Here is a 57,671-nt window from a genome sequence, read left to right as displayed (position 1 = left end):
GATGTTGAGCGTTAAAAACCAGTACACCTGATCGTAATAGGGCCACAGTTTTTCCGAGCCCCTCGGCAGTCCCGCCTTGTACATTTCCTCGATCGCCTGTTGCTTTTCTGTTCCGTTTCCGTAAATCGCCGCCTCGGCATGGTTGACGATCGCAGTCAAAGAGGTGATCAAGTTCGGTTCGTCTGCCCGCCACAGCACTCCTTCCCAATCCACGCCGCCGTCATACAGCGCGGGTTCTTTCGTTTTTTTGGGATCGTCGTGTTCCAATGCAAAACGGACGACATACCCGCCGTTGGAAATACCGATGGCATACGTGGGGATGGGGTGGTCTTTGGAGATCAGTTTGGCAGCTGGATTGCTGCGGTCATCCGGGCTGATGCATTGCGTGGGATAGTTGTCCGCCAAGTAGCGGTGAGCGGCCTTCGTCACCTGTCTGAAGCGCTCGTTCCACTCCATCAGCGTATCCTCCTTGGCGACCAATGCGTTTTTGCTCTTGGCAAAGGGATCGCTTGGGTCGATTTCACCCTGTGTGCCTTTATCGATGGCGGCAAACGCGAAGCCCTTTTTGAGTACGTAATCGCTGAACAAGAGATCCGTGGAGGTTTCATTGCGCGTGCCGGGAATTCCCGCTACAACCAATTTTCCGTTCCAGTCGTCGGGTACGCGAATGACAAATTTGGCATCTTCAAACATGCCGTTTACCTGTGTGCCTGTTACCTCAGCAGGTTTGTACATGCTGTGCCAGCCTGTTTGCTTATGCTTGTCTCCCCAGACTGTCGGGGCCAAGCCAAGGTTGCCAAACTGAATGGCGCCGTCGTACTGGACGGGGTTTTTCGTTGTCAGCCAATTCCCGTTTTTGCCGTCAAATTTGGTCACGGTAACGCTGTGCGCTCCGGGAATCACCGGTGAATAAGCTGCTTGGGCTGCACCGGGCAGAACGATGGGACAAGCCAGAGCCAACCCCAACAGCGTCTGAAAAACAGCCGAAATCCTGTTCCGTTTCATCCTTACCCTCCTTAAAACTCTTTTTGCTGCGATCGGTTGCAAGTCACGTACCAGTGCGGTATGATCTGCCGTTTCGCCGTGAACAATGAAAGTGTGTCTCGTGTCAGCAACATAGTCGGATGACAAAGCAGCGACATGTCTCTTTTATGAGACACATCCAAGAGGGCAAACACCTGATTTTCCATTAGAATTGGGCATCTGGCACGTTTTTTGCTACTTGCTATTGCCTGTATTCGCAGTACACGACTGGAAACCCGATTGATTTCATCAATCGCGACGGAGGGATGATCGTTGAACAGGATGCTAGCGGATCGTTCAGCATTTATTACAGGGGCTGCAAGCGGGATAGGGCTGCAGATCGCCAAGGAGATGGGGCACGCAGGGGCAAAAGTAGTCCTGTCAGATAAAAATCAGGAAGCTTTGTCTGAAGCAGCCAAGCACCTGCAAGCGGACGGCTTGCAGGTGCTTGCTATGAAGTGCGACGTACTGAACGAACAGGAGATACGAGATTGCCTGGAAGCGGCAGAAAAAGCGTATGGACAAATCGACATTCTCGTCAACAATGCCGGCATGCAGCACGTCGCCCCGATCGAGGAATTTCCCACGGAAAGGTTTGAGCTGATGGTCCGGCTGATGCTGGTGGCGCCGTTTATGGCGATCAAGCACGTCTTTCCCGTGATGAAACGGCAAGGCTTTGGGCGAATCATCAATATCGCCTCGATCAACGGGCTGGTCGGCTTCGCCGGAAAAGCGGGGTACAACAGCGCCAAGCACGGCTTGATTGGCCTTACCAAGGTGGCTGCCCTGGAGGGAGCTGCGCACGGCATCACGGTCAATGCTTTATGTCCCGGTTACGTCGACACGCCGCTGGTGCGAAATCAAATGAAGGACCTGGCAAAGACGAGAGAGGTTCCTGTTGAAAAGGTGTTGGAGCAGGTGATCTATCCGCTCGTTCCGCAAAAGCGGCTGATCACCGTCCAAGAGGTGGCTGAATACGCCGTCTTTCTCGCCAGCGAAAAGGCGGCGGGGATCACGGGGCAGGCCGTCGTGATCGACGGCGGTTACACGGCGCAGTAGCGGCCCGCCGGTTTATGCCGGGCGGGCCGCCTGTTCGCTTCACCCCTCCGGATTCTTGCGCCGGCATTTTCGTTATGCAAAAGCGGATAACTCATGCAAAAGTGAATACTCCTTCAAGTTGATGATCCTCTGCCAACCTTCTCTATTCCCCATAAAAACGGCATTTCAAACGCAGTTTCCCCTGATGATCCGACTTGGCACAGTACATGCATCAGCACATTTTTGCTAACGTGCCGACAAGGAGGATTGATGAATGGGAAATGCGGATTCCCCCACGCTGAAACGCTCTCTTACGTTGAAGTATGTCGTCTTTTTCGGATTGGCTTTTATGGCACCAAAGACGTTTTTCTCCACATACGGAGTGGCTGTGCAAAGCACAAACGGGATGCTGCCGACCGCTTACGCGATTGCGCTGGTGGTCATGTTGTTTACCGCTTACAGCTATGCCCAATTAGTGAAAGCGTTCCCAAAAGCGGGCGCGGCCTACACGTTTACGCAAAAATCGATCAGCCCGCATATCGGGTTTATCGTCGGCTGGACGATCATCATTGACTATATGTTCAGCCCGATGATCAGCTCCCTGCTCGTTGGAATCGCATTGAAAGCTTATTTCCCATCCATTCCGATGTTTGTCTGGATCCTTTCATTTATCGTGATTATGACAACCGTCAACATCCTGGGCATCAAATTTGCGGCCAACCTAAACATGTACTTGCTCCTCTTGCAAATTTTGCTGTTTGCCCTCTTTTTTATTTTGACGATGAAAGGGCTGCTCGCAGGTAAAGGAGCAGGGACATTATTTTCAACCGCACCTTTTTTTGATTCCGAGATACCGCTGCCTGCGCTGCTGTCTGTCGTCCCGATTCTCTGTTTTACCTTTCTCGGCTTTGACGCCGTGACCGCGTTGTCAGAAGAGACGAAGAACCCCGCGAAAACGCTGCCAAAAGCGATCTACTCCATCACGCTGATTGGCGGATTTTTGTACATCGCCGGTTCTTATTTTGCGCAATTGATCTATCCGGAGTTTCAGTCTTTCAAAAATCCTGAATCCGCCTATTTGGAGATTGCGATGTATATCGGCGGAAATATTTTTACGAGCATCTTCGTAGCGATAGGGTTGACAGCCGGTTTTGCTTCCGCCGTTGCATCGGGAACCAGCGCATCCCGCATTTTGTACGCGATGGGAAGAGAAAACGTGCTGCCGAAAAAAATCTTTGGCTATCTGTCCCCCAAATACCGTACACCGGTGTTCAATATCCTCATCGTCGGTGTGATTGCCTTAAGTGCCCTATTTTTAAATCTTACCACGGCCGTGTCGCTGATAAATTTCGGAGCGCTGTTCGCCTTTTTCTTTGTGAATCTCGCAGTTGTCGCCCACTATTATTTCCGAAAGAAACAGAGGTCTTTTCAAGGTACCATTCGATATCTGATTATTCCGCTTATTGGAGCGGCGCTCATTGGACTGTTCTTTATCAAGTTGGATAAACACTCCCTGATGCTAGGGGGAATCTGGCTTCTTACCGGATTTGTCTACCTGCTCAACCTTACCAAAATGTTTAGACAACCGCCCCCGGAGCTTGCCTTTGAAGAGGCGTAACCATAGAGCCAACGTAAAGATAATGAAAGGTGTGATTGCTGATGTCCCATCGACCAGCCGACGTAATTCTTTCCAGTAATGCTGTATTTACAGGACTTACTGATCAACCGGAGCCCGCGTCCATCGCCATCGCAGGCAACAAAATCATGGCGATTGGCGCTGACGAGGAACTGAAACCCTACATAGGGGAACACACGAAGATCTATCGATTTGATGACCAGTTGATCATGCCGGGATTCCATGATTTCCATCTTCATATCATGCAGGGTGCCGTTGCGCTCAACAGTGTCGATCTGTTCGCGGCTCGCTCGGAAGCGGAAGCGGTGGAAATGATACGCGAATTCGCCGAATCAAACCCGGACAATCCCTGGGTAATTGGATTTACATGGGATGCGGGGTATTGGGAGGAGCCTCGGTTGCCGACCCGCCACTCTCTGGACCGCATTCTGCCTGACCGTCCGGCCATGATGTTTCACGCCGAAGGCCACTACGCCTGGGTGAATGCAAAGGCACTGGAAATCGCCAATATTACGCGCCATACGGAAAACCCCGCATATGGCATCATTGGAAAAGATGATAACGGGGAGCCAAACGGCATTTTATATGAAAAAGCGATGGGGGCGGTTGTCGGCCAGGCATTTGAGTTTTCCCATGCACAAAAGAGTGAGATCTTCGCTCATTTCCTGGCACACGCAGCAAGCCTGGGGGTGACGGCTGTCCACGACTTGCACGCTTTAAAATCAATCGACGCACTGGCTGTGTTCAAGGAATTTGAAGACAGCGGAAAATTAACCGCACGCATTCATTTATGGCCTGCCTTAAACGGCGATCTTGAGCGGGCCAAGCGGCTTCGTGATACGTATCAATCGGATAAACTCCGCGTATCGGGGCTAAAACAGTTTATCGATGGCGTGATTACCGCCCGTACGGCTTATATGCTTGAGCCTTATGCGGATCAGCCGGGGGAACGCGGCGAGACGACTTTTCCTCCCGAGACGATCAAAAAATGGGTCGTTGAGGCAGATAAAGAGGGTTTTAGCATCCGGTTTCACGCCATTGGGGACGGAGCGATTCGCCTCGCGTTAGACGCCTATGAAGAAGCGCAAAAGGTCAACGGCAAGCGGGATGCGCGCCATTCCGTCGAGCATGTGGAAGTGATTCACCCGAATGACATCCCCCGTTTCAAGCAGCTTGGCGTGACCGTCTCGATGCAGCCGGACCACCTGGCAATGTCTGAGAGGGGCGTGTACACCGAGCGGATCGGCCCCGAGCGGGAAAAGCGTGTTTTCTTGATTCACACCCTGCAAAAGACGGGTGCAAATCTGGCATTTGGAACAGACTTCCCGATTGATAAGTTACATCCGCTTCTCCAGATTTATCGTGCGGTCACGAGAATCGACAGCAGCGGAACAGAAGTGTGGCACCCGCATGAACGGATCACGCTTGCCGAAGCGTTGAGAGCGTATACAAGCGGCCCGGCCTACGGTTCATTCAGAGAGCACGAACTCGGGACACTGGAAGCAGGCAAGCTTGCCGACCTTGTCGTCCTGGAGCGAAATCTCTTTGAAGTGCCAGTCGAAGAGATCCCGGATACAAAAGTGCGGCTAACGATGGTTGACGGCAAGGTCGTCTATGAACATGGCCGAGCCAGGGGGAAATAAGGCGTGAATGAAAAGAAACGGTTCAACGGCGAAGGGACATCGGCCGGCTCACCCACGCTTAAACGTTCTCTTTCATTAAAGTATGTTGTGTTTTTTGGCCTAGCCTTTATGGCCCCGACTACTATGTTCTCAACATATGGAATAGCTGTTCAAGGCACGAACGGAATGATTCCAACCGCTTATATCGTTGCTCTAATGGTTATGTTGTTTACAGCTTACAGTTATACGCAAATGGTGAAGGCTTTTCCCAATGCAGGCGCTGCCTATACCTTTACGCAAAAATCTCTAAGTCCTCACATCGGTTTTCTCGTAGGCTGGACCATATTGTTGGATTATGTGTTCAGTCCGATGATTAGCGCTTTGTTATTGGGAATCGCGATGAAGGCCTATTTTCCTTCGATTCCGATGTTCATTTGGATTGTGCTCTTCATCATTACGATCACGATTGTAAATATACTTGGCATCACGGTAGCGGCCAAATTTAACATGACGCTTTTATTCGTTCAATTCGGGACACTGACGTTATTCGTGATCTTTTCGGTAAAGGGGCTGCTAAATGGGCTTGGAGCGGGAACGCTCTTTTCTATGCTTCCGTTTGTCGATGCCAATGTAAATACGACAGGCTTTATGTCAGTGATCCCTCTTTTATGCTTTTCCTTTTTGGGATTTGACGCGGTGACCACCCTCTCGGAAGAAACGAAAAATCCGGTAAAATCCATCCCCAGGGCGATTTTCCTGGTTACGCTCATCGGGGGAGTCTACTATGTTGTCGGTTCCTATTTTTTACAGCTCGTCTGGCCGGACTACCAATCTTTTCACGACCCGGAAGCGGCTTATATCGAAATTGCCATGTACGTCGGGGGCAACTTTTTGACAAGTTACATTCTTGCCGAAGGAATCATGGCAAGCTTTTCATCGGCTGTTGCGTCGGGAACGAGTGCTTCGCGCATTTTATATGCAATGGGACGCGAACGTGTACTTCCTGCCAAAATATTTGGCTATCTCTCTCCGAAATTCCGTACGCCTGTCTTTAACATATTGATGATAGGAGGCATCGCTTTAAGCGCACTTTTTCTCAGTCTTACAACTGCAGTATCTCTCATCAATTTTGGGGCATTATTTGCTTTTACCTTTGTTAATCTTTCGGTGATCGCCCACTTTTTTTTCCGAAAAAAGCAGAGGTCCGTTACAGGGACAGTCCGCTACCTGATTCTTCCGTTGATTGGCGCTTCGCTTACCGGACTCTTTTGGGTAAAGCTGGACATCCATTCCCTCATCCTTGGAGGAGCTTGGCTTACGCTAGGATTTTTATACCTTCTCAATCTGACAAAAATGTTTCGACAGCTCCCACCCGAGCTTACCTTTGAAGAAGGTCAGACATAAGCAGATGCATCTATAAAAACGAAAGGATTGATGATGATGAGTTTTCAACATGCTGATGTGATACTTTCAAGCAATGCCGTATTTACAGGGCTTTCTGATCAACCGGAACCTGCGTCCATTGCGATCGCGGGCAACAAGATTATGGCGATTGGCTCAGAGGCAGAAATAAAACCCTACGTTGGCGAGCACACCAAAATCTACCGGTTTCAAGACCAATTGATCATGCCGGGATTCCATGATTTTCACCTTCACATCATGGATGGGGCTGCCTCGATGAACAGCGCCAATCTGTTTCCGGCCCGCTCTGAAGCGGAAGCGTTGGAAATTATTCGCACCTTTGCCGAAACACACCCGGAGGAGCCATGGGTAATCGGCACTACATGGGATGCAGGTTATTGGGATACGCAGCAATTGCCGAACCGGTATTCATTGGATCGCATTCTTCCCGATCGTCCTGCGCTGATGTTTCACGCCGAAGGCCATTACACCTGGGTGAATTCAAAGGCGCTGGAAATCGCGAATATTACGCGAGATACGGAAAACCCTGCTTACGGTATCATAGGCAAAGACGAAAGCGGAGAACCCGACGGTCTCCTATACGAGAAAGCAATGGGAATGGTGGTTCAGCATGCCTATGATTTTACCAAGGAGCAAAAGAGAGAACTATTCGCGAATTTTCTCGCCCACGCTGCCAGTTTGGGAGTAACTGCCGTCCATGACTTGTTTGCAACGGAATCACTGGAAATTCTTACGGACTACGATGTGTTCAAAGAGTTTGAAGACAAAGGAAAATTAACCGCACGCATTCATTTATGGCCTGCTTTAAACGGCGATCTTGACCGCGTCAAAAAATTGCGCGATACGTATCGGTCGGATATGCTGCGCGTGTCGGGGCTGAAACAATTTATCGACGGCGTCATTACCGCCCGCACCGCTTATTTGCTCGAACCTTATGCGGATCAACCCGATACGCGTGGCGAGACGTCCTTCCCTCCCGAGACAATCAAAAAATGGGTCGTTGAGGCCGATAAAGAGGGCTTCAGCATCCGGTTTCACGCGATTGGCGATGGGGCGATCCGCCTTGCCCTGGATGCCTATGAAGAAGCGCAAAGGGTCAACGGCAAACGGGATTCACGCCATTCCGTCGAGCATGTGGAAGTGATTCACCCGGATGATATCCATCGTTTCAAAGAGCTAGATGTCACCGCTTCGATGCAGCCGGATCACTTTGCGATGTCGGAAAGAGGCGTTTACACCGACCGAATTGGTCTCGAACGGGAAAAGCACGTTTTCTCGATCAACACATTGCAAAAAGCCGGCGCAAGATTGGCTTTCGGAACGGACTTCCCGATTGACATTCTGAATCCGCTCCTCCAAATTTATCGCGCGGTAACGAGAATCGACAGCAGCGGAAAAGAAGTGTGGCATCCCGATGAACGAATCACGCTTGTCGAAGCGTTAAAAGCATATACGAGCGGATCGGCCTACGGTACCTTCCGAGAACATGAGCTGGGGACCTTGGAAGTGGGCAAGCTTGCCGACATCGTCGTCTTGGAGCGAAATCTCTTTGAAGTACCTGTAGAGGAAATACCAGATATAAAAGCAGCGCTTACGATTGTCGATGGAAACGTGGTTTTTGACCAGACGAATTCGTTCATCGCAAAGTAAAGTTCGCCAAAACAATAGGAAGCGGGGGCTTTTTCCCCGCCCTTTTTCTTGTACAGCCAGTCTTTTGATTCGTTAGGTTGAAGTATTCAAACAATTCTGCTTTATTCTGACACTATGATCAAGTAACATAAAGAGTACAGGCGGAGGTGGAAAATATGGAGATAACTGGTGACGTTCTGCAGAACGGTTTGACGCCGGAGTCGAAGCAATTGCTTGATTCGCTCAGCAATGGCGTGATGATCGTCGACAAGCAGGGAGTCATTTTGTATGTCAATCAAGCGGGCTGCGGCATGCTGGGGTTGAAACGGCACGAGGTCCTATTCCAAAACATCATCGGCATTGCGCCGGGGACAGATATCCTGCAGGTGATGAGGGAGGGAAAACCCAGTCTGGCCAATGAAGTCCGGTTTGGCGACAAAATGTTTCTGGCAAATCGCACCCCCTATGTTCTGAACGGGGAGATCGTCGGGGGAATATCCGTGTTTCAGGATATTACCGCCTATGAACTCGCCTTTAAAAAGATGTCGTCGCAGGAGCGGGAGCTGCAGCAGTTCAGGGAATTGGTCGATCAGCTTTACGACGGCCTGGTGATGTGCGATCGGGAAGGACGGATTACGATGATCAACCAGACCTACTGCGATTTCCTCGGGACCACGATAGAGGAAGCGATCGGCAAGCACATTACAGAGGTCATCGAGAATACCCGGATGCATTTGGTCATTCAGACGGGAAAGCCGGAGTTGGGCCATTTGATGCGGCTGCGCAACCGGGATATCATCGTCAGCAGAATGCCGCTCCGCGAGGGGGAGGAGATCGTCGGGGGATTGGGCAAGGTGTTATTCAGCGATTTGCGGGAACTGCGCGGGCTGGTCGAGCGCTACAACATCATGGAGCGGAAATTGGATTACTACCGGCAGGAGTTAAAGCGCGTCATGGGAGCGAAATATTCCTTTAATTCAATATTTTCGGACCATCCTCTGCTGGCAGAAGCGATCGAGCTGGCGAAAAAGGTGGCGAAGACCAGGTCGTCGATCTTGATTCTGGGGGAAAGCGGCACTGGCAAAGAACTGTTTGCCCATGCGATTCACGAAGCAAGTCCGCGCGGGGAAGGACCGTTTATCCGCGTAAACTGCGCGGCCATCCCCAAGGACTTGATCGAGGCTGAGCTGTTCGGTTACGAGGAAGGGGCGTTTACCGGCGCGAAAAAGGGCGGAAAGCCGGGGAAGATCGAATTGGCCCACGGCGGCACGTTGTTTCTGGACGAAGTAGGGGACATGCCGTTGGACATGCAGGTGAAACTGCTGCGAGTGCTGCAGGAAAGAGAGGTAGAGCGGGTGGGCGCGACCAAACCAATCAACGTCGACATCCGGGTGATCGCCGCGACACACCGCCCATTGGAGCGGCTGATCGCGGAGGGCAGATTCAGACAAGACCTGTACTACCGGCTGAACGTCTTTACCATCAGCATCCCGCCGCTGAGAGTGCAGGGCCATGCCATCCTGAGCCTCGCCCATCATCTGATCCGGAAGCTGAATCAGGAGCTGTGCACTGCTGTCAAGGACCTCGGCCCGCGGGTAGAAGAGATCTTTCTCTCCCACAGTTGGCCAGGCAATGTCAGGGAGATGCACAACGTCCTGGAGAGGGCACTGCAGATGGCTGACTCCGGTACGCTGCAGGCCGATCACCTGCCTCCCTACCTGCAGGATCGGCAGGTAATCCTCAAAGGCGAGGCAGTCACGCTTGACCTGGAGGCAGAGCTGTCCAAAACAGAGAAGCGGGTACTGGAGCTCGCCCTGGAAAAGTGTCAAGGAAACAAAGTAAAGGCTTCACAGGTGCTGGGCATTCATCGGGCAAGCTTGTACAGAAAACTGGAGAAGCACGGGCTTCTTTCGCTTTAAAAAAAGATGTCTCATAGCTGCTTCATGTCTCACTGCCGAAACAGGATATTGTCTCTTATCTGCGACAACTAAGGCGGCTGCCCGCGCTGCCTCTCTTGGTTGCAGCGGTTGGCATAGGTTTTGCTTATTAAAATGGCAGCGATTGCAAGGCGCCTTTCGGTGAGAAGAAAAGGGGGACGATTTGAATGAAAGCAAAGTGGCTGTTGTCTGCAGTTTTGTTGTGTTCCATGGGATTTGCCGGCTGTGCCCCAAAGGTGGATCAGACCAGCGCTCCCGCTCCGGCCAACCCGGCAGCCGAACCGGGGCAGACCAGTTCAGGCGGGGATGCCGGAGAATTTAAGATTGGCCTCGCCATTTCCCTCAGCGGCGGAACAGCCAAATTCGGGGAGGCAGTCAAACGGGCCGCTACGATGGCTGTGGAAGAATTTAACGAAGCGGGCGGAGCAAACGGTCAAAAAGCCAAATTGATCGTGTACGATGACGAAGCAAAGCCGGAAAAGTCGGTTGAAATCGTGCAGCGCCTGATCAATCAGGACAAGGTCGTCGCGTTTATCGGTCCGGCCAACAGCGGCAACGGAAAAGCCCATATCAAGTATCCACAGGAAGCGGGCGTTCCGGAAGTCATCCCTGTCGCAACTGGTACGGGAATCACCAGCCAGTACGCTGATCAGGAAAAAAATTACATTTTCCGGGTTGCCCCATACGACCGGGGACAGGTGGAGACGATGCTGAAATTTATCGTCGAAGAAAAAAAGTACGCCAAGATCGGTCTTTTGCATGATACGACCGGCTACGGGCAAGGCGGAAAAGCCGATGTGGAAGACGTGCTGAAGACCAAGTACAACATGCAGCTGACCGCGACAGAATCATTCCAGGTAAACGACACCAGCATGGAGTCCCAACTGACAAAAATGCGCGAGGCCAACGTCGATGTCGTCATCTTTTACGGCCTGGCTCCCGAGGCGGCGCAATACCTGAAATCGCGCGAAAAATTAAACTATTTTCCGGTGACAGTCGCGTCGTGGGCGATGGGTGACCCGACCGTAAAAGAGCTGGTTGGCGATCTCGTCAACAAAGACGTCTACATGGTCCAGTCCTTTACGGTGGACCAAAGCCCCGAAGCAACTGCGTTCCACGAAAAAGTAAAGGCGAAGTTCGGCGATGACATCTTCCCGATCGCTTCCGCCCAGGGATATGACTGCGCCAATCTCATTCTGGAAGCGGTGAAGAAGGCGGGCGCCGATCCCAAAGCGATTCGCGACGCCATTGAGAATATGGACGGTTTTCAGGGGATTACGGCGATTCATGCCAAGCCGTTCACCAAGGAAAACCACGAAGCGCTTAACAGCGACAATATGTTCCTGGCGACCTACAAAGACGGTTTGATTGTGAAGCCGTAACGCCGGGCAGGAAGGAGGAGGCGCGTTGCTGCAAGCTGTCGTAAGCGGATTCATTCTCGGGAGCATCTACGCGATCATCGCCCAAGGCTACTATATTACCTATGTGACGACACGGACGCTCAATTTCGGTCAGGGTGACTTTCTGATGGTCGGGGCGCTTCTGGGATTAACGTCACTGGGAGCGCTGATGACTTCCGGAATCAACGTGTTTCTCGCATTATTGCTCACCCTGGCGGTGACTTGTCTGATCATGGGCCTGTTGGGGTGGGGGCTGGAGCGGATCGCGATACGTCCGCTGCAGAACAACTTTATGTCGATCAGCTGGATCTTGAGCACGGTGGCTGTCTCGATGATGTTTCGCAATATCGCCATGCTGGTTTGGGGAAGGAATGTCATCCCGTTTCCTTCCCCCTTCGGCAGCGAAGTACTCAGGTTTGGGGGAGTCGGCATCGCCAAACACGAGATCTTCATTGCCGTCTGTGCATTTGTCATCATGGGCTGCCTGTTCGTCTTCCTGAAAAAGTCCTTGCTGGGCAAAGCGCTGGCTGCGGTCGCATTCAACCCCGAGGCGGCTGCTTTGATGGGGATTAATCCGCGGGCGATGGCGGTTCTCGCCTTTGCGCTCTCTTCGGCGCTGGCCGGCATCGGCGGCATATTGGTCGGGCCGATTACCAACACCGCTTTTTTCATGGGTGCGACGCTGGGGCTGAAGGCGTTCGCTGCGGCGATTATCGGCGGACTTGATAACCCGGTGGGCATTCTCATCGGCGGTCTGCTGCTCGGCGTGCTGGAGCAGGTGTTTGCGCTGGGCAGTTCCGCGTATAAGGACGCCAGTGCCTTTGTGCTGATTCTGATCGTGTTGATTTTTATGCCGCAGGGTCTCTTCGGGAAAAAAGTGAAGGAGAAATTTTAAGATGAAAAAGTGGGGCATTTACGCGGCTATCGGAGCAGCATTGTATGTATTTCCCTGGATTTTTCCCAATTCCTACTTGATTCACCTGGCCCAGGGGTTTCTGTACACCTACATCGTCGTCGTCGGTCTCAACCTGCTGGTCGGGCTCTCCGGTCAGCTGTCGCTGGGACATGCCGGATTTTTTGCCATCGGCGCATACGGCACGGCTTTGCTCAACAATGCCGGCGTTCCCTTTCTCATCAGCCTGGCTCTGGGCACGGCCGTCTGCGCTGCGGCGGGAGGCATTGTCGCGATGCTCTCCCTGCGGGCGAAAGGGCCCTATTTGGCGATGGTGACAATCGCGTTCGGCATGCTGATCGAGATTGTCGCCAACCGCTGGGTAGAGGTTACCGGGGGACCGGCCGGCCTGTATCTGAATTCGCCCAGCCTGTTTGGCTTATCGCTTGGCGTCGTGGAATACTACTGGTTGATCGCGCTGATCACCATCGTCATTACCGTCTTGGCGGACAATTTGTTCACGTCCCGCATCGGCAGGACCTTTCAGGCGATGGGCAACAGCGAGGTGGCTGCGGCGACGGCAGGCGTTGACGTGCGCAACTGGAAGGTGCTGGCGTTTGTAGTCAGCGCATCGATCGCCGGCATCGGCGGTGCGCTGTTTGCTTTTCAAAATTCCTACTTCAACAGCGACTCATTCACCTGGGACAAATCGATCCTGTTTTTGGTCGGGGTGATCGTGGGCGGCGCCGGCACCAGGCTCGGCCCCGTCATCGGCACGATCGTGATTTTCTTGCTGCCGCAGGCATTCCAGAGCTTGTACGACTACCATCTGCTGATCTTCGGCGCCATCCTGCTCGTCAGTCTGGTGCTGCTGCCGCAGGGCATCGTCGGCAGCCTGGCCAGGGTCAAAGGGAAGCGAAGGGAAACTACGTCGCTGGCCCAAAAAGCGGACGAACCGCGCGAAGCCACGGGGACCGAGATGCGCTGGGCGGCAAAAAGACAGGCGACGGTCCTCGATATCCGGCAAGTGGTGATGGAATTTGACGGGTACCGTGCCGTTGACGGGGTGGATCTCACCCTGCAGGGACCGGAAGTGCGGGGGCTGATCGGGCCGAACGGGTCGGGTAAAAGCACGATCGTCAACGTCTTGAGCGGCGTATACGTCCCGACGGAGGGTCAGATGATCTGGAACACCCGCAATGTCACCAGCTTTCCGCCCCAAAAGATGGCGGAGGCCGGGATCACCCGCACCTTTCAAAACTTGCAGCTCTTTTCAGAACTGACTGTCCTGCAAAACGTACTGGTCGGATTTCATCTGCACTATACGAGCGGTTTCTTCGCCAACCTCCTGCACACGCCCCGCTTTTGGAGGGAAGAGGAGCGGTTTCGCGATGAGGCCATGCGTTTGCTGGCTTTCGTCGGGATGGCTGAAAAGGCGAACGAAATGGCAGCCAATCTCTCCTACGGCGAGCAGCGGCTCGTCGAGATCGCCCGGGCTATGGCGGTCAAGCCGCAATTGCTGATCCTCGACGAACCCGCAGCGGGGGCCAGCCAGTACGAAGTGGACAAAATCGTGAAGGTGATCCGCAATCTCAAGGAGATCGGCATCTCGATCATCCTCGTCGAACATCACATGGAGATCGTGATGAACGTCTGCGACACGATCACAGTGCTTGACTTCGGCAAGAAAATCGCAGAAGGCGACCCGGTGTATATCCAGAAACATCCTCAGGTGATCGAGGCGTACCTGGGCGGCGAGGAGGTGACGAAGCTTGTTGTCGGTGAATGAACTGTACGTCCGTTACGGCAGGGCACAAGCGCTTCGCGGCGTCAATCTGCACATCGACGAAGGTGAGATCGTGGCCCTGATCGGCCGCAACGGAGCGGGCAAAACGACGCTGCTGCGGGCGATCACCGGACTGGTCAAGATCAGTTCAGGCGAGGTCAGGTACAAGGGAGAATTGCTGAATGGCATCCAGGCCCATGACATCATGAAAAAACGGATTGGCCACGTGCCGCAGGGGAGGCAGATATTCGGCGATCAAACCGTGGAAGAAAATTTGATCCTGGGGGCATACACCAAGATCAAAAAAAATCCGGCTCTCGTAAAAGAGTGGATCGAACGCGAGTACACCCGCTTCCCCCGGCTGAAAGAGCGCAGGAAGCAGCAGGCGGGGACGCTCTCCGGCGGCGAGCAGCAGATGCTGGCCCTCTCCCGGGCGCTGATGGCCGACCCGGAGTTTATCGTGCTCGATGAACCGTCGATGGGCCTTTCGCCGCTGTTCGTCAAGCTGATCCTGGATACGGTAGCACAGCTGCGCACCGAGGGCAAGACGATCCTGTTGGTCGAACAACTGGCCAAAGCGGCGCTATCCATCTCGGACAGGGCTTATGTGCTCTCATCGGGTGCGGTGGAAATCACAGGCGCTTCGAGCGAGCTATTACACGATGAGAAGATCGTCCAAACCTATCTCGGCGCGTAATTTGACTGCGTGCCGGGATAAAGCTGTCTCATGCGGCAGGATCAGCCGCCGGACAGCTTTTTTTGTTAAAGTTTATGTATATCAGCCTTCTTCACCCCGTACCAGATAGGCTTTTGAAACAGGTTTGCCTTGATCAGCAGCCAAAGCAGGAAGCGGGATCCAAAAACGTTGGTAATCAGACTGATGATGAGCGTCATGATCAGGATGGTGGCAAAGCCTTGAATCGAGCTTGTCCCGACGTACAGCAGCACAAGGGCGGCGATGATCGTCGTCACATGGGAATCGATGATCGTGATAAAGGAGCGTCTCTGGCCGGCGCGGAAGGCAGACAGAATCGTTTTTCCGCTCATAATCTCTTCCTGGATGCGTTCATAGGTGATGATGTTGGCGTCCACCGCCATTCCGACGGACAGAATAAACCCGGCGATACCTGGCAGCGTTAGCGTAGCGTTCATCCAATCCAGCACGAGCAGGCAGAAATAAGCAAAGCCGATTAAGGTGATGTTGGCGATCATTCCCGGTACGCGGTAAACGAGCAGCATGAACAGGAAGATGATAATGCCGCCGATATATCCGGCAAAGATGGTCTTCTGTAGTGCCATCGCCCCGAGAGAGGCACCGACAGCGTTGGCCGACAGTTCCACCAGTTTGGACGGCAGCGCCCCTGAATTTAGAATGTCGACCTGTTCCTGTGCTTCTTGAACAGTGCGTTGACCAGTGATTCGGGCGCTTCCACTCGAAATCACTTCAGTAATAACCGGATTCGTAAGCATTTGCTCATCGAGAAAAATCGCGATTTGTCTCCCTAAATGTTCCCTCGTAACATTCGTAAACTTATCCGGGTTGGCAAATTTCAAAAGAATAATCGGACGTTTCAAATCGTCATACCCGACGCTTGCTCCGCCCGGCGCAAGGTCGCTCCCTCTTAATACCACGCTGCCTTGATCATCCCGGAAGGTGAGGACAGCAGGCTTGCCGATGAGACTGCGAATTTTTTCTTGATCGCTTACACCGGCCAGCTTGACGCGCAGCCGATCGGGCTTTTCTATCGTAACTTCCGGCTCCTGCACCCCGCCGATGTTCACGCGCTTCTCTACCATCCCGGCAGTTGCCTTCAACAGGTCGGTTGTCACTTGTTCGGTCGACTCAAGCGGCTCTACCTTGTATAAAATTTCAAAGCCTCCTCGAAGATCTAGTCCTAGAACGATATTTTTCGATAAAGGCGATACGGTTGTGATCACCAATCCAAACAAAACAGCAACAACCAGCACGAAAAGCGCGAACCTGCTCCATTTTATCACTTTAAGCCCACCCCCCTTTTTCCCAAATATTTACTTATATATGGTAAGAATATTATAGTTAGATGAAATAATCAAACTGGTGTGCTTCGCTTTAAAAAGTGTATAGTGAACATTGAACGGCCGGACATGAGCCCATTTCCGGTCTCGTGAAGGCTTTAATCAAAAATTAATTATTTTCATAGAAAGCGGTGGGGCGGAAGATGATCTATATTACGCTTCTAAGAGGCATTAACGTAGGCGGAAAAAACAAAGTAAAGATGGCTGAACTAAAGCGCGTGTTTGAAGCGATGGGACTAGGTCGGGTACAGACGTACATCCAGAGCGGAAATGTGCTGTTCGAGTCGAATGACGATGAGGAGTCGCTGCGCAAGCGAATCGAGCAGGAGTTTGAAAAGGAGTTTGGCTTCTCGATTTCAGTCATACTGCGGACGGCTGAGGAATTAAGCAGAATGGCCGCAAGCTGCCCGTTCACGGAGGAAGAGGTTTCCGAAGCGGAAGCATCTTTCGCAGGGGAAAGCTTGTACGTCGCCTTGCTGCTGGGGGAGCCTGCACCGGAAGGGATCGAACGGCTGGAAGCCTACAGAAGTGAAAACGACAAGTATCAGCTAATAGGCAGAGATCTGTTCCTCTTATTCCGCCACAGCGTGCGGGATTCCAAGCTCGCGGCCAACCTGGGGAAGCTGGGCGTTCCCGTGACTGTACGCAACTGGAAGACGATCAACAAGCTCGTCGACTTGGCGAATGCGATGGAGTGATCATTGGTGATACCGGCGGCATCTGCTGCTGCCTTGATTAAAAATAATTGACTACTAAATTTATTCAGAACTATGTATATCGATGAAATATTTGTGTTATTATTTTGTTGAAAAATGAAAAATATTGCGAAATAGTGGAGGGGCGTGTGGGGAACAAGCGAACGAATCATTCCGTTTACGATCGGGAGAACGGCGTTATCTTTGGCTCCCTGACCGCGGGCACCGACTTGATGGAGGGCATCATCGCCGAATACGCCAAGTACGATGTCGCGTCCGGCATGCTGACCGGCATCGGCTCGCTTGGCAGGGCCACGTACGTGTACGGTGTGGACGGGCCGGATGGGCGGCCGGGTTACAGCGATCCGGTCACGGTAGACGGGCCGATTGAGATTCTCAATGCGACAGGCTTTCTATGCCGGAACGATGAGCAGGCGATCGACATGCACCTGCATGGTTTATTTGTAAACAAGCAGGGACAGGTTTTTGGCGGCCACGTGTTGCCCGGGAAAAATCCGGTGCTGATTACCGTCGAATTTACGATCAAGGTAGGGAATTCTGTCGAAGCGGTTCGCTCCTTCCATCCGGAGCTGGGATTTTCCGTCATCACCTTTAAGCAGGGAGGGTAGTGGTTGGAAACATTAGGGAGTATTGCCAAAAAAACATGCAGACAGTTTTCTGCTCAGACTGCCGTTGCGGAAGGGGAGCGCTGCTTTACCTACGCCGAACTGCGGGACCGCTCTTTTCGCCTGGCAAAAGCACTGCATGACAAGGGACTGAAAAAAGGAGACCGGGTTGCGATCCTGATGTCCAACCGCATCGAACACGTAGAGCTGGACATCGCGATCGCGCTGGCCGGGCTTGTCAAGGTTCCGCTCAACTACCGGCTGCACGCTAAGGAGCACGAGTACATCCTGGAACACTCGGGGGCAAGCCTGTTGATCGGGGAGGAGCACCTGATGCAAAACGTAGCGGGACCGCTTCCCAGGGTAACGGTAGGCGGAGCATACGAGAGCTGGCTTGCCGCTTCCGAAAGCGCAGAGCCGGACACGGCCGTTGACGAGGATGACCTGTACGCCATCATGTACACATCCGGTACGACGGGCAGGCCAAAAGGCGTGATGCTGTCTCACCGAAACTTCATTTCCGGCGCCTTGTCCCTGGCGATGGCGTGCAATCTGACGCACGACGACGTCATCGGCCACGTCGCCCCGCTGACCCACGGGAGCAACTTCCTGGCACAGTGCGCCCTTCTTTTGGGACTAAAGCAAGTGGTGTTCAACAAGTTCGAACCGGAGCAGTTTTTGGAGGCGATCGAAACCGAGCGGATCACCACGGTCTTTCTGGTGCCGACGATGGTCAACCTGATGATCCACGACAAGAGCTTCGCCCGGCGGGACCTGCGTTCGCTCAGGACGATCAATATGGCAGGAGCGCCGATGGCGGCGGAGAAGGTCAAGCTGGCCCTGGAGCTGCTCGGTCCCAAGATCGTCGAGACCTACGGCCAGGTGGAGGCGCCGATGACGATCACGGTCATGCCTCGCCACGAGCTGCAGCACCGTCCGGCTTCCTGCGGCGCCGCCGGTTCGTTTGTCGAGCTGAGAATCGTCGACGACGAAGGGAGCGAGGTTCCGGCCGGTCAGGTGGGCGAGATTGTCTGCCGGGGCTCGCTGGTCATGCAAGGGTACTGGAACAATCCGGAGGCGACAGCCGAGACGCTGAAAGACGGCTGGCTGCACACCGGCGACCTGGGCTGGGTGGACGAGGCAGGGTACCTGCACATCGTCGACAGGAAAAAAGACGTGATCATCAGCGGCGGTGCCAATATCTATCCCCGGGAAGTGGAAGAGGTGTTGAATCTTCACCCCGCGGTCAAAGAAACCTGTGTGTTCGGCGTTCCAGACGAAAAGTGGGGCGAAACCGTCTGCGCCCACGTCGTCCTTCGCGATGGACAAGCCGTAGAGGAACAGGAATTGATCGAATTGTGCAAAAGCCATCTGGCCAGCTTTAAGAAGCCGCAGCGAATTCACATCGTGGACTCCTTGCCAAAAAGCACGTACGGCAAGATCTTGCGCAAGGAGATTCGCGAAGCGTACGGGAGGAATGCCTGATGAGAACGGTTTCAGTGACAGGAGTAGGCATGACGCCGTTCGGCAAGCACGAGACTTCGGTCAAATCGCTGGCGGTCGCCGCTTGCCGGGATGCGCTCGCTGATGCCGGACAGCCGAAGATCGACGCCGTCTACGTCGGCAACTTCATGGGCGGCCAGCTTGCCGGACAGGAAATCCTCGGGTCGATGCTGGTGAGTGAGCTTGGTCTCGGGCCGGTCCCGGCGGCCAAAATGGAGGGGGCCTGCGCTTCGGGCGGCATCGCCTTTCGCCAAGCTTACCACATGGTGGCTGCCGGTCTCTACGATACGGTGCTGGTCGTCGGCGTAGAAAAAATGACCCATGCCGCCACCAGCCAGGTGACCCATGCAATCAACGCCGCGATGGACAACGATTCCAACGAAGGCGTATCGGGCCTGACGTTTCCCGGATTTTTCGGCGTTGTGGCCAACCGCTACATGTACGAAACCGGAGCGGAGAAAAAGCATCTGGCCATGGTGGCGCAAAAAAACCGGAATTACGCCGTGAACAATCCGAAGGCCCAGTTCCGCAAGCCAGCTTCGCTCGACGAGATCATGCAGGCGCGGATGGTGACCGATCCCTTGGGGCTGTTCGACTGTTCGCCGATCTCCGACGGAGCCGCTGCCGTCGTCATCACCGCGGGTGACAAGGGCATAAACGTGCTGGCTTCCGCCCAGGCCTCCGGTCCGCCGCTGATGCAGGAGATTCCCGACCTGCTGCGCATCGGAGCGATCGAGGAAGCGGGGCGGCAGGCGTACGAGCAGGCCGGACTTGGGCCAGAAGACGTGGATGTGGTGGAAATTCACGACTGCTTCTCGATGACGGAGATACTGGCGACGGAAGCGCTCGGCTTTTGCGCCAAGGGCACCGGCTGGCAGGCGGTGGAGCAGGGCTTGACCGGCCACGGCGGAAAAGTGCCGGTCAACACGAGCGGCGGCCTGCTGTCGCGCGGGCATCCGATCGGCGCCACCGGGCTGTCGCAAATCGTGCAAATCGTCAGCCAATTGCGGGGCAGCGCCCCCAACCAGGTGGAGCGGGCCCGAATCGGTCTGGCGCAAAACCTCGGCGGAACGGGCGCTTTTGCAACCGTTCACATCTTTGCCGGGAAGGGAGGGCTGGCATGAACATTTCCGTGTTGTCCTGCGAAAAGTGCAGCGCAGCCTTTATCCCGCCCAAGTACATCTGTCCCGTCTGCCGGCATGATCGCCTGACGCTAAAACCAGCCAGCGGGAGCGGCACGGTCTATTCCTACACCACGATCCACATCGCACCGGAGAAGTTTGCCGATCAGGCGCCTTACCATATCGTCCTGGTTGATCTGGACCAGGGGTTACGGGTGACGGGCCGCTTGACTGGCGGTACGCCCCGCATCGGGCAAAGGGTAGAATGCAGCCGGGTGGATGAATCCGTTTACTGGTTTGACCCGGCGGGACAGTGAGGCGTGTTTGTCACTGCAGTGAAAAACAGATATTCATTTGAATGGAAGAGACGAGGGGGACTCATAAAAGTGAAAAAACATTGGAACGCATTGGCCGCATTTGTCTTGAGCGCGGCGCTGATCGCCGGCTGCGGCGGAGGAAAATCCGAACAGGCCTCCGGCGGTGAGTCGTCCGGCGCCAAGGACGAAAAAATCAAACTGAAGATGAGCGTGACCACCAGCGAAACCTCTACCTGGTACAAGGGCGCACAGATGTGGGCGGACAAGGTAAAGGAAAAGACGAACGGGCGGGTGGAGATTAAGATCTACGCCAACGAACAGCTGTCCAACGGCAACCAGCCGAAGGGCATCGAGCTTTTGCAAAACGGTTCCACCGATGCATCGCTTCACTCCACGATTATCTACTCCGGTCTGGACGAGAAGTTTTCCGTGATCAGCATGCCTTGGCTGTTCACTGATGAAAGCGTTGCCGACAAAGCGCTGGCAGGCACCGGAGGGGAAAAGCTGTCCGAGCTGCTGCGGGAAAAAGGCGTAGAGCCGCTCGCTTTCGGCGAAAACGGATTTCGGCAGATCACCAACAGCAAACGGCCGATCACCAGTCCGGATGACATGGCAGGCATGAAAATTCGCGTGCCCAACATGAAGATGTACATCGATCTGTACAAGGCGCTCGGTGCCGACCCGACATCGATGAGCTTCTCCGAGGTTTTTACGGCCCTGCAGCAGGGAACGATCGACGGCCAGGAAAATCCGATGCCTGTGATCATGAGCTCCAAGCTGTACGAGGTGCAAAAGTACGTGTCCCTGTGGAATTATTCGTACGATCCGTTGGTACTTGGGGTAAACAAGAAAAAGTTTGACTCCCTCGACAAGGAAACCCAGGACATCATGAGAGAAGCCGCTGTCGAGGCGATGGAATACCAGCGCAAGATCAACCGCGAAGAAAACGCCCAGATGGTAAAGGAACTGGAAGCCAAAGGCGTAACGGTGACCACGCTGACGCCGGAACAGGTAAAGGCTTTTCAGGACAAGGTTGCGCCGATCTATGATCAGTACACCGACACCATCGGCAAAGACTTGATTGACGCTTTCCGCGGCGCAAACTAATTTGGCGGCCCCGGCTTTTGCTGGGGCAGCTTTGTTCAGGAGGTGAACACCCGTGAAGTGGCTGAACAGATTGGAAGAAATCGTCCTGGTCATCGCGTTGTCGGCGATGGCAGTCATCGCCTTCGCCAACGTCATATCGCGTTACTTTTTGCACGCTTCGCTCTCGTTTACGGAAGAATTGACAACGAATTTATTCGTCTATGCCATTTTTATCGGAGCCTCGCTGCTGGCACGGGAAAACGGCCACCTCGGCTTTTCACTGCTGACTGACCTGGTCCCGGTTCCGTTGAAAAAAACCATCCTGAGCCTGGTCGCCCTGCTCACGCTGCTGTTCTTTGCCATCCTGTTGTGGTACGGAGTAGAGATGGTCATGCAGCAGGTCGAATACGGGGCCAAAACCTCTGCCTTGGGCATACCGGAATGGATCATGGGCTCGTCGATCCCGCTGGGGGCGTTGATCTGCCTGTTTCGCTTTACGGAAGGCTTCTGGAAGGAATACAGACGGCTTGGGGGGGATGAGAAGTGAGCACAGAGGTATGGTTATTCGGCTCTTTTTTTCTCCTGCTCTTCCTGAACATGCCGATCGCGATTGCACTCGGCTTGTCGGCCGTAAGCACGATGCTGATCTTCGATTTGCCGATGCAGTCGATTCCGTCGCTGTTTTACTCCTCGACGGCAAAATTTACTTTGCTGGCCATCCCGTTTTTCTTTTTGGCCGGGATTATCATGGAACGCGCCGGCATCTCGGGACGGCTGATTAACCTGGCAAAGACGCTGACTGGCCATTACACCGGCGGACTGGCGATCGTCTCCGTCGTCTCCGCCTGTTTTTTTGCGGCGATATCCGGTTCCGGACCGGCGACGATGGCGGCGGTAGGTTCGATCCTGATCCCGGCGATGGCCAACTCTGGCTACCGCAAAGACATGGCGGCCGGCCTCTTGGCGACTGCCGGGGGCATCGGGATCATCATCCCGCCGAGCATTGCCTTCGTCGTGTACGGCGTGGTGGCGGAGGTTTCCATCGGCAAGCTGTTTATCGCCGGGATTATCCCCGGTCTCTTGGTGGGCCTCACGCTCGCGGTCACCAGCTACTTCATCGCGAAGCGGGACAAGATTCCCAAGATGCCGAAAGCGACTGGCAGGGAAATCGGCAAGGCTTTTCGGGAGGCCCTCTGGGGCTTGGCCGCTCCGGTGGTCATCCTCGGCGGTATTTACAGCGGGGTGTTCACCCCCACGGAATCAGCCGTTGTCGCCGTTTTTTACAGCTTGTTCGTCGGGCTCTTCATCTACAGAACGATCAAGTGGAAGGAGTTGAGCGGCATCCTGCTCCAATCCGGAAAAACTACCGCGATGATCATGCTGATCGTGGCTTCCGCTTCGGTGTTCGCCTGGCTGATCACCGTGGAAGGGATCGCTGAAGACGTTGCCGACAGCCTGCTTGGCCTGGTACAGAGCAAGTACGCCATGCTGTTTATGATCAATGTCATCTTGCTGCTCGCGGGGATGTTCGTCGACGCGATCTCCGCCTACTACATTTTCCTGCCGATTTTCCTGCCGATTCTGGCCGCGCTCCAGATCGATCCGGTTCATTTCGGCGTCGTGATGACAATGAATCTGGCGATCGGGTTGGTGACGCCTCCTGTGGGACTTGACTTGTACGCCGCCTGCGGCCTGGCCAAAATCAGCCTGAAGGAAATCTCCCTCGGCGTGATACCGTTTATCCTGGCTTCACTCGTCGCTTTATTTATTGTCACCTACATTCCTTCCGTGGCCCTTTGGCTGCCCAACATACTCGGCATGTGAGCGGACGAGGCTGTCTTCAAAGACAGTCTCGTTTTTTTTAGCCCGCATAATCTTGTTTTGAGGGCTCCGCCTGACTGCCTTCCGCTTCTTTTCCCGCCTTTTTGGTTCGCTTGCTGCGGGCATTTTTCAGGCTTTGCTGCTCAAAATAGGAACTGATCCTCGCCAATGTAAAGGTCAGAATGACAGAGAAGACGACGACTCCGTAAAATCCCGCACCGATGCCGATCCCTACCCCTCCGGCAAAAAAGATCATCGCAGCCGATGTCAACCCTTTCACCTGCAAGCCGTCCTTGATGATGACGCCTGCTCCCAAAAAGCCCAGCCCGGTGACGATTTGGGCAGCGAGGCGCATGGGATCCATCATCGTTCCGCTATCGGGAGCAGCCAGCATTTTTGCCGTATAGATGGAAACCAAGGTGATCAACGTGCAAGCGACCGAAACGTACGTGTACGTTTTCAGGCCGGCCGGTTTATTGCGAAAGGAGCGGTCCCAACCGATAAACAGCCCCAGCAGGGCACTGACCAATATCCTGATATACATCTCCAGATTCCAGAATTCTGTCACAGTCGTATTCCCTCCTATTGACATCAGGGTATTTCAATGCGCCGAAGATGTGAAATATGATGAATAAGCAAGAAGTTATTTAATTAAAAATATTTGCAATCTTTACTCAATTAATTATATAATAGTCCCAACCCACTAAAAATCAATGAAAAAAACAGAAAAACATAAAAAACATGTGGAATTCATAATGAGTTAACATCTGTTTAACAGTCGGTCATTAGTATTTTTGTTAAAGTGAGACGCCAAGAGAGGGAGGGCTGCCTGAGACAAATCATGAGCGGTAAAGCTGCAGATACATGATATGGAAGAGGGGGATTGCCTGTATGAGAAAGTGGTTTCATGTTGCCTTTATCCCGATTTTGCTCTTATCACTCGTCGTTCTGACTGCTTGCGGCGGATCCAAGGATGCCGCCGGGTCGAGTGGTGGAAAATCGAATGAATTAACGGTCTATACGGCATTGGAAGACGATCAGTTGAAAGCGTATCTCGACTCCTTCAAAAAGTCTTACCCGGATATCAAGGTCAACCTGGTCAGAGACTCCACAGGTGTGATCACCGCAAAGCTCTTGGCGGAAAAAGATAATCCGCAGGCAGACCTGGTTTGGGGAACATCCGCCTCCAGTCTGCTGGTGGCAGACCACCTGGGGATGCTGGAGCCGTATGATCCGAAAGGAATCGAACGCGTCAGCCCCGAGTTTCGGGACTCCCAAAGTCCGGCCCATTGGGTGGGAATCGATGTGTACGAGACCGCCTTTGTCGTCAATACAGTCGAACTTCAGAAGCGTAATCTGCCGGTTCCGCAGTCGTATGAAGATCTGATCAAGCCGGAGTACAAAGGATTGATCGTCATGCCCAATCCTTCCTCTTCGGGAACCGGATTTTTGACGATCAACGCCTTTTTCCAGCTGTTTGGCGAACAAGGTGCCTGGGATTACATGAGCAAACTGCATGAGAACATCGGGTTGTACACCCACTCCGGTTCCAAACCGGCCAAGATGGCGGCAGCCGGCGAGTACCCGATCGGGATCACGTTTGGTTACCGCGGCGTCACCGAAAAGAAAAAAGGGGCTCCGCTTGAAGTCGTCTTCCCGAAGGAAGGCTCGGGCTGGGACCCGGAAGCCAACGCGCTGGTCAAGAAAAAAGAGATCAAGCCAGAAGCAAAAGTATTCCTGGACTGGGCGATTTCTGACGATGCGATGAAGGAGTACAACAAGAACTTCGCGATTATCACCGTGTCTTCCGTCAGCGAACCATACCCGGAGGAATACCCGAAAGAACCGCTGAAACAGTTAATCAAAAACGATCTGAACAAAGCAGCCAAGGAGCGCGAACAATGGTTGGCCGAGTGGGATAAGCGCTTTAGCACCAAGAGCGAACCGAAGAGCTGACCACGCCGATCAAAGCAGGTTGGAGAAAGGAGGAGTTTATGGATCAGGCCTACCTCTCAATACAGGGAATCAGCAAGTCATTTGGCAAGTTTACGGCGCTGAACCAGATTGATATCGACATCCAAAAAAATGAGTTTGTCTGCTTGCTCGGGCCAAGCGGATGCGGAAAGACGACGCTGCTGCGAATCATTGCCGGGCTGGAGCGGCCAAAAACGGGACGAATTCTCGTCAATGGGAAGGATATCACCGGTTTGCCTCCGGCCAAGAGAAACTTCGGCATGATGTTTCAGTCCTATGCGCTGTTTCCCAATCTTACCGCGGCTCAAAATATTGCTTACGGATTGAAATCAAGGAAGCTTTCCAAAAAAGAGATAGAAGAAAAAGTGGGAGAAGTACTGGCGCTGATCGACCTGGAACATATCAAAGAGAAGTATCCGGCACAGCTGTCCGGGGGGCAGCAGCAGCGAATCGCTCTAGCCAGGGCGATCGCTCTGTCGCCCGATTTCCTGCTGCTCGATGAGCCCTTGTCGGCCTTGGACGCGAAGGTTCGCTTGAAACTGCGGCGGGAGATTCGCAGTCTGCACGAAAAAATCGGGATCACGACGATCATGGTGACGCATGACCAGGATGAAGCGCTGACCATGGCCGACAAGATTGTCGTCATGAACAACGCCGAGGTGGTGCAAATCGGCGGGCCGGAGGAGGTGTATGAGAGGCCTAACAGTCCGTTTGTCGCCGATTTTATCGGTTCGATCAACTTTTTTGAACCAGCTCACTTTGCCGGGTTCACGCCCGAGCGAAAAGGACTTTTGGCGATCCGCCCGGAGAACGTCCACGTGTTGGAGTACGATTCCGATGTCGGAATGAAGGCAGTAGTGGAAGATATGGAATTCCGCGGCTCTTTCTACCGCCTTTTGCTGCAGCTCTCCACGGAAAAGACCGAGCCGCCGGGCCAGTACATCATGATTGACATGCCAGTTCACCAGGTGCACCGGTTGAAGCTGCAGAAGCACAAGGTGCTGTCGCTCGAACTGCCGTTGGAGAGGTTGATCACCTTTGACCAGGCAGCGGACCTCAAAGTGAGCGGGGAGTGATGCTTATGATTTCGACAAGAACCGCAGTCCGCCAGCAGGCGGGCAGGGACCAGTGGATCCAGCGAATCCTGATCGGCGTCATGGTCGTCGTGCTGTTTGTGAGCGTGCTGCTCCCGCTTGTCGTTCTCTATGAAAAAGTCTTCCTGGACAATGAAGGAAACTACGTCGGGCTGGCTAACCTTGCGAAGTACTTCACGACTCCAGCCCTCTTTCAGTCCTTTACCAATACGATGTTCGTCTCGGCGGTGACGACGGCCATTTCGGTCACGCTGGCTTTCCTGTACGCCTATGCCTTGACCCGGACGGCCATCCCTGGCAAAGCTTTTTTCCGCTACGCGGCGATGCTGCCGCTGTTCGCTCCGACGATGATGCATGCTATCGCCCTGCAGTACCTGTTTGGCAATCAGGGGTTGGTGACCACCGGATTCTTCGGGAGTTTGGCCGGATTTGACATCCACCTGTACGGACCGGTGGGAATAATCATCTCCGAAGTGATCTACACCTTTCCGCAGGCGTTCCTGGTGTTGTCGGTGTCGCTTGCCTTTGCCGATTACAATCTGTACGAGGCGGCGGATACGCTCGGGGCGGGCAAAGCGAGGAAGTTTTTCACCGTCACGCTGCCCAATATCAAGTACGGTCTGGTGAGCGCCCTCTTCGTCTGCTTTACCCTGAGCTTTACGGACTTCGGCGCGCCGAAAGTGGTGGGCGGCCAGTACAACGTGCTCGCCACCGATGTATACAAACACGTCATCGGCCAGCAGAACATGACGATGGGAGCGACGGTCGGCTTGATCCTGATCATCCCCGCGATTCTCGCGTTCATCGTCGATCGGATCGTCGAGCGAAAGCAGAGCGCTTCGATTACTGCCAAGTCGACGCCCTACAAGATCGTCCGGCAAGGGTGGCGGGACTCGCTGTACCTCGCTTACTGCCTGCTGATCACGGTGTTGATTTTCGTCCTGCTGCTGACAGTTTTATTTGCCGCTCTGGTGAAGGTATGGCCGTACGATTTGACGCTTTCTCTGACGCATTTTGATTTTTCCAAAGTGGCCGGAGAGGGAATGCAGCCATTCTGGAACAGTTTGCTGGTCTCCTTTTACTCTGCAGTCATCGGAACGATCATCACCTTCGTCAATGCGTACTTAATCGAAAAAACGCGGTTTATGAAAGGGCTGCGCCAAATCGGGTACTTCCTGTCCATTTTGCCGCTTGCCCTGCCGGGGCTGGTAATCGGTCTGGCGTTTATCTTCTTCTTCAACAACCCTGACAACCCGCTCAACTGGATGTACGGCACAGTTGCCATCATCGTCCTGGCCAATGTGGTTCACTTCTACTCGGTGCCGTTTATTTCGTCCACCTCGGCGCTGAAAAAGCTGGACAAGGAGTTTGATCTTGCTTCGGAATCGATGGGTGTGCCGTTTTACAAGACGTTTTTCCGGGTGACAGTGCCTATGTCGCTGCCGGCCATCCTGGAAAACGCCGTCTACTTCTTCATCAATTCGATGGTGACGATCTCGGCTGTCGTCTTTTTGTACTCGGCCGATTTCAAGCTGGCATCGGTAACCATCGTCAACATGGATGACGCCGGGGATGTTGCGCCCGCGGCTGCCATGTCCGTGCTGATCGTCTTGACCAACATCATCATTCGCATCGTCTATGAGCTGACGACCAAGGGACTCAGGCGGCGGACGGAAGCATGGCAAAAAAGATAGGAGGGAATTAGCGAGAACATGATTCAAGCTGTGATTATGGATTGGGCCGGAACAGCAGTCGACTACGGATGTTTTGCCCCGCTGGACGTGTTTATCGAGGTGTTCAAAAAGCGGGGAATTGCGGTAACCCATGAGGAAGCGCGGGAGCCGATGGGAATGCAGAAGCGGGACCACATCAAGGCGATGTGCAGTATGGAGCGCATCGCCAGCCTCTGGCAGGAGAAGTACGGCAGGCTGCCGACGGAAAAGGACATCGACGCCCTGTACGCCGATTTCGAGCCGATGCTGTTTTCTATTTTGCGCAACTACTGTACGCCGATCCCGGGGGCGATCGAACTGGTGGAGCGGCTCCGGCAGGCCGGGCTGAAGGTCGGCTCGACTACAGGGTACACGGCCAAGATGATGTCGATCGTGACCGCCGAAGCGAAAAAACAGGGGTACGCACCAGACCTGCTGGTGCCCCCTGACGATGTCCCGGCGGGGCGTCCGTATCCGTGGATGATCTACCAGAATGCCATGGCGCTGGGCGTTTACCCGATGAAACACATCATCAAGGTGGGCGATACGCTGAGCGATATCAAGGAGGGCGTCAACGCCGGAGTCTGGACCGTTGGGGTGATCAAGGGCGGCAGCGAGCTGGGTATGAGCGAACGCGAGGTGAAAGAATGCGACCCGGATGTCCTGGCCGACAAAATGGATGCCGTGGCCAGACGCTTTAAAGCCGCCGGAGCCGATTACGTGATCGGGACGATCGGCGAGCTGGACCAGTTGATTCCGAAGATTAATCTTCGACTAACCCAAAAGGAGAGATGACTTGTGGAAGCGACTCGTTTGCAAGGAGAAAGACCGGTAGATCCAAGCCTTCTTCCCGACAATCCGTACCTGCTCTTGACCCCGGGGCCGCTCAGCACTACCAAGGGCGTCAAGGCGGCGATGCTGCGGGATTGGTGCACGTGGGATGACGACTACAACGGATTGGTGCAGGACATTCGCAGGCGGCTCGTCGGACTATCCGGTGAACAAACAGCCGGCTATACTTCCGTTTTGATGCAGGGAAGCGGCAGCTTTTCGGTCGAATCTGTGATCGGGACGGTTGTACCGCCTGACGGCAAGCTGGTAGTGCTCACCAATGGGGCCTATGGCAACAGGATCGTGCAGATGGCTCGGGTGCTGCAGATCGACGCCAAAGTGATCGATTTTGGCGAAGTAGAGCAGGCACAAGCTGAACCGTTGGAACGACTGCTCAAAGACGATCCGGCGATCACCCATGTTGTCGTGGTTCACTGCGAGACGACGACGGGAATGCTCAACCCCATCGAGGAAGTGGGCAAAGTGGCGAAAGAGTATGGCAAAATCTTTATCGTCGATGCGATGAGCAGCTTTGGCGGAGTGAAGCTCGACCTGGCGGCCCTGCAAATCGACTTTTTGATCAGCAGCGCCAACAAGTGCATCCAAGGTGTCCCCGGATTTGGTTTTGTCCTGGCGAAGGAAGACGAACTGCAAAAGTGCAAAGGCCGCGCCCGCTCGCTCTCGCTCGACCTGTACGACCAATGGGCGACGATGGAACAGCATAACGGCAAGTGGCGCTACACCTCGCCTACCCATGTCGTCCGCGCGTTTTATCAAGCTTTGCTGGAACTGGAAGCGGAAGGCGGAGTGGAAAAGCGCTCGCAGCGCTATAGGGAAAACCAGCGGACATTGGTCCACGGGATGGAACCAATCGGCTTTACAGCTCTCCTGCCACGTGAATATCAATCGCCGATCATCACTTCTTTCTACTATCCCGACAGCCCGACATTTACTTTTGGCGAATTCTACGACCGGCTGAAACGGGAGGGATTTGTCATCTACCCGGGAAAAATATCGGCCGCTGATACCTTCCGAGTGGGAAATATCGGCGATATCTATCCCGCAGACATGGTCCGGCTGGTCCAGGCAATTGAACGAAACATCTTCTGGTAACTATTTTTTTGCTCCGAATCACAACAAAAAACAATGAAAAAAATGGTTGAAGAGTGGGTTATATAAGGTTTTCTTGCCACTATACGGATCATTCGGGGAGGTAGCGGAGAGATGAAGGTATTCTGTTTGGGCGGTGCCGGCAACATCTGCCGGGAAGCGGTCCTCGACCTGGTGCAGCACTCCCGATTTGAACGGATCACCATCGGGGATTTTAATGAAGAAGAAGGGATGAAGGTTGTCCAATGGCTGAATGATCCGCGGGTGGATTTCGTGAAGGTGAACGTGAGGGATCATGAAGCTACGGTCAACCAGATGCGGGGCTACGATATCGTCATGGACGGTACAACGATCACGCTAAACGGGCTTTCTACGGCATGCATCGCCGAAGCTGGCTGCCACGGGGTCAACCTGAACGGCTTTGGCGAGGAACGGGCGGCAGACGAAGTGTTTCAAAGAAACGGCAAAACATGTCTGCCGGGGTTTGGCATGACGCCCGGGGTGACCCAGATGATGGCGATGCATGCCGCCAATCAACTGGACACGGTCGACACGGTGAGGGTGAGCCACGGTTCGTACCGGCCGATCGCCTTTTCCAAGTCGATTGCCGAGACGACGACCTATGAGTACGATCCCGAGCTCCCGGGCCGAGTCGTCTACGAAAACGGCCAGTTCGTTCAGGTGCCGCCGTTTGCCAGACCGCGCGAAATCCAGCTTCCCGAGCCGTATGGAAAGACGGTCCAGTACATCATTCCCCATGCCGAGACCGTGACGCTGGCGAAGGCGCTCGCCGGCAAGGGCGTGAAGCTGATCGAAACGCGCGGGACCTGGCCGCCGGCCAACATGCAGCTAGTGAAGGCGCTGTACGATTACGGCTTTATGCGCAACGACAAAATTCAGGTTGGCGGGCAGGAAGTCGGGATTCTTGATTGCATTGCCCAGTATCTTTATAATTCAAAAGAGGGCAAGGAGACAGAGTTGTACGGCTATTCACTGCATGTAGAAGTGACGGGAGAGCGGGACGGCCGTAAGGTGCAGCATACCTTGACGCATACCCATCCGGCTTCGGACGGTTCTGCCCCAGGCTGGGCCGGACTCAGGGCGTATACGCGCAACGTGGGAATCCCGTTTGCGATCGCCGCGCAGCTCATTGCCGACGGAGCGGTTAAGGCGACAGGGGTGATCAATCCCGAAGAGGCTTTCGATCCGTCGGATATCTTTGCGGAGCTTAGAAAACGGGGCATTTTCGTTCACGAAGAGATCACATGCCTTGAATAACCGGGAGAATCAGAGCGCTTGCCGCAGGAGGGGTATGCCATGTCATTGGTTGGAGAAGAGCGGAAAGAAATCATCCTGGATATGCTGAACCTCGCCGGCAAAGTGAGGACGAATGAACTTACCCAGCGGCTGCAAGTCTCTGCCGAAACGATCAGAAGGTACCTGGAAGAGTTGGAAAATGAACAAAAATTGAAAAGGGTGTACGGCGGAGCCATCAAGATCACTTATGACCGGGAAGAGCCTACTCATTTAAAACGGGAGATCACCCGCGCGGAAGAGAAGAAACGAATCGGCAGAGCCGCGGCCAACCTGGTTCAGGATAATGATGTCATCGTCATCGACGACGGGACGACAACCCTGCACATGATCGAATACCTGGTCAACAAGATCAATCTGACCGTCATTACCTGTTCGGTGCCGGTCTTGTCCCTGCTGATGGAGTACCAGAACAAGGGACTCTTCTCCGGAGAGATTTACTTCGTCGGAGGCAAGGTACAGTCCAAGTATTTTCGCGTCGCAGGTTCTCTGGCGGAAAAGATGGTGTCGGGCTTTTACATGGATAAGGCATTCATCGCGGCAGACGGCATCCTGATGCGCAAAGGGATCACCAGCTACAACCTGGAGCGGTCGCTGCTCGTCCAGAAGTACATCGAAAATGCCAACGTCAGCATCGTCATGGCCGATCAGTCGAAAATCGGCATTCATACTCCGTACAAGATTGCCGATATGAAAGACATTGACATGATCATCAGCGACGAAGCGCCGCCGAGGGAGTGGACGGCCGAACTGGAGGCAAAAGACATCAACTGGATCGTAGCGGATTGAGCATGATCACCTGTTCGATCCCCTGCGTTTTGATCGGGCCCAAGGCTTCGCCGACGGAACTGGCGGAGCCGGGCCGCACTTTCTAGGATTCTCTTTTTTCAGCTTATAATTTTAGATAATTCACAATCATATGAATATAAAGTAAAATAGATGTCATAGAGTGCCTTGAAAAGAGGTGGTATAGGTGACAGAAAGACCGATACGGGCAGTTCCGCTGGCGACGCGAATGATTCCCAATGTGGATGCCGGGCTGGCAGAAAAGCTGAATCTGCCTCGGCATATCCGCAGTCTGGGACTTTTGACTTCCACGATTGACGACGTCGGGTATACGGCACTGGATGAAGCGACCAAGAAAGCGGCGGTGGAAGTGGTGTACGCCAAGTCGTTTTACGCTGGAGCGGCCCACGCCTCGGGGCCGTTGTCGGGAGAATTTATCGGGATCATTGGGGGTGCGACCCCGTCTGAAGTGATCAGCGGGATGGATGCCGCGATTGACTTGATGGAGCGGGGAGCCTGTTTTTACGCGCTGGACGATGAAGGTACCCATGCGTACTACGCCCATGTCGTTTCGCGCACCGGTTCTTACCTTTCCCAGCTGGCCGGGATTCCCGAGGGAGAACCCTTGGCTTACCTGATCGCACCCCCGCTGGAGGCTGTCTACGGCTTGGATGCTGCACTGAAAGCAGCCGATGTGACCATCCGGCAGTTTTACGGTCCGCCGACGGAGACGAATTTTGGCGGCGGCCTTCTGACCGGCAGCCAATCGGCCTGTACGGCGGCCGCGCAAGCTTTTGCCGAGGCCGTCAGAGGCATTGCCCGGCAGCCGCTAAAACGCTGAGAGGGGGAGCTAGGTAGTGAACCATGGCGATGCGTTGGGAATGATCGAGACCTGGGGATTTCCCGCACTTGTCGCTGCAGCCGATGCGGCAGCCAAAGCTGCCGATGTCAGAATTGTCACATATCAGGGGGCTGACGCAGGGATTGTGACGATCTACATCATCGGCGATGTCGCCTCTGTCCAAGCAGCGGTGGCGGCAGGCGAAGCGGAAGCGAGAAGAGTCGGGCAATTGCGCAGTTCACATGTAATCGCCCGGCCGGACGGCAGCGTTCCGCAGATGATCCAGGGAATCGTAAAGAAGGAGAAAAAGCAGGCGGCCAAACAGACAAAAGTGGAAAAAGCTCCAGGCGGGAAAAAGGAACCGGACAAACATCAGCCCGAAGAAGAGCAGGAGAGAGGTGACGATCAATCGTGATGATCGATACTGATTTGGCCTCCGTCCAGGAGGTGAGGGACTGCCTCGCGTTGGCAAAGACGGCGCAAAAGGTTCTGCAGCAAATGACGCAGAGCCAGATCGACCAAATCGTGCAAAGCATGGCCAACGCCGCCAGAGAGGAAGCAAAGCGGTTGGCAGTCATGGCTGTAGAAGAGACCGGCTTCGGCAAAGTCGCCGACAAACTGACGAAAAATCTGTTCGCGGCAAACGATATCTACCAGGCGATCAAAGCGCGGAAGACGGTCGGAATCATTTCGCGGGACGAAGCCAACCGGGTGTGGGAAGTGGCCCAACCGGTAGGGATTGTCGCCGGTATCGTTCCCTCGACCAACCCGACCTCCACGACGATTTTTAAAGCGCTGATCGCCGTGAAGGCGGGGAATGCGATCGTCTTCAGTCCCCATCCGGCGGCAGCGAAGTGCACTCTAGAAACGGCCCGGCTGATGCAGGAGGCGGCAGAGCGGGCGGGTGGGCCGGCTGGTCTGATCTCCTGTATCGCGCAGCCGACGATGGCCGCAGTGCAGGAGCTGATGACGCATAAAATGACCGATGTAATCCTGGCGACAGGCGGTACGGCGATGGTCAAGGCGGCCTACAGCTCGGGCAAACCGGCATTCGGCGTCGGCCCGGGGAACGTTCCGGTCTACCTGCACGAAAGCGCCGACGTGCCAACGGCGGTGGGGCACATCGTCGCGAGCAAGACGTTTGACAACGGGACCATCTGTTCATCCGAGCAGGCGATCGTCGTCGATCAATCCATCAAGCGAAAGGTCATCGCCGAGTTAAAGCAGCAGGGGGCCTACTTCCTCGACGACCACGAAAAAAAACAAACCGCTGCGGTGATCATGGCGGGTGGAGGACTGAACGCGCAGATCGTCGGCAAATCCCCGCAGGCGATCGCGGAGATGGCCGGCATTCTCGTACCCGATGATGCGAGGCTGCTGATCGCCGAGGAGACGGGCATCGGCAAAGCCTATCCCTTTTCCATCGAAAAACTGTCGCCGATCCTCGCACTGTACACGGCGGGTGACTGGCAAGAGGCAAGCGACATCTGCCACAGACTGCTGGAGCTGGGGGGATTGGGGCACACCATCGGGATCCACTGTCAGGATCTGCAGGTGGTGGAGGCGTTCTGCATCGACAAGCCGGCTTCGCGGATCATCGTCAATTCGGGAACGACATTTGGCGCGATCGGCGCGACGACGGGGATTCAGCCTTCGATGACGCTCGGCTGCGGCTCCTTCGGAAACAACATTACCTCGGACAACATCGGCCCTGAGCATCTGTTTAATGTAAAACGGGTAGCCTTTGGCATTCGCGAGATGAAACAGAAGGAGGTGGTCCCTGAGGCAAAAGCCCAGCCGAATTCGGCAGCAGGCCAGATGACCGTCAGCAGGGAAGAAGTCATGGAGATCATCAAAAGCGTATTGGCGGAAATGAAGCTGTAACAGGGTACCCTGTGAACAAAATTGATTGAAGGAGGCACATCATATGGCAGGCGAAATGGGAGCATTGGGAATGGTGGAAACGAAAGGATTGGTCGGGGCGGTAGAGGCGGCAGACGCCATGGTCAAAGCGGCAAACGTGAAGCTGATCGGCAAGGTGCACGTCGGCGGCGGACTGGTTACCGTAATGGTCCGCGGTGATGTCGGCGCGGTCAAGGCGTCTACTGACGCGGGCGCCGCTGCTGCGGAAAAGGTGGGGGAACTCGTCTCGGTACACGTCATACCGCGTCCTCATTCCGATATCGAATTGATCCTTCCCAAATTGGAAGGGTAAGCGCGTAGCATATGGCCTTGATTACAGAGACAACACTAAGGGCCATGCTCAGAGGGGGGATTCCCAATCCCTATCCCATTCATGAGGACGATAAGATTACCCCGGCGGCCATTGACTTTTTAAAGGGGAGGGGGATCCAATTGAAACCTTTAAAAGTGACGGAATCAAATGAAGAATCGGATTCATCTGCGGCGGAGCTGGTCGTTCCCGTAGGGGTGTCGAACCGGCATGTTCACCTGTCCCCCGAGGATGTGGAGGTGCTCTTCGGAACCGGCTATGAGCTTACTCCCCTGCGCAATTTGTCGCAGCCAGGCCAGTTTGCCGCACAAGAGCAGGTGACGCTGCTCGGTCCCCAAGGGTTGATTCACGGCGTGCGCATCCTTGGTCCGGCCAGGGGGGCAAGCCAGGTAGAAATATCCCGGACAGACGGGTTTCGCTTAGGTGTTCACCCGCCCGTCCGGCTGTCGGGGTTGATCGATGGGACGCCGGGAATTACCTTGATCGGCCCGAAGGGTTGCGTCGTGCTGCAGCAAGGAGTCATTGTAGCCAAATGCCACGTTCACATGTCTCCGGATGAAGCCGCGGCCTTTGGTGTTGAGAATGGGGACAGCTTGATCCTGCAGACGACAGGCGAGCGTCCGATCATCTTTCCGGAGGTGGCCGTTCGCGTCAGCCCGAACTTCGTTTTGGACTTTCACATCGATCTGGATGAGGCGAATGCGGCTAACTTGAAAACAGGCGACAAAGTCTGGGTGACCGGCAAGAACGGCAAGCTCCTGTCCGGACTCCGGAGGTGAGGAGCATGGACGTCAGAGAAATCGTCGAGTCGATCACCCGGGAAATCCTGCAGGCGATGAAAGGGGAAGAGGCAGCCAGACCAAAAGTGCTGTTCATCTTTTGTGACAGTACTGCTCAGGAAGCCTTCACCGATCAGTTCATCAAGCTGAAAAATCACGGAATCTGTCATGACATCCTGTTTTTGGATGGGGAAACTTCGTCGTGGCTGGGCATGCACCGGATCGAATGCGGCGGGGCGGGGAAGATCATCGCGACGGACGAGTATGCGCCTGCCCCGTTGGAGGTGCCCAAGGAATACGATGCCGTCGTCATTCCGGAGATCGATCTGGACAACGCCGCCAGAGTAGCGGCCGGGATGAAGGGCTTGATTAAGGCGGAAGTGATCTTTTCTGCATTGGTCCTGGGGAAACCCGTCATCGTAGGCGAAGACGTTCCCGGATTGAATCGATCCGACCGTCGCTGCCTGCAGACGTTAACCCTTCCGGTTCCCTACCAAAGACTGTTTGAGCGGCATCGCAATGAGATGAAGGAACTGGGGATCCACTTTGCTCCGCAAAAAGACCTGGCTGACCTTGTGATCCAAAAGCTCCTCCCGGCGGAGCAGCAGAGCGGCCAGACTTCGCTGTTTCCAGGCAAATTGCTGACAGCGGACTGGGTAAAAGCCCGCGCCGGGGATGTCGGCAAGACGATCGTCTTGCAGCCGGGCTGCATCGTTTCCCCTTTGGCTTATGACGTCTTAAAAGAGAGAGGCATTTCCGTCCACTACATCGGTAAAGGGTGAACAGGATGTTTTTAGGCAAGGTCATCGGCAGTGTCTGGTCGACCCAAAAAGAAACAGGCATGGAAAACTTGAAACTCCTGATCGTCCAGCCGATCGATTGGCAGGAGACAGAAGGGGGACAGACCGTCATCGCCGCCGATCGGATCGGCGCCGGCGTTGGCGAGCGGGTGATTGTCTCCCGCGGTTCTGTGGCCCGCAGTCTGTTTCAAGAGAAGAACGTCCCGGTCGACGCCGTCATCGTCGGGATCGTCGATTCGTTTGAGATCGCGGAGGATGAGTAGGAGAGAAAATGGTTTCGGATGGCCCGAGGAATGTTCCTTGTCGAACGTTCCCGGGCCATTTTTGTATGGGTGGTATGCCTGGCAGATTCGTCCGTTTTGCCGAATATCCATCGTCTTCCAGGAATAAAGATGGTACAAAACGCAGCAGCAATCGCAGGGGGTGATGACTTGAAACGGAGTCTGCGCAGTTTTGGCACCGGAATGATGTTCGTCGGCCCGTCCCTGTTTTTGATGATCGTATTTGTCTTTTACCCCATTTTGAAAACGATCTATTACAGCTTGTATCTCACAGACCCCCGCGGCGTCCCCGTCCAGTTCGTCGGTGTGGAAAACTACACCCAGTTGCTGGCTTCCGACAGCTTCCAGCTTAGCATGAAGTCCACCTTTTTGTTCGTCCTCTACACAGTGCCGACCAGCATCCTGCTGGCGCTGTTTTTGGCAGTGCTGGCTAACGAACGGGTGAGGGGAGTGGAATTTTTTCGAGTGATTTTTTCTTCCTCGCTCGGTGTCTCTGTCGCTGCCGGCTCCACGATCTGGCTCTTCCTCTTTCATCCGAGCATCGGGCTGTTCAACCACATCTTGAAGACGCTTGGCGCATCTCCGATTCAGTGGCTCACCAGCCCCGACTGGGCGCTTACGTCGATCGCGCTGTCCACCGTCTGGATGAGCGTGGGCTTTAATTTCATCGTGCTGCTCGGGGGGCTGCAAAATATCTCCGAAGAACTGTACGAAAGCGCCAAAATCGACGGAGCCGGGTACTGGGTCAACCTGTTTCGGATCACTCTGCCGCTCTTGTCTCCCACCCTGTTTTTTGTCACCGTCGTCACCGTCATTCATTCGTTTCAATCCTTCGGCCAAATCGACATCCTGACCAAAGGCGGCCCCGCGGAATCGACCAATCTGATCGTGTACTCGATCTACCGGGACGCGTTTATCAACTATAAATTCGGGACGGCCAGCGCCCAGGCGATGATCCTGTTCGTGATCATCCTGATCGCGACGTACGTGCAGTTCAAGGTTGGGGAAAAGAGGGTGCATTATCAGTGATGGTGAAAAACGCGATGATCTACTGTCTGCTCGGTCTGTCGGCACTGATCCTCTTCTTTCCGATCCTCTACGCCGTCTCTGCCAGTCTGATGAGTACGGAGGAGATGTACGGCGGCAAGCTCATCCCCAGCCAATTTTTACTGGAAAACTACGCAGCTGCCCTGCAAAGTGTCCCCCTGCTCAAGTTTTTGCTGAACAGCCTGATCGTCTCGGCGACGGTGATGATCGGTCAAATCGCCGTCAGCAGTCTGGCCGCCTATGCTTTTGTCTACATTCCGTTTAAAGGAAGAACATTCATTTTTTACCTGTTCATTTCGACGATGATGATTCCCTGGGAAGCGACTATGATCCCCAATTACCTGACCATCCTGCACCTGAATTGGATCAATACCTACCAAGGGCTGTCCGTTCCGTTCTTTGCGCTCGCCTTTGGCACGTTTCTGCTGCGGCAGCACTTCCTGACGATCCCCAAGGAACTGCGCGAAGCCGCGGAGCTGGAAGGATGCGGCCACCTGCGTTTCCTGCTCTCCTTTGTGTTGCCGCTGTCCAAGCCGATGCTGGCGGCGCTGGGAGTGTACGGCTTTCTCACGACCTGGAACATGTACTTGTGGCCGCTATTGGCAACCACCAACAAGAGCGTGCGGACCGTGCAGATCGGGTTGAAGATGATGCAGTCCCAGGAGAATTCGACCAATTGGCCGGTGGTCATGGCAGGGGTCGTGATCGTCCTGCTGCCGACGCTGATTTTCTTGTTCGTCGGGCTGAAACAGCTGAAAAAAGGGTTGATGTCCGGTGCATTAAAAGGGTGAATGAGCCCGGCTTCCATCGCTTGAAGGGGGGCTTCGGGATCAAGATAAAAACAAACCTGAAAGGTGAGGAAGAATATGAAGAGGATTTGGCTTCTTGGCCTGGTCTTTCTGCTGGTGCTCGCCGGCTGCACCAATTCCGAAACGGCCGGGGGCGGCCAGACCGGGCAGACAGACGACGGCAAGGTAAAAGTGACCTTCTGGCATTCGATGGGCGGCGATGCGGGCAAAGCCCTGCAGAAGATCGTCGACAATTACAATGCGAAGCAGACGAAGGTGTTTGTGCAGACGGAGTATCAAGGGTCGTACGAAGAAGCGCTGACCAAGCTGAAGACGGTGGGCGGAACGCCGGAGGCGCCCACACTGATGCAGGTGTATGAGGTAGGCACCAAGTTCATGAGCGAGAGCGGATACATCCAACCCGTGCAGGATTTCATCGACAAAGAGCAGTTTGACCTTTCCCAACTGGAAGAAAATATCGCCGGGTATTACCGGATCGATGGAAAGCTGTACTCGATGCCGTTCAACACGTCAAACGCCGTCCTGTTCTACAATAAGGATAAGTTCAAGGCTGCGGGGCTTGATCCGGAGAAGCCGCCCCGTACGTTCAGCGAAATACAAGAGGCGGCCAAAAAGCTGACCGACAACGCCAAGGACGAAAAGGGCTTCGCCATCCTCATCTACGGCTGGTTTATCGAGCAGTTGATGGCCAACCAGGGAGCTGACTACCTCGATGAAGGAAACGGGCGGAAGGGCGAGCCGTCCAAGACGCTGCTGAACGGTCCGGAAGGGCTCAAGATCTACCAGTGGCTCGACGAGATGAACAAGGAAGGCGTGCTCGGCAACTACGGACGCAAATGGGACGATATCCGCGCCGCTTTCAAAGCGGGAAAAGTGGCGATCTATCTGGATTCGACTGCAGCGACAGCAAGCAATGTTAAGGACTCGCCGTTTGAAGTGGGCACGGGATTTCTGCCGGTTCCGGATGGCGTGGAACCGAAGGGAGTCATCGTCGGGGGCGGATCGATCTGGATGATGAACAGCGTCTCCGACGACCAGAAAGCGGCGGGCTGGGATTTCCTCAAATTCGTCGCCCAGCCCGATACCCAGGCACAATGGGCGGTCGATACGGGTTACTTCCCGATTACGAAAGCGGCTTACAACGAAAAGGTCCTGCAGGATACCTACGCGAAATATCCCCAGTACCTGACCGCGGTCAAACAGCTGCAGAGCACAAAACTGACGACCGCGACCCAAGGGGCATTGATGGGCGTCTTCCCCGAGGCAAGAGCCGAAGTGGAGAATTCCATCGAGAAGCTTTACGGGGGAGCCGACGCGCAAAAAGTCCTGGACGAAACGGCGGAGAAGATCAACAAGCTGCTGGCGGATCACAAAAAAGTCACGAAGTGAACAGATGTCGGCAAACCGCAAAAACCCTCGTCATCGTACGGATGGGTTTTTTGCGGTTTTCGGCCGGTAAACGGCAGTAAGATTTTATCGTAAAGTCTGACATAGATGTACGTCTAACAAACCGCATTTTGACGGAAGTGCACGCGAAAGAAACGGCAAAAGTGCTTGCAGAGTATTCGCTGGTGCTGCATGAGCAAGGGGCAACCCAATGGGAAACCATGGATTCCATCAGCAAAGTTCCTTCGTTACTTTGAAGAACACGAAGAGAAGCCTGTTAAAAAAGTGTAATATTTTTCAGTATGAGATATTGCCGCTTTTACGAAATTGAGAGTTCTTATGGGGAGCCGGGCAGTCGACAGCTATTGCAGCCTCGTGTTCTGCTCCGACTCGATGTGGGAAATCTTGGACGACTCCCCCATTCGCCAGTAGACGATCAGGCTTACGGCGATACAGGCGGCTACGTAGTAGTAAAAGAGCGGCTCAATTCCGCTGCTTTTGCACCATAATGCGATATACTCAGCCGTGCCACCGAACACCGCGACCGTGACTCCGTAGGGAAAACCTACGCCTAAAGCGCGGATTTCGGTAGGGAAGAGCTCGGCTTTTACAATCGCATTGATCGACGTGTAGCCGGTGACGATGATCAGCCCCGCCATCATCAGCAAAAAGGCGGCAAAAGGGCTTTTTGTGCGCTCCAGGATCAGAAACAGCGGCACCGTCAGCAGCGTTCCGAGAATGCCAAAGCCCATCAGCAGCGGACGCCGCCCGATCCGGTCGGAGAGCATGCCGGCGAGCGGCTGAAGTACGACGAAGACGAGCAGCGCGATGAAGTTCACCCAACTTACGACCTCCTTCGGGAGTCCCTCCGTATTTACCATGAACTTCTGCAGGTACGTCGTATAGGTATAGAAGGCGACAGTTCCGCCGAGGGTAAGCCCGACGACTGTCAGCACTGCGCGGGGGTGCTTCATCAAAGCTCGTATCGTTCCGGCTCTTTTCCGGTCTTTTGAGCCCATCTTTTGAAACTGTTCCGATTCATCCATGGTCCGCCGCAGCCACAGCACAGCCAACGCTCCCAACGCGCCGATCACAAAGGGGATGCGCCAGCCCCAGGACTTCATATCGGCTTCGCTGAGGATTTGCTGGAGGATGATCTGGACGCCCAACGCCACCAGCTGCCCGGCGACAAGTGTGACGTACTGGAAGCTGGAGTAGAAGCCGCGGCGGCCGCTGCTGGCCATTTCGGACAGGTACGTGGCCGAGGTTCCATACTCTCCTCCCAGCGACAGACCTTGCAGCAGACGTGCAAGAACCAGAATAATGGGAGCCAGCACACCGATGCTGCTATAGCCGGGCGTAAAGGCGATTACCAGGGAACCGGCGGCCATGACCGTGATGGAGAGCGTGAGTGCGGCCCGGCGGCCGTGACGATCGGCGTAGCTGCCCAGCAGCAGGCTTCCAATCGGACGCATCAGGAAGCCGACGGCGAAGACAGCCGCGGTGTTCAGCAGTTGGCTTGTTACATCTCCTTTGGGGAAAAACTCTGCCGAGAAGTACACGGCGAAAGCCGAATAGACGTACCAGTCGTACCACTCGATCAGGTTTCCAACCGAACCCTTGAAGATGTTGCTCGTGATGCGCCGCATCTGTCTGCGCTCAGTAGACGTAGTCAATGCCAAATCCTCCTCACCCGTTTTCTACCTCCTTAGATATTATGGAGGATTTTCGCCAAATGTATGTCACAGTACCATTTATTCCCATTCATTCTATAAAACAAAAGCCGATTTTTCCCCCATAAGAAAGGAAGAACCGGCTTTGATTCGGTGATGATCGCTGACGGACCCGGCAGCATGGCTAGACCGACTGCTTCTTCTGTTCATATGCTGTCCGTTTGATATTTTGGATTTCTATATTGATTTGGCGCATTTGCTTATAAATTTCCATCATCTGAAAATAGGTAGTAGAAGGATGTTTGGCTTTTTCAATCAATTCGTCTTTCAGCTTTTGCAAAAAAACGATTCTCGCTAATAATCCCATCTTTTTTCCTTGTACATGAGAAACGGATTTTTTCATGTTCGTTTGGCAGATTATCTACCGAGAATTCTCATCCTTTTTACCTTGAAACCACTGGCTTGAAAAACTCTGTCATAAAATCTGTCAAGCTTGTATCACGGACATCCCCTTATCGGTATGATTCAACTATAAGCTTCATGGCTTTGACACTCATTGTTCTCGCCATGGCTCTCCATACTCCTTCTATTGCATCCAGCTGCTGGATGCCCTTTTTTTGATCTGGCCCTTTTACATGAAAAAACGCATACCCCGCAGGATACACGATTGACTAAATGGCCTAAAGATAGCTTCAGTACTCTACTTCGGTCACCTCTTGCAAAGGCTCCAACGGATTCTCCCTTGCCTCGCGCAGTTCTTTTTCCAACAGCTTTTCATGGCTTTCGTCGGCCAGGCTAAAGTAGAAATATTCGTCGGCATGCTGATCTTTCCGGGCCGGCTGTTTCTCTGCTTGGTCCACGGCTCCTTTCGCCTCCTTCAAAAATACTTCCATCGTAGCTTGCCTAAACTTGACTGATCTTACACCTGTTGGCAGGGAAGTTGTTTCTGTTTTGTAACTTCTTTCACCTGATTTCCCGCTACAATAGAGGAAGTGAAATGCATATCGGAAGGGGAAGAAGGCAGAGCGATGAAGGGAAAATGGGTTTCCTTACTACTGGCGGCAGGATTGCTGACAACGGGTTGCGGGATGAGCGCTTTGCCCGACAACCTGGTGAAAGCGCCGCGGTTGGCGCAAACCCAGCAGGCAGTCACGGAGGCCGTCATGCAGGCCCTGCCGGAGGGAGCAAAGCTGGCAGTGCCATCCCGGCCGCTGCAGATGAGCGCTGTCAATCTGAAAGACTTGGACGGCGATGGCCAGGATGAAGCAGTCGCCTTTTATAAAAAGGAGTCGAGCGAGTTCGAGTTGGGGATTCTTGTGTTGAAAAACGAAGCCGGCGAGTGGAAGCGAATTGCCAATATGGAAGCGTTGGGCCGGGAGTTGGATTACGCCGACTTTCAGGATGTTACCGGTGACAACATGCCGGAGCTGCTGGTGGGATTGAGCGGAGGAGCCGGGCTTAACTCCGAGATCTCCGTCTACTCGCTCACAGGAGGACAATTGAAGCAAATCTGGCGGCAAAAGTACTCAGAGATCGCAGTCGGCGACTTGACCGGGGAGGGACGCTCAGAGATAGCGGTATTGCTGCACGACCACGACAAGCTGGAATCCAAACTGAAACTGTACGGGTACCGTGATGGGAAGATGAAGTCCATCAGCGAGCTGGACATGGACGGGGGGATAAACGGCTTTGATCAGGCGTTGATCGGCAGCGCCACGCCGACGGTGAAAGGCCTCTTCGTGGACATGGGTGTAGGAGCGCACTCGGCCTTCACATCGCTGGTGATCATGAAAGACGGCAAGCTGACAGATGTTTTTGGCAAGACAGAATACGGAGGGGATAAGACGTTCAAACCTTATCCACTCAATTCGAAGGACGTAAATGGAGACGGCATTGTCGAAATCGGCATTCAGAGCCAACCAGTTGGTTCGGAAGAACTGCCTATGGTGGACGTCCCGTGGATTGACTCTTGGTACCAGTGGGATGGCAATGACGGCCTCAAATTGGTTCAGGAGGATTACACCGACTATGAAGTGGGATTTGATTTTACCATTCCGGCCAAATGGCTGGATAAGTACACAGTGGAAAAGGTGCAGTCCGGGGTTCGATTTTCTTATATTGGCCTGTCTCCGGAAAAACCGGCAGAGCTGCTGTCCTTCAAGTGGTTTTCAATGGATGATTGGAAAAAACAGGAGGACATTCTGAAGAAAAAACAAGTTCGCTATACGGTGCTCGGCGACAACGGCGAACATGTCATCACCGCCCAGCTGCCTGCAGACGCCCCCCGTTTATCTGGCCGTTTTCTTGATGAGTACAAGCAAATGCTGCTGCAGGACAACGAAGTTCAAAATCACTTCCGCATGGTCGAACCCTAATCATCTCCTCGAAATGCAGGCTTATTGACGCGTCTTTTGGCCGTCAATGAGCCTGATTGCTTTGAGTTCCTTTATTCTATGTTTTGTGACAATTCCTGCGGATGATTATGGTAAAATAGACCTGGAGAGCTTTCATAAAAATGATTCTATCGTATGAAAGGTTCGTGAACGAGAAAGTGGCAAACTCTCATGCTGTGAGTGACCCTGCATTAGATCCGGCCTGGCCCGTGACAAAATTTCAAAATCCCCAGTCCCTGTCGACGCATTTGCTGAGGCCTCGCCTCTACGAACTGCTGGAGGAACAAACCAGGTCGAAGCTGACGCTTCTGCTTGCTCCGGCAGGGTTTGGCAAGACGACTTTGATCGGCGGATGGGTTAAGCAGAGAAGCGAATCGGCAGGTTGGATTTCTCTGGACAAAAGCGACAATGATCCGGTCAGATTTTGGGGCTGCATCGGCAAGGTGCTGGAAGAACTTTCTGCGGACCTCGGAAAAAGGGTACAAAGCAGCCTGCACGCCGCAGCACTGCCTTCAGCTGAGGTTTTGCCAGCTAAATTGATCAATGAACTATCCCGAATTTCACGGGAATTCGTACTCGTATTAGACGATTACCACCTCATCACAAACGAACAAATCCACCAGAACATGCTGTATTTTATCGAAAATATGCCTGAAACCATGCACGTGATCATCTCAACAAGGGTTGTCCCACGCTTTCCTCTGCATCGGCTGAGGGCGAGAGAGCTGGTTAGAGAAATCGGCGTAAGTGAACTTCATTTCAACTTAGATGAAACATTTTCCTTTTTCAACCAATTGAAAAAGTTCGACATTTCCCGGGAAGATCTTGATATTTTGCAGTACCGTACAGAAGGCTGGATCGCCGGAATGCAGCTCGTCGCCCTGTCGATGCAGGGGCGGGACAACCTCCCCCGTTTTGTCCGTGAATTTACGGGCAATCACCGTTACATCTGGGATTACGTAGTGGAGGAAGTCTTCATGGCCTTATCCGGCGAGATGCAGGACTTCTTGCTGAGGACATCCATTCTGGAACGCATGACTCCTTCATTATGTGACAGTGTCACCCGGCGGCAGCAATCGGAAGAGATTCTGGCTTATTTGGAGGCAACGAATTCTTTTATTGTCGCACTTGACCAGGAACGCCGCTGGTACCGCTACCATCACCTGTTTTCAGACATGCTGCAGACCCAGCTGCGCCGTAAGTACGCGGATCAGATTGACCAATTGCACCTGGCGGCCAGCCACTGGTATGAGCGGAATCTCTTTTGGGAGGAAGCTGTCGAACACGCCCTGTCGGGAGGCCATTTTGACCAGGCTGCGGCGTTAATCGACAAGTTATCGGTGACTTTGCTAAAACAGGGGAAACTGGCTACGCTGAAGCGCTGGCTGCACAGCTTTCCCGAACGATGGCTTCAGTACCATCTGAAAATGGCAGTGATATACCTCTGGACATTGGTATTGTCCGGCGAGCTGGAGCAGACGTTCGAACAGTTGTCCCGGGAGGAACAGTATCTGACCACTGCCGACCTTCCCGCGGAAGAGGCAAATGAAGCGATTGCGGAGTTGTTCGTCATTCGGGGGTACTTGGCCATGCAGGAAAGGGACGTCGACAGAGCCCTCGCTTGTTTTCGCGAGTCGACCAAGCGGCAGCCAAACAAGGTCGGCCGATTTTTTCAATCGGGGATTGAGCTGAATGCCGGAGAAGCGCTCGTGCTCCGCAGTCCGATGTGCATGGGAGGCGAGCTTGGGAAAGTGGAAGAGGTGTTTACGAAATTACGGGTTCTGTGGAAAAACAGCGGACTTTCCATTCTCGGTTACGGTTCTGCCGTACTGGGCGAGCTGTACTACGAAAAAAATGTCGACCACGAAGTAGAGTATTTTGTCCACCGGGGGATTGAGCTGGGACAAAAAGCCGAGCATATCGGGATACTCGTGCCGATCTACCTCACCTATGCCCGCTGGAAACGTGCGCATCGCGACCGGGTTCAGATGTGGGCGGTGATGGAAGAGCTGGAAGAACAAATACAGCTCCTGGATGCCTCCGATTACTGGCTGGAAGCGGTAGAGGCTTTTAAGGTGAGACTCTGGATCGAGGAAAACAGGCTGGAGCGGGTGGACGACTGGATCAAGCGCAGCAGCTTGAATGCCATCCGGCCGTTCGCGATACTCCAGGAGTTCGAATACATCACATTGGCCCGGGCATGGATCGCCCTGGATCAAACGGATCAAGCACTTGCCCTGTTGACCAGGCTGCTCCTGCAAGCGGAGCGGGCGGAGCGATTGGCCAGCATGATTGAACTGAATTTGCTTATCAGCCTGCTGCACCAAAAACAGGGGGATGAAAGGAAGGCGGTCACCGCGTTGAATCGGGCTCTCTGCCTTGGGGAGCCGCACGGATACCTGCGAACCTTTCTCGACGAGGGCGACTGGCTGGCACGGTTGCTTCAGACGTTGAATAAGGACAAGTACAGGCTGCTCGCGGACCAAAAGGCTCTGCATTACGCAGAGCGCCTGCTGTCGTATTTCCCGGCTGAACACGCCGCGGACATAGCACAGTCACCCACAGTTGGACAAGCCAGGCAGTTGACCAGGCGGGAGCTGGAGGTGCTGGCTTATATGAAGCAGGGATACACCAACCAACGAATCGCCCGGGAGATGTGCATCACGGTAGATACGGTGAAAACCCATACGAAAAACATCTACGAGAAGCTGGGAGTCAACAACCGCACCCAAGCGATCTCTCTGGTCATCGAGCGGGGAATTTTGTAAAGACTGCCCTGAATTTCCCTTGTTTGTCCCAAGGGCTTGTGTTACATTAAAGAAACGATTTACCCAATAAAAAGAATATTAGCTCGTATAATTTTGGGGATATGGCCCATAAGTCTCTACCGGATGACCGTAAATCATCTGACTACGAGTGGAAGTGCGCCTAGGGTTCCGCTCCCTTTCTTCGGCAATGGTTTGTCGGGGCGGGGAGGATTGGACCGAGCGGCGCAAGCACATAGATGTATTCCTTGTGCTACACCTAAGGGATAAAAACCCAGGGGGACAGGTTTCACTTGAGACGCGCATGTCGTGTTTTCGCAACCTGTCTTTCCTGGGTTTTTCTTTTACAAAAAAAGGAGCGGAGAAGATGAAGGCATTACAAGAGCGAATCAGGCAGCAAGGGGAAGTGTTGTCTGCCAGTGTGCTGAAGGTGGACTCATTTATCAATCATCAGGTGGACCCGGTGCTTGCGATGGAGATCGGTCAAGCCTTTGCCGAGCACTTCCAGGGGCAGGGGATCACCAAGGTGCTGACCGTGGAGGCGAGCGGAATCCACTTTGCGATGGCCGCAGCACTCGCCCTGAAGGTTCCCTTTGTTTACGCCAAAAAGAAAAAAGCTGTCACACAGAATGAAGAGGTCTACGCTGCGCCCGTCTATTCCTTTACCCGCCAAGAGACGTACCAGATCAGCGTATCCAAGCGCTATCTGGACGGGAACGACCGCATTTTGATCGTGGACGATTTTCTCGCCACCGGCGCGGCGCTGCTCGGCTTGAAGGAGATCATCTCTAATGCGGGAGCCCATCTGGTCGGGGTAGGCGCCGTGATCGAGAAGAGCTTCCAGGAAGGACGCCGGAAGCTGGAAGAGGCGGGCGTTTACGTCCACTCGCTGGCCCGCATCCAATCGATGTCTCCTGAAGAGATCGTGTTTATCGACGAAGCCGCAGCGCCAAAGGAGACTGCATCCGTATGATCAGCAAACAAAAGACGGTAACACTGGGGATGCAGCACGTACTGGCGATGTACGCCGGTGCTGTTGTCGTTCCGCTGTTGATTGGCAAAGAGCTGGGCTTGACTCCCACGCAGATGGCTTATCTGATCGCGGCCGATCTGTTCACTTCAGGGATCGCCACGCTGATGCAGGTAGTCGGCACGCGTTACTTTGGCATCAGGCTGCCGGTCGTGCTGGGCTGCACGTTCACTGCGGTAGGCCCGATCATCGCAATCGCCTCCACCTCGAATCTCGCCACCGCTTACGGGGCGATTATCATCTCCGGCCTGTTTGTAGTGCTGGCGGCTCCGCTGTTTGGCAAATTGCTGCGCTTCTTTCCGACAGTCGTCACCGGATCTGTCGTGACGATCATCGGGTTATCGCTCATCCCGGTGGCGATGAACAACGCTGCCGGCGGCGCAGGCAGCGCAGACTTCGGGTCCCCGCGCAACCTGCTGCTGGCGCTTGGCACGCTTGTCTTGATATTGCTCGTCAACCGCTTTTTTACCGGCTTTACCCGCGCGATTTCCGTTTTGATCGGGCTGGTCGCCGGAACGGTTGCCGCTTACTTTATGGGCATGGTCAGTTTTCAATCCGTGGCCCAAGCTTCTTGGGTAAACATCGTACAGCCATTTTACTTCGGTACTCCGCAATTTAACATCGGCGCCATTTTTACGATGATCCTGGTCAACATCATCAGCATGGTGGAATCGACTGGCGTCTACTTTGCCGTATCCAAAATCGTTGACAAGAAACTGGAGGAGCAGGATATCGTCAAGGGCCTGCGGGCGGAAGGGCTTGCCATTACCCTGGGCGGTCTGTTCAACGCCTTTCCCTACACCGCCTTCTCTCAAAACGTCGGCCTGATCTCGCTGACCCGGGTAAAAACCCGCTCGGCGATTACCGCTGCCGGCCTGATTCTCGTGGTGCTGGGACTGCTGCCGAAGCTGGCCGCGCTCACCACGGTGATCCCTGACGCCGTGCTTGGCGGGGCGATGATCGCGATGTTCGGCATGGTCGTGGCGTCAGGCATCAATACGCTTTCCAGCGTGGACCTGCGCCAGAACGAAAACCTGCTGATCGCCGCCTGCAGCATCGCCGTGGGCTTGGGCTCATCCGCCGTCCCGCAGATATTCGATCAATTGCCGAACATGCTGAAGATGCTGCTGCAAAACGGCATCGTCACAGGGTCTTTGACCGCGATCGCGCTTAATATCCTGCTGCTGCACAACCGGAAGGGCGATAACCCCCTCCCCGTGCAAACGTCCCTTTCGGATGTATGATCAGCTTCGATGAAGATGCTCCGCTTTTACCGGCGGGGCATCTTTTTTTGTAAGAGAAGAAATTCATGCAGAAAACCTAAGGGCATTAGGGTTTGATGTGGAAGAAAAAGATATAATAGATGGAAAAGTGTTTATGGATAAATCTGGTGCAAGCTGGACGTATGTTTCTTATTCGAAATCTAACCTGATCGAAGAGAAAATGATGGAAAAATATGGTAGTTCCGTCTCATTTATCGAAACCCATGATGGCATCATGACAAAATACGCTGAGCGAGGCGATACCCTTCCGATTATTTTGATGAATGAGGATTTGACGGAAGGAGTTTTTTCATTTATGAGGGGCGGGAAAGTTGTGTCCATCAAGATGAACAACATCGGAAAATACGGTATCTGGACCTATAAACCTTTATAAGGATCCGACATAATTTTAAACGGGGTGAAGCATGATTTTTTTATTAGGTACAGTTATTATCAGCGGCTTGTTTTTTATCCCGGGTACAGTCACTGTCATCACGGCTTTTTATTGGCAAGCGGAACATAAAAAGCAATTGGCTTTCGGCGTAGCTTTGCTCGCGGCTGCTTTTGTTATTTTCATAACGGGTTTAGGTATTTGGCTAAAGGATTTTTTTGACTTGCTAGATTTAATCGCCGAGTAAATAGCGGATTTTCCTAGGATAGTGTAAGTTTCCAGAATGGATCGATCCATAAGTCCTGTTATAATCCGCTTCTGCTAAACCCTTCGACCTAGTTCTTCTCTGCATTTATCAGATTTTTAGGACATTAACCCTATGGAAAATATCCCCATTTCATGTGAAAATGCAAGTATTTTCAAAAGGACGTTTACTCTATTCCCAAGAGGAGGGATTTACTTGCGGAAAATAGCGCTGCTCACAGGACTTAGTTTGGCCCTTGTCGTCGGTTCGGTTGCTGCCCCCGTCCCAGTCGAGTACAACATGGGGGTCGCGGTCGCCGCGCCGAAAGAAGGGCGTCCGGCTTCCGCGACGTGGGATAACCCGGGGAAATCGGCGACAAAGCTGCACAAGGGAGCTCCTGCCGCGGCTGGCATGCGGGCCGAGCCGCTGCAAGCGATCGATCCGTTCATCGAACAGGCGATCGCGGATAAGATGATGCCTGGCGCCGTCGTGCTGATCGCTAGAAACGGCGTGATCGTCAAGGAACAGGCATACGGATACGCCGCGCGCTATGCGGATGCCCATTTTACCCCGCTGGATCAGCCCATTGCGATGAAGTCGGATACGATCTTTGACCTGGCGTCGGTCAGCAAGCTGTTTACGTCGACAGCCGTCATGCAGCTCTACGATCAGGGCAAGATTGACCTGGACAGACCCGTAGCGGCATACATACCGGAGTTTGCCCAAAACGGCAAGGACAAGATCACGATCCGGCAATTGCTCACCCATATATCCGGGTTTGAACCGGGCATCCCGATCTGGAAAGTGGACACCGACAGGGAGGGCCGGCTGCAGGAGGTGTTCCGCCACACCTTGCAAAATCCGCCTGGCAGCAAATACGTCTACAGTGATTTAAACCTGATCACACTGGGCGCGGTAGTGGAGAGAATCACGGGCAAGCGGCTCGATGAGTACGTACGGGAGAATATCACTGGGCCGCTGGGGATGAAAGACACCATGTACAATCCCCCGGCCAAACTGAAACCGCGGATTGCCGCCACAGAAGAAGAGCCGTGGGCGGAGCGGGGACTGGTCTGGGGAGAAGTACATGACGAGAAGGCCTGGTCGCTTGACGGAGTTGCCGGACACGCCGGTGTCTTTAGCACAGCCGAGGATCTGGCCGTCTTCGCCCAGATGATGCTGAACGGCGGTACTTACAACAACAAGCGGATCCTCTCGAAAGAGGCCGTCGCGTTGATGGCGGAAAATCAGATTCCCCAGTTTCCCGGGGACGACCACGGACTGGGCTGGGAGTTGAATCAAGGCTGGTACATGGACGCGCTGGGCGATGCGTCTTCCATGGGCCACACCGGATTTACCGGTACATCAATCGTCGTCAGTCCGGCAAACAACACGATCTGCATCTTGCTGACCAACCGCGTCCATCCGACACGTCAAACCGTGTCGACCAATCCCGTCCGCAGAGGTGTAGCTCGGCAGGCAGCCCTGGCCATTCCGGTGGACATTCCCTGGAAAAAGGACGGTGTCTGGTTCGCCGGAATGGGCGATCAGCTGCAGAACACGCTGACAGCCGAGGTTGATCTGACTGAAGGCGGGACGCTCAGCTTTGACACCTGGTTTCGGATCGAACCGGATAAAGACTTCGGGTACGTGGAAGCCTCCCCTGACGGACAGAACTGGACGCCGCTGGGTACCGCCTTTACAGGGAAGAGCGAGTGGACGCCGCATTCGTACCAGCTTCCGGAGGGAACGAAGCAGGTGCGGTTCCGCTACAGCACCAACGAGACAGCGAATGGACGCGGATGGTACGTCCATGAGCCCCAAATCAAGAACGCCAAGGGACAGAAGCTGAAAACCGCTTGGAAAGCAGCGGGATGGTCGCAGGCGGCTGAATAAGCTGCCTGCTGTCGTTTGACAAAAATGTTGAAAATTACCGAAATATGTTGACGAAAAAGCCAATTAGAATAAAATGGTGTTGTAGTAAATGAAAAACAGTTTGTCCATAGGAGGTACAAATGCAAACAGATGGAGTGTTAGAGAGCCATACCCCGCAGCCGAAGAAAAAGAAAATAACGCCGATCGTAGTGGCGTTAATCTTGGTCGTCGTTGTCGGGACGGTGGCAGCCATGGCTATGTCCGCATTCAAAAGTCCGAAAGCGGTCTACTTGAGTGCAGAATTAAAAGGGGTACAGGAGACGACGAAATGGGTGACGGAAGGGATGGACAAATACAAACAGTCGATTGCACCCTACCTGGAAAAACCTGTATACACTACAATGGAAATATCCGACCTGACGATTGGCCCCGTTCCTGGGGATCCCGAGCTTAGCCACATGCTGGATGTGTTAAAGGAAGCGACGCTGTCGATCGACAGTGCCGTTGACGAGAAAAACGGTAAAAAATACAGCAAAGTAAGTCTGGCGCTCAAAAACAATCACCTGCTCGGCCTGGAGGTGTTTTCCGATCAGGAGCGAATGGGTTTTGGCGTGCCTGAAATATACAACAAATACGGCATCATCAATTTGAAGGATGTCGATGAATTTAACAAAAAGTACGGTGCGGATCTGCCCAAAAAGATGATGAGCTATCAGGATTTGGCGGAGGCGATTAAAGTCGACCAATCGGAACTGCTTCCGATCGCTGCCGTGTACGGCAAGCTCTATGCAGACAGCATCACGGATGAGCAGGTGACGATCAATAAAGACGGCACCTTCGAAGAGGGCGGCACGAAAATTCCCAGCAGGGAAATTACCGTCACCTTCTCCGACAGCCAGTTTAAAGAGCTGATGACAAAAGTATCGGATACGGTGGCCGCTGACGAGAAGCTTCACGATCTCCTTTACAAGCGTTACTCGAATATCGTCAATCTGCTCAAGGACAACGGCTATCCGATCAAGGACAGAGATGTGCTCAGCAAAGATAAGTTTGTCGATAACATCAAGGAATCGATGAAAGATCTGGTCGCTTCCATGGATAAAGGGGATGCTGTGAGCGGCGTGAAGATGGTGCTCAACGTGGACGGCTCCGATCGCATTTTAAAGCGGACCGTAACCCTCACGTCCCCTGACAAGAAAGAGACGATCACGATGAAGAGCGCGAAGTGGACAGAAGGGCAAGCCGAGAAAGGAGTATTCCAGGTCGTCACGGATTCGGTTCGCGGAGAAGACGTTGACATGTCTTTCAGCTTCACCAAAGAAACCAAGGATCAGACGACAAACGGCAGCTTTGAATTGAAAATAGACGAACTCCGGGATAAGAAGGTAGAGGAAACTGCCCTAATCAAGACTTCCTACAAGTCGACGAAGGACGGGAATAAAGAATCCGGGGAAATCGACTTTAGCATCGGCTACCAGGAGGACGGAGTCAATCAAACTTTGTCCGGGAATGTTGCGGCTGTGACCGAGACGACAGAAGAAAAACGCAATTCCGAGTACAAGGTCAAGCTGAATACGGGCGAGTTGGCTGATGAGGAAGAATTGCCGGAAGTCATCCAGTTTTCGCTGAAATCGACGGAGGAGTTTGGCAAGGAAGCACAGTTCCCGGCTCTCTCCAAGGATAATTCGCTCGACCTGGTTAACATGACCGACAGTGAAGCCGATCAGGTGATGATGGAAGCGCAGATGGGTGCGCAAGCGTTTATGTTGAAGAACATGGGGCTGTTTCAACAGCTTGGATTGATACCGGACTTCCCGGAAATGTACTGATCAAAGAAGGGGCAGCGCTACTTTTCGCTGCCCCTTTTGCATATTTAACCTAGCCAGTGGACTCGTTGAAATTGTAAACTAGGGTAGTAGGGACAAATAAAAACGGAACGCCAAGGGATGGTTCCCTCGAGATTCAGCCTGGGTGCAATGCTTGAGATTTTGGTCCCCTCAAGGTATGCGCCAATAGACATGCTCGCGGATGATGCGCCCTTTGGCTTCAAATAGAAGAATCGATTCAAAAGTTCATCCCCATAGTGCAATCTGCGGGAAAACTGACACCTGGCGCTTTGTGGGCACCGTTCTCCCAATATTGCCGACCTGATTGGAGCATGAGCTAAGATTGACGCAGCCAGCTAGACCTACATCACTTAGGAATCAGGCTTAAGCGCAACCAATAGGAGGCAAAAGTATGATCATTGCAAAAGTGGAAACATCGCGAGCGGCCATTCCGCTGAAGAAGCCGTTCAAAACGGCTCTGCGTACGGTTGAACAGGCGGAAACCGTCGTGGTAAAAATCACCAGTGAATGCGGCAAAACGGGTTGGGGCGAAGCGCCGCCCACGGTCGTCATTACGGGTGACAGCATGGAGAGCATCGAGTCAGCTATCCGCAACACATTGGCCCCCCAGCTGATCGGCAAGAACCTGCTCCAGTACGAACAGGTTTTTCATCAGCTGCATCACCTGCTGGTCAACAACAACAGCGCGAAAGCGGCCGTAGACATGGCGCTGTACGACTTGATCAGCCAGCAGGCGGGGATGCCGCTGTACCAGTTTCTCGGTGGTTACCGCAACCAGATCGAAACGGATTTCACGGTGAGCGTCAATTCGCCTGAGGAGATGGGAGAAGACGCACTCGCCTATATGCAGGCCGGTTTTCTGGTACTGAAGATCAAGGTAGGCAAAGATCAAATCGCTAATGATATCCTCCGGATCAAGGAAATTCGCAGCAAGGTCGGCAACCAGGTGAAAATTCGCCTCGATGCCAACCAGGGATGGGAAGTAAAAGAGGCGATCCGTTCCATTCGCAAGATGGAGGATATGGGGCTGGATATCGAGCTGGTGGAGCAGCCGGTAAAAGCCCACGATCTGGCTGGTTTAAAAGCGGTAACAGATGCGGTAGATACGCCGATCATGGCCGACGAAAGCGTCTTTTCGCCGCGCCAGGCGTTTGAAGTGCTGCACAACCGCGCCGCCGACCTGATCAATATCAAGCTGATGAAGGCAGGCGGGATTTACAAGGCCCAGATTATCAATCACATGGCGGAAGAGTGCGGAGTGGAGTGCATGGTCGGCAGCATGATCGAAACGCACATCGGCATCACCGCAGCTGCCCATTTTGCAGCCAGCAAGAAGAACATTACGCGCTTTGATTTCGATGCCCCATTGATGCTGGTGAAAAGCATCGTAGAGGGGGGCGTTCGCTACGACGGACGCGTGCTGACCCTGCCGGAGGCACCGGGTCTCGGCATCAGCAAAGTACATGTGTAGGCTGGGGGGAGGAGAAAATATGGAAAAACCAACCGTTCGCATGGTGGCATCTGTTCCGGTAGCCACAGTTTGGACGACGCCGGCTTCCCCGCGGGAAATGGACCGTCCGGCGATTGAAAATCCGGCCGATCTCACGGGCTGGCTGCAGGCGATGAGCTACGAGGACCGTCTGGAGCTCTGTGAAGCCAACCTGGTGCAAACCCAGGTGCTGTACGGCAGCCTGGTAGAAGTGATCGAAGAAGAGGCTGGCTGGCTGAAGGTAGTCATCCCAAGCCAGCCGTCGAAAAAAGACGAGCGCGGCTATCCCGGGTGGATGCCAAAATGCCAGCTTCTGGAGGCATCAGGGTTTGCCGCAAATCCGGACCAGCCGACCGCGGTGGTCACAAGCACTGCGGCACGGCTCTACGACAAGGAGGGCGAGCCGGGCATAACGCTCAGCTTCTTGACCAGGCTGCCCGTCATCTCGCAGTCGGGCGAGTGGATCGAGGTGACGACTCCTGCCGGTCCGCAGTTGCTAAAGCAAAGCGATGTAGCTGTTTTCCTGACAGAGCGGGACATCCCGATCGGCACAGGGAAACAGATCGTAGAGGCGGGAAAACAGTTTCTCGGCTTGCCCTACCTGTGGGGAGGAATGTCCAGCTTCGGCTACGATTGCTCCGGCTTCGCCTACAACATGCACCTCGCTAACGGGATTATCATCCCCCGCGATGCTTCCGACCAGGCGAAACAGGGCAAGGCTGTCGAACGACAGGATTTGCAGCCGGGCGATCTGCTCTTTTTCGCCTACGAGGAAGGAAAAGGAGCCGTCCATCACGTCGGCATCTACGCAGGCGACGACCAGATGCTCCACTCGCCCAAGACGGGGAAAACGATCGAGCTGCTCCCCTTGAGCGGTTCAGCGTATGAAGTGGAGCTTTGCGCTGCCCGGCGCTACTGGTAGGAAAAAAACGAGAGGCAGGACCTTATGGCACAGAGGCAGTTTTGTCTGACGGCCATAGGGTCTTTTTTTATTTAACTTTTGCAGCGTTTCATACAGTCAAACTTTACAACATTGCCAATCACCTGTACTGAGAAGAAGGGCTTTGTTCCTAACTGAAGTACATGATGGACGTATTGCTCCAACAAAACTGGACATATAATTGGAGCATAATTAAATGAATTTAGATGAAGGAAGAGAGAAATTGATGATGAATACAGAAACATTGCAATATTTGTAGAAGACCGGGTTGCCAATGGTCTATCGCATTCATCAAGTATAATCGGAGCCTCAGCAATGGTAAGTGGTAGGAGTATTATCTCGATCGACCGCCTTTCAAAACCGTAGCCTCGCTTTATCGGCAGACAATCAGCCAAATATATAACAGGAAAGAGGGAGACGCAATGTGTCATTTCATTTATAACTATAAAGTGAAGTGGGGGGACACAGACGCCGCAGGAATCGTATACTACCCCAACTTTTACAAGTGGATGGATCAAGCGGCACATGAGATGTTTAATCACCTTGGCTTTGCTGTATCGAAGCTGTTTACAGAAGAAAAGGTGGGCTTGCCTCTGCTTGAAACCCACTGTGAATTCAAATCGCCCGCTCTGTTTGAGGATCAGCTCGAAGTAAGAACTACGGTGGCAGAAGTCCGCGATAAGGTAATCAGGTTAACCCATGAGTTTTTTCGGGGTGGGCATTTGATTGCCAATGGATACGAAGTAAGAGCCTGGACAACCTTTGCAGAGGATAATTTAAAAGCTGTCTCCATTCCGGAACAGGTACGTGAAGCTTTGAGCAATATGAAAAGGGTGTCCTGTTAATTCTCCGCTTAAAGTGTCTTCTCGCGAGGGCAAGGCACTTTAAGCTGCATATAGTTTGCCCATCAATCATTTAACCTGCCACTGGTCGATTTTTCCTGTTGCCATCTGTTTTTTGTCGTGGTATGATCTTAGTTGTCGCTCGAAAGCGATGAGAATAAATCAAGAGAGAAAACGAGAACTATTAAAAATTTCCTCTTGATTTCTGAGATTCAGCCTGATATACTATTGAATTGTCGCCGGTAGTTAAAAAGTTGATGCCGACGAGAAAAAATGCTCTTTGAAAACTGAACAGCGAAGCGTTTTAGTGAGTA

Annotated in this window: 52 protein-coding genes and 1 riboswitch (1 of these 53 running past the window's edge); of the genes, 46 read left to right on the top strand and 6 right to left on the bottom strand. The window is 53.7% G+C overall.

The features are described 5' to 3' along the window. A protein-coding gene (locus ACI7RC_RS16150) for an alpha/beta hydrolase (protein WP_408109258.1) crosses the window boundary here: on the bottom strand, positions 1 to 1,005 show its 5' portion. The gene continues 522 nt to the left of window position 1, outside the view; only the first 1,005 of its 1,527 coding nucleotides appear in the window; its start codon is at positions 1,003 to 1,005; the stop codon falls past the left edge of the window. Between the two features lie 300 nt (positions 1,006 to 1,305). Here ACI7RC_RS16150 and ACI7RC_RS16145 point away from each other — a divergent pair, with 300 nt between their 5' ends. The 10 genes from ACI7RC_RS16145 (at position 1,306) to ACI7RC_RS16100 (ending at position 15,082) form a co-directional block, all read left to right on the top strand. Beyond that, positions 1,306 to 2,082 (top strand): 3-hydroxybutyrate dehydrogenase, encoded by a 777-nt coding sequence (locus ACI7RC_RS16145; protein WP_408109302.1) that lies wholly within the window; start codon positions 1,306 to 1,308, stop codon positions 2,080 to 2,082. A 253-nt stretch (positions 2,083 to 2,335) separates the two neighbouring features. After that, complete coding sequence (locus ACI7RC_RS16140; RefSeq protein ID WP_408109257.1) at positions 2,336 to 3,679, top strand: APC family permease; 1,344 nt, start codon at positions 2,336 to 2,338, stop codon at positions 3,677 to 3,679. Between the two features lie 41 nt (positions 3,680 to 3,720). Further along, entirely contained in the window at positions 3,721 to 5,340 is a 1,620-nt protein-coding gene (locus tag ACI7RC_RS16135; RefSeq protein ID WP_408109256.1) for an amidohydrolase, read from the top strand. Between the two features lie 3 nt (positions 5,341 to 5,343). Continuing rightward, positions 5,344 to 6,723 (top strand): APC family permease, encoded by a 1,380-nt coding sequence (locus ACI7RC_RS16130; RefSeq protein ID WP_408109255.1) that lies wholly within the window; start codon positions 5,344 to 5,346, stop codon positions 6,721 to 6,723. A 36-nt stretch (positions 6,724 to 6,759) separates the two neighbouring features. Continuing rightward, complete coding sequence (locus ACI7RC_RS16125; protein WP_408109254.1) at positions 6,760 to 8,391, top strand: amidohydrolase; 1,632 nt, start codon at positions 6,760 to 6,762, stop codon at positions 8,389 to 8,391. 155 nt (positions 8,392 to 8,546) lie between these two features. Next, complete coding sequence (locus tag ACI7RC_RS16120; protein ID WP_408109253.1) at positions 8,547 to 10,289, top strand: sigma 54-interacting transcriptional regulator; 1,743 nt, start codon at positions 8,547 to 8,549, stop codon at positions 10,287 to 10,289. A gap of 185 nt (positions 10,290 to 10,474) precedes the next feature. After that, positions 10,475 to 11,689 carry an ABC transporter substrate-binding protein gene (locus ACI7RC_RS16115; RefSeq protein ID WP_408109252.1) on the top strand — a complete coding sequence of 405 codons (1,215 nt, stop codon included), beginning with the start codon at positions 10,475 to 10,477 and terminating at the stop codon, positions 11,687 to 11,689. A 25-nt stretch (positions 11,690 to 11,714) separates the two neighbouring features. Next, positions 11,715 to 12,602: a branched-chain amino acid ABC transporter permease gene (locus ACI7RC_RS16110; protein ID WP_408109251.1), complete on the top strand. Its 888-nt coding sequence runs from the start codon at positions 11,715 to 11,717 to the stop codon at positions 12,600 to 12,602. 1 nt (position 12,603) lies between these two features. After that, positions 12,604 to 14,388, top strand: a complete 1,785-nt coding sequence (locus tag ACI7RC_RS16105) for a branched-chain amino acid ABC transporter ATP-binding protein/permease (RefSeq protein WP_408109250.1) — start codon at positions 12,604 to 12,606, stop codon at positions 14,386 to 14,388. Further along, positions 14,372 to 15,082, top strand: a complete 711-nt coding sequence (locus ACI7RC_RS16100) for an ABC transporter ATP-binding protein (RefSeq protein ID WP_408109249.1) — start codon at positions 14,372 to 14,374, stop codon at positions 15,080 to 15,082. Before ACI7RC_RS16105 ends, ACI7RC_RS16100 begins: the two co-directional genes overlap by 17 nt. A gap of 65 nt (positions 15,083 to 15,147) precedes the next feature. Here ACI7RC_RS16100 and secD read toward each other — a convergent pair whose 3' ends face one another. Next, positions 15,148 to 16,383: a protein translocase subunit SecD gene (gene secD / locus ACI7RC_RS16095; protein WP_408109248.1), complete on the bottom strand. Its 1,236-nt coding sequence runs from the start codon at positions 16,381 to 16,383 to the stop codon at positions 15,148 to 15,150. 200 nt (positions 16,384 to 16,583) lie between these two features. On the opposite strand from secD, the gene ACI7RC_RS16090 reads away from it, so the two are divergent. The 8 genes from ACI7RC_RS16090 (at position 16,584) to ACI7RC_RS16055 (ending at position 23,612) form a co-directional block, all read left to right on the top strand. Continuing rightward, positions 16,584 to 17,138: a DUF1697 domain-containing protein gene (locus ACI7RC_RS16090; RefSeq protein WP_408109247.1), complete on the top strand. Its 555-nt coding sequence runs from the start codon at positions 16,584 to 16,586 to the stop codon at positions 17,136 to 17,138. Positions 17,139 to 17,284: 146 nt separating this feature from the next. Next, complete coding sequence (locus ACI7RC_RS16085) at positions 17,285 to 17,764, top strand: PPC domain-containing DNA-binding protein (protein WP_408109246.1); 480 nt, start codon at positions 17,285 to 17,287, stop codon at positions 17,762 to 17,764. 3 nt (positions 17,765 to 17,767) lie between these two features. Further along, a complete protein-coding gene (locus tag ACI7RC_RS16080; RefSeq protein ID WP_408109245.1) occupies positions 17,768 to 19,246 on the top strand; it encodes a class I adenylate-forming enzyme family protein in 1,479 nt (492 codons plus the stop codon). After that, complete coding sequence (locus ACI7RC_RS16075; RefSeq protein WP_408109244.1) at positions 19,246 to 20,388, top strand: thiolase C-terminal domain-containing protein; 1,143 nt, start codon at positions 19,246 to 19,248, stop codon at positions 20,386 to 20,388. The genes ACI7RC_RS16080 and ACI7RC_RS16075 overlap by 1 nt, the downstream gene beginning before the upstream one ends. Next, the gene (locus ACI7RC_RS16070; protein ID WP_408109243.1) at positions 20,385 to 20,702 is read left to right on the top strand and encodes a Zn-ribbon domain-containing OB-fold protein; all 318 of its coding nucleotides are present in this window, start codon (positions 20,385 to 20,387) and stop codon (positions 20,700 to 20,702) included. The genes ACI7RC_RS16075 and ACI7RC_RS16070 overlap by 4 nt, the downstream gene beginning before the upstream one ends. Positions 20,703 to 20,771: 69 nt before the next feature. Further along, positions 20,772 to 21,809: a DctP family TRAP transporter solute-binding subunit gene (locus tag ACI7RC_RS16065; protein ID WP_408109242.1), complete on the top strand. Its 1,038-nt coding sequence runs from the start codon at positions 20,772 to 20,774 to the stop codon at positions 21,807 to 21,809. Between the two features lie 52 nt (positions 21,810 to 21,861). Continuing rightward, positions 21,862 to 22,335, top strand: a complete 474-nt coding sequence (locus ACI7RC_RS16060; protein ID WP_408109241.1) for a TRAP transporter small permease — start codon at positions 21,862 to 21,864, stop codon at positions 22,333 to 22,335. Next, positions 22,332 to 23,612 carry a TRAP transporter large permease gene (locus ACI7RC_RS16055; RefSeq protein WP_408109240.1) on the top strand — a complete coding sequence of 427 codons (1,281 nt, stop codon included), beginning with the start codon at positions 22,332 to 22,334 and terminating at the stop codon, positions 23,610 to 23,612. The genes ACI7RC_RS16060 and ACI7RC_RS16055 overlap by 4 nt, the downstream gene beginning before the upstream one ends. 37 nt (positions 23,613 to 23,649) lie before the next feature. Here the strand turns inward: ACI7RC_RS16055 and ACI7RC_RS16050 are convergent, their stop codons facing one another. Next, positions 23,650 to 24,153 carry an MgtC/SapB family protein gene (locus ACI7RC_RS16050; protein ID WP_408109301.1) on the bottom strand — a complete coding sequence of 168 codons (504 nt, stop codon included), beginning with the start codon at positions 24,151 to 24,153 and terminating at the stop codon, positions 23,650 to 23,652. Positions 24,154 to 24,500: 347 nt separating this feature from the next. Here ACI7RC_RS16050 and ACI7RC_RS16045 point away from each other — a divergent pair, with 347 nt between their 5' ends. The 17 genes from ACI7RC_RS16045 to ACI7RC_RS15965 all read left to right on the top strand — a co-directional run bounded on the left by ACI7RC_RS16045 (position 24,501) and on the right by ACI7RC_RS15965 (position 40,609). Beyond that, the gene (locus ACI7RC_RS16045) at positions 24,501 to 25,565 is read left to right on the top strand and encodes a putative 2-aminoethylphosphonate ABC transporter substrate-binding protein (protein ID WP_408109239.1); all 1,065 of its coding nucleotides are present in this window, start codon (positions 24,501 to 24,503) and stop codon (positions 25,563 to 25,565) included. A 38-nt stretch (positions 25,566 to 25,603) separates the two neighbouring features. Next, positions 25,604 to 26,659, top strand: coding sequence for a putative 2-aminoethylphosphonate ABC transporter ATP-binding protein (locus ACI7RC_RS16040; protein ID WP_408109238.1), 1,056 nt, complete (start codon positions 25,604 to 25,606; stop codon positions 26,657 to 26,659). 5 nt (positions 26,660 to 26,664) lie between these two features. Then, the gene (locus ACI7RC_RS16035) at positions 26,665 to 28,371 is read left to right on the top strand and encodes a putative 2-aminoethylphosphonate ABC transporter permease subunit (RefSeq protein ID WP_408109237.1); all 1,707 of its coding nucleotides are present in this window, start codon (positions 26,665 to 26,667) and stop codon (positions 28,369 to 28,371) included. Between the two features lie 18 nt (positions 28,372 to 28,389). Then, on the top strand, positions 28,390 to 29,184 hold the full coding sequence (gene phnX / locus ACI7RC_RS16030) for a phosphonoacetaldehyde hydrolase (protein WP_408109236.1): 795 nt from the start codon (positions 28,390 to 28,392) through the stop codon (positions 29,182 to 29,184). A gap of 3 nt (positions 29,185 to 29,187) precedes the next feature. Further along, positions 29,188 to 30,333 carry a 2-aminoethylphosphonate--pyruvate transaminase gene (phnW, locus tag ACI7RC_RS16025; protein WP_408109235.1) on the top strand — a complete coding sequence of 382 codons (1,146 nt, stop codon included), beginning with the start codon at positions 29,188 to 29,190 and terminating at the stop codon, positions 30,331 to 30,333. 111 nt (positions 30,334 to 30,444) lie between these two features. Beyond that, positions 30,445 to 31,608, top strand: coding sequence for a saccharopine dehydrogenase family protein (locus tag ACI7RC_RS16020; RefSeq protein ID WP_408109234.1), 1,164 nt, complete (start codon positions 30,445 to 30,447; stop codon positions 31,606 to 31,608). A 39-nt stretch (positions 31,609 to 31,647) separates the two neighbouring features. Next, positions 31,648 to 32,433, top strand: a complete 786-nt coding sequence (locus tag ACI7RC_RS16015) for a DeoR/GlpR family DNA-binding transcription regulator (RefSeq protein WP_408109233.1) — start codon at positions 31,648 to 31,650, stop codon at positions 32,431 to 32,433. A 184-nt stretch (positions 32,434 to 32,617) separates the two neighbouring features. Continuing rightward, on the top strand, positions 32,618 to 33,271 hold the full coding sequence (gene eutL / locus ACI7RC_RS16010) for an ethanolamine utilization microcompartment protein EutL (RefSeq protein ID WP_408109232.1): 654 nt from the start codon (positions 32,618 to 32,620) through the stop codon (positions 33,269 to 33,271). 16 nt (positions 33,272 to 33,287) lie between these two features. Beyond that, complete coding sequence (locus tag ACI7RC_RS16005) at positions 33,288 to 33,686, top strand: BMC domain-containing protein (protein ID WP_408109231.1); 399 nt, start codon at positions 33,288 to 33,290, stop codon at positions 33,684 to 33,686. Further along, entirely contained in the window at positions 33,683 to 35,155 is a 1,473-nt protein-coding gene (locus ACI7RC_RS16000; protein ID WP_408109230.1) for an acetaldehyde dehydrogenase (acetylating), read from the top strand. Before ACI7RC_RS16005 ends, ACI7RC_RS16000 begins: the two co-directional genes overlap by 4 nt. A 43-nt stretch (positions 35,156 to 35,198) precedes the next feature. Then, the gene (locus tag ACI7RC_RS15995) at positions 35,199 to 35,486 is read left to right on the top strand and encodes a BMC domain-containing protein (protein ID WP_019122965.1); all 288 of its coding nucleotides are present in this window, start codon (positions 35,199 to 35,201) and stop codon (positions 35,484 to 35,486) included. 11 nt (positions 35,487 to 35,497) lie between these two features. Next, on the top strand, positions 35,498 to 36,283 hold the full coding sequence (gene pduL / locus ACI7RC_RS15990; RefSeq protein WP_408109229.1) for a phosphate propanoyltransferase: 786 nt from the start codon (positions 35,498 to 35,500) through the stop codon (positions 36,281 to 36,283). A 5-nt stretch (positions 36,284 to 36,288) separates the two neighbouring features. Next, positions 36,289 to 37,065 (top strand): hypothetical protein, encoded by a 777-nt coding sequence (locus ACI7RC_RS15985; protein WP_408109228.1) that lies wholly within the window; start codon positions 36,289 to 36,291, stop codon positions 37,063 to 37,065. Between the two features lie 5 nt (positions 37,066 to 37,070). Then, the gene (locus tag ACI7RC_RS15980) at positions 37,071 to 37,346 is read left to right on the top strand and encodes a EutN/CcmL family microcompartment protein (RefSeq protein ID WP_408109227.1); all 276 of its coding nucleotides are present in this window, start codon (positions 37,071 to 37,073) and stop codon (positions 37,344 to 37,346) included. A 129-nt stretch (positions 37,347 to 37,475) separates the two neighbouring features. Beyond that, entirely contained in the window at positions 37,476 to 38,393 is a 918-nt protein-coding gene (locus ACI7RC_RS15975) for a carbohydrate ABC transporter permease (protein WP_408109226.1), read from the top strand. Continuing rightward, positions 38,393 to 39,202 (top strand): carbohydrate ABC transporter permease, encoded by an 810-nt coding sequence (locus ACI7RC_RS15970; protein WP_408109300.1) that lies wholly within the window; start codon positions 38,393 to 38,395, stop codon positions 39,200 to 39,202. Before ACI7RC_RS15975 ends, ACI7RC_RS15970 begins: the two co-directional genes overlap by 1 nt. A 75-nt stretch (positions 39,203 to 39,277) precedes the next feature. Next, positions 39,278 to 40,609: an ABC transporter substrate-binding protein gene (locus ACI7RC_RS15965; RefSeq protein ID WP_408109225.1), complete on the top strand. Its 1,332-nt coding sequence runs from the start codon at positions 39,278 to 39,280 to the stop codon at positions 40,607 to 40,609. A gap of 359 nt (positions 40,610 to 40,968) precedes the next feature. Here ACI7RC_RS15965 and ACI7RC_RS15960 read toward each other — a convergent pair whose 3' ends face one another. The 3 genes from ACI7RC_RS15960 to ACI7RC_RS15950 all read right to left on the bottom strand — a co-directional run bounded on the left by ACI7RC_RS15960 (position 40,969) and on the right by ACI7RC_RS15950 (position 43,139). Further along, positions 40,969 to 42,255, bottom strand: coding sequence for an MFS transporter (locus tag ACI7RC_RS15960; RefSeq protein ID WP_408109299.1), 1,287 nt, complete (start codon positions 42,253 to 42,255; stop codon positions 40,969 to 40,971). Between the two features lie 208 nt (positions 42,256 to 42,463). After that, positions 42,464 to 42,646, bottom strand: a complete 183-nt coding sequence (locus tag ACI7RC_RS15955; RefSeq protein WP_408109224.1) for a hypothetical protein — start codon at positions 42,644 to 42,646, stop codon at positions 42,464 to 42,466. 325 nt (positions 42,647 to 42,971) lie between these two features. Continuing rightward, positions 42,972 to 43,139: a hypothetical protein gene (locus ACI7RC_RS15950; RefSeq protein WP_408109223.1), complete on the bottom strand. Its 168-nt coding sequence runs from the start codon at positions 43,137 to 43,139 to the stop codon at positions 42,972 to 42,974. A gap of 168 nt (positions 43,140 to 43,307) precedes the next feature. On the opposite strand from ACI7RC_RS15950, the gene ACI7RC_RS15945 reads away from it, so the two are divergent. The 11 genes from ACI7RC_RS15945 to ACI7RC_RS15895 all read left to right on the top strand — a co-directional run bounded on the left by ACI7RC_RS15945 (position 43,308) and on the right by ACI7RC_RS15895 (position 57,360). Next, positions 43,308 to 44,654: a VCBS repeat-containing protein gene (locus tag ACI7RC_RS15945; RefSeq protein WP_408109222.1), complete on the top strand. Its 1,347-nt coding sequence runs from the start codon at positions 43,308 to 43,310 to the stop codon at positions 44,652 to 44,654. Between the two features lie 140 nt (positions 44,655 to 44,794). After that, the gene (locus ACI7RC_RS15940) at positions 44,795 to 47,440 is read left to right on the top strand and encodes a winged helix-turn-helix domain-containing protein (RefSeq protein WP_408109221.1); all 2,646 of its coding nucleotides are present in this window, start codon (positions 44,795 to 44,797) and stop codon (positions 47,438 to 47,440) included. A gap of 63 nt (positions 47,441 to 47,503) precedes the next feature. Then, positions 47,504 to 47,605: riboswitch (purine riboswitch) on the top strand. Between the two features lie 199 nt (positions 47,606 to 47,804). After that, on the top strand, positions 47,805 to 48,410 hold the full coding sequence (locus tag ACI7RC_RS15935; protein ID WP_408109220.1) for a xanthine phosphoribosyltransferase: 606 nt from the start codon (positions 47,805 to 47,807) through the stop codon (positions 48,408 to 48,410). Next, on the top strand, positions 48,407 to 49,711 hold the full coding sequence (locus ACI7RC_RS15930) for a nucleobase:cation symporter-2 family protein (protein ID WP_408109219.1): 1,305 nt from the start codon (positions 48,407 to 48,409) through the stop codon (positions 49,709 to 49,711). The genes ACI7RC_RS15935 and ACI7RC_RS15930 overlap by 4 nt, the downstream gene beginning before the upstream one ends. A 97-nt stretch (positions 49,712 to 49,808) precedes the next feature. Beyond that, positions 49,809 to 50,123: a hypothetical protein gene (locus ACI7RC_RS15925; RefSeq protein ID WP_408109218.1), complete on the top strand. Its 315-nt coding sequence runs from the start codon at positions 49,809 to 49,811 to the stop codon at positions 50,121 to 50,123. A 31-nt stretch (positions 50,124 to 50,154) separates the two neighbouring features. Next, positions 50,155 to 50,367, top strand: a complete 213-nt coding sequence (locus ACI7RC_RS15920; RefSeq protein ID WP_408109217.1) for a hypothetical protein — start codon at positions 50,155 to 50,157, stop codon at positions 50,365 to 50,367. 213 nt (positions 50,368 to 50,580) lie between these two features. Further along, a complete protein-coding gene (locus ACI7RC_RS15915) occupies positions 50,581 to 52,260 on the top strand; it encodes a serine hydrolase domain-containing protein (RefSeq protein WP_408109216.1) in 1,680 nt (559 codons plus the stop codon). Positions 52,261 to 52,379: 119 nt separating this feature from the next. Then, positions 52,380 to 54,068: a hypothetical protein gene (locus ACI7RC_RS15910; RefSeq protein ID WP_408109215.1), complete on the top strand. Its 1,689-nt coding sequence runs from the start codon at positions 52,380 to 52,382 to the stop codon at positions 54,066 to 54,068. A gap of 409 nt (positions 54,069 to 54,477) precedes the next feature. Then, positions 54,478 to 55,557 (top strand): mandelate racemase/muconate lactonizing enzyme family protein, encoded by a 1,080-nt coding sequence (locus ACI7RC_RS15905; protein WP_408109214.1) that lies wholly within the window; start codon positions 54,478 to 54,480, stop codon positions 55,555 to 55,557. Between the two features lie 19 nt (positions 55,558 to 55,576). Then, positions 55,577 to 56,497, top strand: a complete 921-nt coding sequence (locus tag ACI7RC_RS15900; protein ID WP_408109213.1) for a C40 family peptidase — start codon at positions 55,577 to 55,579, stop codon at positions 56,495 to 56,497. 440 nt (positions 56,498 to 56,937) lie between these two features. After that, positions 56,938 to 57,360: an acyl-CoA thioesterase gene (locus ACI7RC_RS15895; protein WP_408109212.1), complete on the top strand. Its 423-nt coding sequence runs from the start codon at positions 56,938 to 56,940 to the stop codon at positions 57,358 to 57,360. Positions 57,361 to 57,671 lie beyond the last annotated feature (311 nt).

It is taken from the genome of Brevibacillus sp. B_LB10_24, from assembly GCF_046036945.1.
Taxonomy (GTDB): domain Bacteria; phylum Bacillota; class Bacilli; order Brevibacillales; family Brevibacillaceae; genus Brevibacillus_C.
The sequence above is the reverse complement of the archived record's forward strand: the minus strand, read 5'-3'. Positions and strand labels throughout refer to the sequence as shown.

What these genes read in the sequence shown, in the direction of transcription:
- ACI7RC_RS16145 (WP_408109302.1), top strand. Translation starts at nt 1,306, where the DNA reads ATGCTAGCGGATCGTTCAGCATTTATTACAGGGGCTGCAAGCGGGATA.
- ACI7RC_RS16140 (WP_408109257.1), top strand. Translation starts at nt 2,336, where the DNA reads ATGGGAAATGCGGATTCCCCCACGCTGAAACGCTCTCTTACGTTGAAG.
- ACI7RC_RS16135 (WP_408109256.1), top strand. Translation starts at nt 3,721, where the DNA reads ATGTCCCATCGACCAGCCGACGTAATTCTTTCCAGTAATGCTGTATTT.
- ACI7RC_RS16125 (WP_408109254.1), top strand. Translation starts at nt 6,760, where the DNA reads ATGAGTTTTCAACATGCTGATGTGATACTTTCAAGCAATGCCGTATTT.
- ACI7RC_RS16120 (WP_408109253.1), top strand. Translation starts at nt 8,547, where the DNA reads ATGGAGATAACTGGTGACGTTCTGCAGAACGGTTTGACGCCGGAGTCG.
- ACI7RC_RS16115 (WP_408109252.1), top strand. Translation starts at nt 10,475, where the DNA reads ATGAAAGCAAAGTGGCTGTTGTCTGCAGTTTTGTTGTGTTCCATGGGA.
- ACI7RC_RS16105 (WP_408109250.1), top strand. Translation starts at nt 12,604, where the DNA reads ATGAAAAAGTGGGGCATTTACGCGGCTATCGGAGCAGCATTGTATGTA.
- ACI7RC_RS16090 (WP_408109247.1), top strand. Translation starts at nt 16,584, where the DNA reads ATGATCTATATTACGCTTCTAAGAGGCATTAACGTAGGCGGAAAAAAC.
- ACI7RC_RS16075 (WP_408109244.1), top strand. Translation starts at nt 19,246, where the DNA reads ATGAGAACGGTTTCAGTGACAGGAGTAGGCATGACGCCGTTCGGCAAG.
- ACI7RC_RS16070 (WP_408109243.1), top strand. Translation starts at nt 20,385, where the DNA reads ATGAACATTTCCGTGTTGTCCTGCGAAAAGTGCAGCGCAGCCTTTATC.
- ACI7RC_RS16050 (WP_408109301.1), bottom strand. Translation starts at nt 24,153, where the DNA reads ATGTATATCAGGATATTGGTCAGTGCCCTGCTGGGGCTGTTTATCGGT.
- ACI7RC_RS16045 (WP_408109239.1), top strand. Translation starts at nt 24,501, where the DNA reads ATGAGAAAGTGGTTTCATGTTGCCTTTATCCCGATTTTGCTCTTATCA.
- ACI7RC_RS16040 (WP_408109238.1), top strand. Translation starts at nt 25,604, where the DNA reads ATGGATCAGGCCTACCTCTCAATACAGGGAATCAGCAAGTCATTTGGC.
- ACI7RC_RS16035 (WP_408109237.1), top strand. Translation starts at nt 26,665, where the DNA reads ATGATTTCGACAAGAACCGCAGTCCGCCAGCAGGCGGGCAGGGACCAG.
- phnX (WP_408109236.1), top strand. Translation starts at nt 28,390, where the DNA reads ATGATTCAAGCTGTGATTATGGATTGGGCCGGAACAGCAGTCGACTAC.
- ACI7RC_RS16020 (WP_408109234.1), top strand. Translation starts at nt 30,445, where the DNA reads ATGAAGGTATTCTGTTTGGGCGGTGCCGGCAACATCTGCCGGGAAGCG.
- ACI7RC_RS16015 (WP_408109233.1), top strand. Translation starts at nt 31,648, where the DNA reads ATGTCATTGGTTGGAGAAGAGCGGAAAGAAATCATCCTGGATATGCTG.
- ACI7RC_RS15995 (WP_019122965.1), top strand. Translation starts at nt 35,199, where the DNA reads ATGGCAGGCGAAATGGGAGCATTGGGAATGGTGGAAACGAAAGGATTG.
- pduL (WP_408109229.1), top strand. Translation starts at nt 35,498, where the DNA reads ATGGCCTTGATTACAGAGACAACACTAAGGGCCATGCTCAGAGGGGGG.
- ACI7RC_RS15985 (WP_408109228.1), top strand. Translation starts at nt 36,289, where the DNA reads ATGGACGTCAGAGAAATCGTCGAGTCGATCACCCGGGAAATCCTGCAG.
- ACI7RC_RS15980 (WP_408109227.1), top strand. Translation starts at nt 37,071, where the DNA reads ATGTTTTTAGGCAAGGTCATCGGCAGTGTCTGGTCGACCCAAAAAGAA.
- ACI7RC_RS15975 (WP_408109226.1), top strand. Translation starts at nt 37,476, where the DNA reads ATGGTACAAAACGCAGCAGCAATCGCAGGGGGTGATGACTTGAAACGG.
- ACI7RC_RS15970 (WP_408109300.1), top strand. Translation starts at nt 38,393, where the DNA reads ATGGTGAAAAACGCGATGATCTACTGTCTGCTCGGTCTGTCGGCACTG.
- ACI7RC_RS15965 (WP_408109225.1), top strand. Translation starts at nt 39,278, where the DNA reads ATGAAGAGGATTTGGCTTCTTGGCCTGGTCTTTCTGCTGGTGCTCGCC.
- ACI7RC_RS15960 (WP_408109299.1), bottom strand. Translation starts at nt 42,255, where the DNA reads ATGCGGCGCATCACGAGCAACATCTTCAAGGGTTCGGTTGGAAACCTG.
- ACI7RC_RS15955 (WP_408109224.1), bottom strand. Translation starts at nt 42,646, where the DNA reads ATGGGATTATTAGCGAGAATCGTTTTTTTGCAAAAGCTGAAAGACGAA.
- ACI7RC_RS15945 (WP_408109222.1), top strand. Translation starts at nt 43,308, where the DNA reads ATGAAGGGAAAATGGGTTTCCTTACTACTGGCGGCAGGATTGCTGACA.
- ACI7RC_RS15940 (WP_408109221.1), top strand. Translation starts at nt 44,795, where the DNA reads ATGATTCTATCGTATGAAAGGTTCGTGAACGAGAAAGTGGCAAACTCT.
- ACI7RC_RS15935 (WP_408109220.1), top strand. Translation starts at nt 47,805, where the DNA reads ATGAAGGCATTACAAGAGCGAATCAGGCAGCAAGGGGAAGTGTTGTCT.
- ACI7RC_RS15930 (WP_408109219.1), top strand. Translation starts at nt 48,407, where the DNA reads ATGATCAGCAAACAAAAGACGGTAACACTGGGGATGCAGCACGTACTG.
- ACI7RC_RS15920 (WP_408109217.1), top strand. Translation starts at nt 50,155, where the DNA reads ATGATTTTTTTATTAGGTACAGTTATTATCAGCGGCTTGTTTTTTATC.
- ACI7RC_RS15910 (WP_408109215.1), top strand. Translation starts at nt 52,380, where the DNA reads ATGCAAACAGATGGAGTGTTAGAGAGCCATACCCCGCAGCCGAAGAAA.
- ACI7RC_RS15905 (WP_408109214.1), top strand. Translation starts at nt 54,478, where the DNA reads ATGATCATTGCAAAAGTGGAAACATCGCGAGCGGCCATTCCGCTGAAG.
- ACI7RC_RS15900 (WP_408109213.1), top strand. Translation starts at nt 55,577, where the DNA reads ATGGAAAAACCAACCGTTCGCATGGTGGCATCTGTTCCGGTAGCCACA.
- ACI7RC_RS15895 (WP_408109212.1), top strand. Translation starts at nt 56,938, where the DNA reads ATGTGTCATTTCATTTATAACTATAAAGTGAAGTGGGGGGACACAGAC.